The 53541-nt window shown below is 70.7% G+C and carries 58 protein-coding genes and 1 riboswitch (2 of these 59 cut by a window edge); of the genes, 28 read left to right on the top strand and 30 right to left on the bottom strand.

Translation table 11 applies throughout. The annotated features are described in order from the left end of the window. The 3 genes in view from ACJ9NR_RS18105 to ACJ9NR_RS18095 are tightly spaced (each overlapping or abutting the next) and all read right to left on the bottom strand, a layout consistent with a single transcriptional unit that may run on beyond the window. Window positions 1–117 carry the start of a DUF2637 domain-containing protein gene (locus tag ACJ9NR_RS18105; RefSeq protein WP_412488610.1) on the bottom strand. The gene continues 861 nt to the left of window position 1, outside the view, so the window shows 117 of its 978 coding nt (coding positions 1–117); it begins with the start codon at window positions 115–117; its stop codon lies off the left edge, out of view. Further along, window positions 114–410 (bottom strand): DUF6303 family protein, encoded by a 297-nt coding sequence (locus tag ACJ9NR_RS18100; RefSeq protein ID WP_412488609.1) that lies wholly within the window; start codon window positions 408–410, stop codon window positions 114–116. Before ACJ9NR_RS18100 ends, ACJ9NR_RS18105 begins: the two co-directional genes overlap by 4 nt. Then, window positions 407–664 (bottom strand): DUF6284 family protein, encoded by a 258-nt coding sequence (locus ACJ9NR_RS18095; protein ID WP_412488608.1) that lies wholly within the window; start codon window positions 662–664, stop codon window positions 407–409. The genes ACJ9NR_RS18100 and ACJ9NR_RS18095 overlap by 4 nt, the downstream gene beginning before the upstream one ends. Before the next feature lie 475 nt (window positions 665–1139). Between ACJ9NR_RS18095 and ACJ9NR_RS18090 the strand changes: the two genes are divergently transcribed. The 3 genes from ACJ9NR_RS18090 (at window position 1140) to ACJ9NR_RS18080 (ending at window position 5088) form a co-directional block, all read left to right on the top strand. Next, window positions 1140–1913 (top strand): GntR family transcriptional regulator, encoded by a 774-nt coding sequence (locus tag ACJ9NR_RS18090; RefSeq protein ID WP_412488607.1) that lies wholly within the window; start codon window positions 1140–1142, stop codon window positions 1911–1913. Next, a complete protein-coding gene (locus ACJ9NR_RS18085; protein WP_412488606.1) occupies window positions 1910–2470 on the top strand; it encodes a GNAT family N-acetyltransferase in 561 nt (186 codons plus the stop codon). The genes ACJ9NR_RS18090 and ACJ9NR_RS18085 overlap by 4 nt, the downstream gene beginning before the upstream one ends. Window positions 2471–3000: 530 nt before the next feature. Then, window positions 3001–5088 (top strand): NACHT domain-containing protein, encoded by a 2088-nt coding sequence (locus tag ACJ9NR_RS18080; RefSeq protein WP_412488605.1) that lies wholly within the window; start codon window positions 3001–3003, stop codon window positions 5086–5088. Window positions 5089–5520: 432 nt separating this feature from the next. On the opposite strand, the gene ACJ9NR_RS18075 is transcribed toward ACJ9NR_RS18080, so the two are convergent. Beyond that, on the bottom strand, window positions 5521–6945 hold the full coding sequence (locus ACJ9NR_RS18075) for a condensation domain-containing protein (protein WP_412488604.1): 1425 nt from the start codon (window positions 6943–6945) through the stop codon (window positions 5521–5523). Between the two features lie 304 nt (window positions 6946–7249). On the opposite strand from ACJ9NR_RS18075, the gene ACJ9NR_RS18070 reads away from it, so the two are divergent. From ACJ9NR_RS18070 to ACJ9NR_RS18055, 4 genes are all read left to right on the top strand, one after another. Further along, window positions 7250–7501, top strand: coding sequence for a hypothetical protein (locus ACJ9NR_RS18070; protein ID WP_412488603.1), 252 nt, complete (start codon window positions 7250–7252; stop codon window positions 7499–7501). 174 nt (window positions 7502–7675) lie between these two features. Next, window positions 7676–8041: a hypothetical protein gene (locus ACJ9NR_RS18065; protein WP_412488602.1), complete on the top strand. Its 366-nt coding sequence runs from the start codon at window positions 7676–7678 to the stop codon at window positions 8039–8041. A gap of 207 nt (window positions 8042–8248) precedes the next feature. Continuing rightward, window positions 8249–8605 carry a hypothetical protein gene (locus tag ACJ9NR_RS18060; protein ID WP_412488601.1) on the top strand — a complete coding sequence of 119 codons (357 nt, stop codon included), beginning with the start codon at window positions 8249–8251 and terminating at the stop codon, window positions 8603–8605. Between the two features lie 98 nt (window positions 8606–8703). Next, window positions 8704–9081: a hypothetical protein gene (locus ACJ9NR_RS18055; RefSeq protein WP_412488600.1), complete on the top strand. Its 378-nt coding sequence runs from the start codon at window positions 8704–8706 to the stop codon at window positions 9079–9081. 204 nt (window positions 9082–9285) lie between these two features. Here ACJ9NR_RS18055 and ACJ9NR_RS18050 read toward each other — a convergent pair whose 3' ends face one another. The 3 genes from ACJ9NR_RS18050 to ACJ9NR_RS18040 form a co-directional block, all read right to left on the bottom strand. Continuing rightward, entirely contained in the window at window positions 9286–9594 is a 309-nt protein-coding gene (locus ACJ9NR_RS18050; protein ID WP_412488599.1) for a hypothetical protein, read from the bottom strand. A gap of 336 nt (window positions 9595–9930) precedes the next feature. Then, window positions 9931–10227 (bottom strand): hypothetical protein, encoded by a 297-nt coding sequence (locus tag ACJ9NR_RS18045; RefSeq protein WP_412488598.1) that lies wholly within the window; start codon window positions 10225–10227, stop codon window positions 9931–9933. A 149-nt stretch (window positions 10228–10376) separates the two neighbouring features. Then, complete coding sequence (locus tag ACJ9NR_RS18040; protein ID WP_412488597.1) at window positions 10377–10850, bottom strand: hypothetical protein; 474 nt, start codon at window positions 10848–10850, stop codon at window positions 10377–10379. Between the two features lie 350 nt (window positions 10851–11200). Here ACJ9NR_RS18040 and ACJ9NR_RS18035 point away from each other — a divergent pair, with 350 nt between their 5' ends. Then, complete coding sequence (locus ACJ9NR_RS18035; protein ID WP_412488596.1) at window positions 11201–11959, top strand: hypothetical protein; 759 nt, start codon at window positions 11201–11203, stop codon at window positions 11957–11959. A gap of 74 nt (window positions 11960–12033) precedes the next feature. Then, window positions 12034–12321 carry a hypothetical protein gene (locus ACJ9NR_RS18030; RefSeq protein WP_412488595.1) on the top strand — a complete coding sequence of 96 codons (288 nt, stop codon included), beginning with the start codon at window positions 12034–12036 and terminating at the stop codon, window positions 12319–12321. Window positions 12322–12454: 133 nt separating this feature from the next. On the opposite strand, the gene ACJ9NR_RS18025 is transcribed toward ACJ9NR_RS18030, so the two are convergent. Then, on the bottom strand, window positions 12455–13000 hold the full coding sequence (locus ACJ9NR_RS18025; RefSeq protein WP_412488594.1) for a GNAT family N-acetyltransferase: 546 nt from the start codon (window positions 12998–13000) through the stop codon (window positions 12455–12457). Between the two features lie 217 nt (window positions 13001–13217). Here ACJ9NR_RS18025 and ACJ9NR_RS18020 point away from each other — a divergent pair, with 217 nt between their 5' ends. Next, entirely contained in the window at window positions 13218–13874 is a 657-nt protein-coding gene (locus tag ACJ9NR_RS18020; protein WP_412488593.1) for a rhomboid-like protein, read from the top strand. Between the two features lies 1 nt (window position 13875). Here the strand turns inward: ACJ9NR_RS18020 and ACJ9NR_RS18015 are convergent, their stop codons facing one another. From ACJ9NR_RS18015 to ACJ9NR_RS18005, 3 genes are read right to left on the bottom strand one after another with little or no spacing between them, the layout of a single operon-like run. After that, on the bottom strand, window positions 13876–15372 hold the full coding sequence (locus tag ACJ9NR_RS18015; protein WP_412488592.1) for an MFS transporter: 1497 nt from the start codon (window positions 15370–15372) through the stop codon (window positions 13876–13878). 56 nt (window positions 15373–15428) lie between these two features. Continuing rightward, window positions 15429–16409 carry a zinc-binding dehydrogenase gene (locus ACJ9NR_RS18010; protein WP_412488591.1) on the bottom strand — a complete coding sequence of 327 codons (981 nt, stop codon included), beginning with the start codon at window positions 16407–16409 and terminating at the stop codon, window positions 15429–15431. Window positions 16410–16445: 36 nt separating this feature from the next. Next, window positions 16446–17612, bottom strand: a complete 1167-nt coding sequence (locus ACJ9NR_RS18005) for an NAD(P)-binding protein (RefSeq protein WP_412488590.1) — start codon at window positions 17610–17612, stop codon at window positions 16446–16448. 187 nt (window positions 17613–17799) lie between these two features. Between ACJ9NR_RS18005 and ACJ9NR_RS18000 the strand changes: the two genes are divergently transcribed. Continuing rightward, window positions 17800–18513, top strand: coding sequence for a pentapeptide repeat-containing protein (locus tag ACJ9NR_RS18000; RefSeq protein WP_412488589.1), 714 nt, complete (start codon window positions 17800–17802; stop codon window positions 18511–18513). Window positions 18514–18592: 79 nt separating this feature from the next. On the opposite strand, the gene ACJ9NR_RS17995 is transcribed toward ACJ9NR_RS18000, so the two are convergent. Continuing rightward, window positions 18593–19093 (bottom strand): hypothetical protein, encoded by a 501-nt coding sequence (locus ACJ9NR_RS17995; protein ID WP_412488588.1) that lies wholly within the window; start codon window positions 19091–19093, stop codon window positions 18593–18595. A gap of 157 nt (window positions 19094–19250) precedes the next feature. On the opposite strand from ACJ9NR_RS17995, the gene ACJ9NR_RS17990 reads away from it, so the two are divergent. Continuing rightward, the gene (locus ACJ9NR_RS17990; protein ID WP_412488587.1) at window positions 19251–20648 is read left to right on the top strand and encodes a M1 family metallopeptidase; all 1398 of its coding nucleotides are present in this window, start codon (window positions 19251–19253) and stop codon (window positions 20646–20648) included. A gap of 151 nt (window positions 20649–20799) precedes the next feature. On the opposite strand, the gene ACJ9NR_RS17985 is transcribed toward ACJ9NR_RS17990, so the two are convergent. The 6 genes from ACJ9NR_RS17985 to ACJ9NR_RS17960 all read right to left on the bottom strand — a co-directional run bounded on the left by ACJ9NR_RS17985 (window position 20800) and on the right by ACJ9NR_RS17960 (window position 25707). Then, a complete protein-coding gene (locus ACJ9NR_RS17985; RefSeq protein WP_412488586.1) occupies window positions 20800–21327 on the bottom strand; it encodes a GNAT family N-acetyltransferase in 528 nt (175 codons plus the stop codon). A 47-nt stretch (window positions 21328–21374) separates the two neighbouring features. Beyond that, window positions 21375–21983 carry an FMN-binding protein gene (locus ACJ9NR_RS17980; RefSeq protein ID WP_412488585.1) on the bottom strand — a complete coding sequence of 203 codons (609 nt, stop codon included), beginning with the start codon at window positions 21981–21983 and terminating at the stop codon, window positions 21375–21377. Window positions 21984–22064: 81 nt separating this feature from the next. After that, entirely contained in the window at window positions 22065–23396 is a 1332-nt protein-coding gene (locus ACJ9NR_RS17975; RefSeq protein ID WP_412488865.1) for a ferredoxin reductase family protein, read from the bottom strand. Between the two features lie 148 nt (window positions 23397–23544). Next, a complete protein-coding gene (locus ACJ9NR_RS17970; protein WP_412488584.1) occupies window positions 23545–24144 on the bottom strand; it encodes a Uma2 family endonuclease in 600 nt (199 codons plus the stop codon). 49 nt (window positions 24145–24193) lie between these two features. Further along, window positions 24194–25042: a helix-turn-helix domain-containing protein gene (locus ACJ9NR_RS17965; protein WP_412488583.1), complete on the bottom strand. Its 849-nt coding sequence runs from the start codon at window positions 25040–25042 to the stop codon at window positions 24194–24196. A 203-nt stretch (window positions 25043–25245) separates the two neighbouring features. Next, the gene (locus ACJ9NR_RS17960) at window positions 25246–25707 is read right to left on the bottom strand and encodes an ATP-binding protein (RefSeq protein ID WP_412488582.1); all 462 of its coding nucleotides are present in this window, start codon (window positions 25705–25707) and stop codon (window positions 25246–25248) included. A gap of 156 nt (window positions 25708–25863) precedes the next feature. On the opposite strand from ACJ9NR_RS17960, the gene ACJ9NR_RS17955 reads away from it, so the two are divergent. Both ACJ9NR_RS17955 and ACJ9NR_RS17950 read left to right on the top strand, forming a co-directional pair. Beyond that, on the top strand, window positions 25864–26718 hold the full coding sequence (locus ACJ9NR_RS17955) for a helix-turn-helix domain-containing protein (protein WP_412488581.1): 855 nt from the start codon (window positions 25864–25866) through the stop codon (window positions 26716–26718). Next, the gene (locus ACJ9NR_RS17950; protein ID WP_412488580.1) at window positions 26715–26921 is read left to right on the top strand and encodes a DUF397 domain-containing protein; all 207 of its coding nucleotides are present in this window, start codon (window positions 26715–26717) and stop codon (window positions 26919–26921) included. Before ACJ9NR_RS17955 ends, ACJ9NR_RS17950 begins: the two co-directional genes overlap by 4 nt. A 53-nt stretch (window positions 26922–26974) precedes the next feature. Here ACJ9NR_RS17950 and ACJ9NR_RS17945 read toward each other — a convergent pair whose 3' ends face one another. Beyond that, entirely contained in the window at window positions 26975–27550 is a 576-nt protein-coding gene (locus ACJ9NR_RS17945) for a TerD family protein (RefSeq protein WP_412488579.1), read from the bottom strand. A 191-nt stretch (window positions 27551–27741) separates the two neighbouring features. On the opposite strand from ACJ9NR_RS17945, the gene arfB reads away from it, so the two are divergent. After that, on the top strand, window positions 27742–28170 hold the full coding sequence (gene arfB / locus ACJ9NR_RS17940; protein WP_412488578.1) for an alternative ribosome rescue aminoacyl-tRNA hydrolase ArfB: 429 nt from the start codon (window positions 27742–27744) through the stop codon (window positions 28168–28170). A gap of 133 nt (window positions 28171–28303) precedes the next feature. Further along, window positions 28304–29188: a sigma-70 family RNA polymerase sigma factor gene (locus tag ACJ9NR_RS17935; RefSeq protein WP_412488577.1), complete on the top strand. Its 885-nt coding sequence runs from the start codon at window positions 28304–28306 to the stop codon at window positions 29186–29188. A gap of 93 nt (window positions 29189–29281) precedes the next feature. On the opposite strand, the gene ACJ9NR_RS17930 is transcribed toward ACJ9NR_RS17935, so the two are convergent. Next, entirely contained in the window at window positions 29282–29866 is a 585-nt protein-coding gene (locus tag ACJ9NR_RS17930) for a flavin reductase family protein (RefSeq protein ID WP_412488576.1), read from the bottom strand. Window positions 29867–30214: 348 nt separating this feature from the next. Between ACJ9NR_RS17930 and cdgB the strand changes: the two genes are divergently transcribed. Both cdgB and ACJ9NR_RS17920 read left to right on the top strand, forming a co-directional pair. Then, window positions 30215–31873, top strand: coding sequence for a diguanylate cyclase CdgB (gene cdgB, locus ACJ9NR_RS17925; RefSeq protein WP_412488575.1), 1659 nt, complete (start codon window positions 30215–30217; stop codon window positions 31871–31873). A gap of 120 nt (window positions 31874–31993) precedes the next feature. Then, window positions 31994–32938, top strand: coding sequence for a carbohydrate-binding protein (locus ACJ9NR_RS17920; protein ID WP_412488574.1), 945 nt, complete (start codon window positions 31994–31996; stop codon window positions 32936–32938). A gap of 19 nt (window positions 32939–32957) precedes the next feature. Here ACJ9NR_RS17920 and ACJ9NR_RS17915 read toward each other — a convergent pair whose 3' ends face one another. From ACJ9NR_RS17915 to ACJ9NR_RS17905, 3 genes are all read right to left on the bottom strand, one after another. Next, a complete protein-coding gene (locus ACJ9NR_RS17915) occupies window positions 32958–33887 on the bottom strand; it encodes a 1-phosphofructokinase family hexose kinase (RefSeq protein ID WP_412488573.1) in 930 nt (309 codons plus the stop codon). Window positions 33888–34002: 115 nt separating this feature from the next. Next, window positions 34003–35175 carry an N-acetylglucosamine-6-phosphate deacetylase gene (nagA, locus tag ACJ9NR_RS17910; RefSeq protein ID WP_412488864.1) on the bottom strand — a complete coding sequence of 391 codons (1173 nt, stop codon included), beginning with the start codon at window positions 35173–35175 and terminating at the stop codon, window positions 34003–34005. 35 nt (window positions 35176–35210) lie between these two features. Then, window positions 35211–36152, bottom strand: coding sequence for an ROK family protein (locus ACJ9NR_RS17905; protein WP_412488572.1), 942 nt, complete (start codon window positions 36150–36152; stop codon window positions 35211–35213). A 110-nt stretch (window positions 36153–36262) separates the two neighbouring features. Here ACJ9NR_RS17905 and ACJ9NR_RS17900 point away from each other — a divergent pair, with 110 nt between their 5' ends. Genes ACJ9NR_RS17900 through otsB form a run of 3 tightly spaced genes read left to right on the top strand, consistent with a single transcriptional unit; the run spans window position 36263 to window position 38694 of the window. Continuing rightward, window positions 36263–37528: an extracellular solute-binding protein gene (locus ACJ9NR_RS17900; protein WP_491074822.1), complete on the top strand. Its 1266-nt coding sequence runs from the start codon at window positions 36263–36265 to the stop codon at window positions 37526–37528. A gap of 33 nt (window positions 37529–37561) precedes the next feature. Continuing rightward, window positions 37562–37795, top strand: a complete 234-nt coding sequence (locus ACJ9NR_RS17895) for a DUF3263 domain-containing protein (protein ID WP_412488571.1) — start codon at window positions 37562–37564, stop codon at window positions 37793–37795. Window positions 37796–37824: 29 nt separating this feature from the next. After that, entirely contained in the window at window positions 37825–38694 is an 870-nt protein-coding gene (gene otsB, locus ACJ9NR_RS17890; RefSeq protein WP_412488570.1) for a trehalose-phosphatase, read from the top strand. Here the strand turns inward: otsB and ACJ9NR_RS17885 are convergent. Together ACJ9NR_RS17885 and ACJ9NR_RS17880 are read right to left on the bottom strand one after the other, a co-directional pair. After that, entirely contained in the window at window positions 38682–40082 is a 1401-nt protein-coding gene (locus ACJ9NR_RS17885) for an alpha,alpha-trehalose-phosphate synthase (UDP-forming) (protein ID WP_412488569.1), read from the bottom strand. The two genes, otsB and ACJ9NR_RS17885, sit on opposite strands and share 13 nt — an antisense overlap. Before the next feature lie 94 nt (window positions 40083–40176). Further along, window positions 40177–41121 carry a glucosyl-3-phosphoglycerate synthase gene (locus ACJ9NR_RS17880; RefSeq protein ID WP_412488568.1) on the bottom strand — a complete coding sequence of 315 codons (945 nt, stop codon included), beginning with the start codon at window positions 41119–41121 and terminating at the stop codon, window positions 40177–40179. Window positions 41122–41251: 130 nt separating this feature from the next. Next, window positions 41252–41408, top strand: a riboswitch (SAM riboswitch). Between the two features lie 18 nt (window positions 41409–41426). On the opposite strand from ACJ9NR_RS17880, the gene thrC reads away from it, so the two are divergent. The 5 genes from thrC (at window position 41427) to ACJ9NR_RS17855 (ending at window position 47065) form a co-directional block, all read left to right on the top strand. Beyond that, window positions 41427–42713, top strand: a complete 1287-nt coding sequence (gene thrC, locus ACJ9NR_RS17875) for a threonine synthase (protein ID WP_412488567.1) — start codon at window positions 41427–41429, stop codon at window positions 42711–42713. Window positions 42714–42832: 119 nt separating this feature from the next. Then, the gene (locus ACJ9NR_RS17870; protein WP_412488566.1) at window positions 42833–43108 is read left to right on the top strand and encodes a MoaD/ThiS family protein; all 276 of its coding nucleotides are present in this window, start codon (window positions 42833–42835) and stop codon (window positions 43106–43108) included. 450 nt (window positions 43109–43558) lie between these two features. Then, entirely contained in the window at window positions 43559–43765 is a 207-nt protein-coding gene (locus ACJ9NR_RS17865) for a cold-shock protein (RefSeq protein WP_016436693.1), read from the top strand. Window positions 43766–44091: 326 nt separating this feature from the next. Further along, window positions 44092–45714: a chaperonin GroEL gene (groL, locus tag ACJ9NR_RS17860; protein WP_412488565.1), complete on the top strand. Its 1623-nt coding sequence runs from the start codon at window positions 44092–44094 to the stop codon at window positions 45712–45714. 232 nt (window positions 45715–45946) lie between these two features. Beyond that, complete coding sequence (locus ACJ9NR_RS17855; RefSeq protein ID WP_412488564.1) at window positions 45947–47065, top strand: NADH:flavin oxidoreductase; 1119 nt, start codon at window positions 45947–45949, stop codon at window positions 47063–47065. A gap of 35 nt (window positions 47066–47100) precedes the next feature. On the opposite strand, the gene ACJ9NR_RS17850 is transcribed toward ACJ9NR_RS17855, so the two are convergent. From ACJ9NR_RS17850 to ACJ9NR_RS17840, 3 genes are read right to left on the bottom strand one after another with little or no spacing between them, the layout of a single operon-like run. Further along, window positions 47101–47670 carry a hypothetical protein gene (locus ACJ9NR_RS17850; protein ID WP_412488563.1) on the bottom strand — a complete coding sequence of 190 codons (570 nt, stop codon included), beginning with the start codon at window positions 47668–47670 and terminating at the stop codon, window positions 47101–47103. Between the two features lie 5 nt (window positions 47671–47675). After that, a complete protein-coding gene (locus tag ACJ9NR_RS17845) occupies window positions 47676–47876 on the bottom strand; it encodes a DUF397 domain-containing protein (RefSeq protein ID WP_412488562.1) in 201 nt (66 codons plus the stop codon). After that, on the bottom strand, window positions 47860–48699 hold the full coding sequence (locus ACJ9NR_RS17840) for a helix-turn-helix domain-containing protein (protein ID WP_412488561.1): 840 nt from the start codon (window positions 48697–48699) through the stop codon (window positions 47860–47862). Before ACJ9NR_RS17840 ends, ACJ9NR_RS17845 begins: the two co-directional genes overlap by 17 nt. Window positions 48700–48814: 115 nt before the next feature. Between ACJ9NR_RS17840 and ACJ9NR_RS17835 the strand changes: the two genes are divergently transcribed. Next, window positions 48815–49213 (top strand): hypothetical protein, encoded by a 399-nt coding sequence (locus tag ACJ9NR_RS17835; RefSeq protein ID WP_412488560.1) that lies wholly within the window; start codon window positions 48815–48817, stop codon window positions 49211–49213. A gap of 21 nt (window positions 49214–49234) precedes the next feature. Here ACJ9NR_RS17835 and ACJ9NR_RS17830 read toward each other — a convergent pair whose 3' ends face one another. Then, window positions 49235–51967 carry a P-loop NTPase gene (locus ACJ9NR_RS17830; RefSeq protein WP_412488559.1) on the bottom strand — a complete coding sequence of 911 codons (2733 nt, stop codon included), beginning with the start codon at window positions 51965–51967 and terminating at the stop codon, window positions 49235–49237. Between the two features lie 160 nt (window positions 51968–52127). On the opposite strand from ACJ9NR_RS17830, the gene ACJ9NR_RS17825 reads away from it, so the two are divergent. Further along, complete coding sequence (locus ACJ9NR_RS17825; protein WP_412488558.1) at window positions 52128–53180, top strand: macro domain-containing protein; 1053 nt, start codon at window positions 52128–52130, stop codon at window positions 53178–53180. A gap of 4 nt (window positions 53181–53184) precedes the next feature. On the opposite strand, the gene murQ is transcribed toward ACJ9NR_RS17825, so the two are convergent. Next, window positions 53185–53541 carry the end of an N-acetylmuramic acid 6-phosphate etherase gene (gene murQ / locus ACJ9NR_RS17820; protein ID WP_412488557.1) on the bottom strand. Its footprint extends 579 nt past the window's final position, so the window shows 357 of its 936 coding nt (coding positions 580–936); its start codon lies beyond the right edge, outside the window; the stop codon is at window positions 53185–53187.

Genomic DNA, 53541 nt, shown 5'->3' with positions numbered 1-53541 from the left:
GTGGGCGGCGGCCAGCGGGGTGACGGTCAGGATCGAATACAGCATGGCGCCCGCCACGATCAGCCACGTGCCGGCCGACAGCGCGCGCTCGGCTGAACGGATCTGAACGGCGTTCATACGCTCACCCCCGACCGTGAACGCACGCGCATCGCAGCGATCAGCACGACCGCAGAGGCGGGGTCGTCGGGGTTCTCGCGGTCCTCGGTCCACGACCATTCGGCACCCGGTACCGGCTCGAACCCGAGCGCGGCGAGCGCGTGCGTACGTTCCGTGAACGTCGGCACCACACGGCCGAACCGGCACTCCGGCCACCGCTCGGTCGTGTCCAGCAGCACCACATACAGGCGCCAGCGGCCCGCCCGGACCGACATCTGCGCGGTGAACTCCCGCGCGCTCGTCTGCCCGCTCATGCCGCGCCGCCCCGGTGCGTGGTCGCGGCCTGGTGTGCCAGCGCGGCCAGCAGCCGACGCCGGGCCCGGCGGATACGCCGGACATCCAGCTCGCTGGGGGTGCGGTCCAGGGTGATGATCTGCGCGTCCAGCAGGTCGACGTCCGCCAGGATGACGGGCATCTCCCGCTCGATCGCGTCCAGCTCCGCGTTCGTCGGCTCCATGAAGTCAGCGAACGCGGTAACAGCGTCCTGAACAGTGACGATGTCTTCCATTGGGTCGTGTTCTCCCTCGCAGGTGGAACGGCCCGAACAGCGGCCCCGGTGCTCCAACACCGGGGCCGCGCGCCGTTGAAATGGGAAGGGATGCCGCTGCACTGGGCGCAGCGGCGAATGCGGCCAAGATCGATGGGCCGCAGTGCCCCGGACCGGACTCGAACCGGCCAGGCTGCCGTACGGGGCACGCCGGTCTTCTCCGCCTTGTTTCCGACCCCTTCGGGCAGGCGGACCACGGGTTACCGGCAGTTCCCTGTGTGAAGTTCTCAAGCTGCTTGCGCTGCCTTCGTACTCACCCCTGCGGGCTTTCCTCCGTGCGCTATCAGTCCAGGCAGGCGCACTTGCAGGCGTTGCACCTCCTGTTCAGCTTGTTGGTACAAGCTGATGCAGTGATGCTGCACCGGCGGACGGTGAGTCGTCAAGGGGGTTGGCCTACATGTACCAACAAGTTGCGCGAGTGCGTCATGATGAGGGCATGAACAAGCAACCGAAGTACCGGCAAGTCGCCGACGCCCTGCGCCGCGAGATCGACAACGGCACGTTCCCGCCGGGGTCGCGGCTGCCCTCCGAGAACGAGCTACAGCAGCGGTTCGACGCGTCTCGGAACACCGTCCGCAACGGGCTGAGCCTGCTGGTCAGCGAGGGACTGCTGACGTCCAGCCAGGGGCTCGGCTACGAGGTCAAGTCTCACGAGGTGTTCGAACTCAATGCGTCCCGGTTCGAGAACCTGAACTTCCCTCAGAACGGAGACTCGTACAACACCGACGTCACCAACGCGGGTCGACGGCCACACCAGACGTTCCGGGTTGAGATGCTGCAGGCGCCGGAGGAGATCGCTCGGCGGCTGAACATCATGACGGGTGCGAAGGCGGTGTTGCGGTTCTGCCATCGCTATGTGGACGACGTCCCTTGGTCGACGCAAGCGACCTACTACCCATCGTGGCTGGTCGAGGCGTCGCCGCGACTTGCCGAGCCCGAGGACATCGACGAGGGAACCACGCGGTATCTAGCGGCTCAAGGCATTGAGCAGATCGGGTACTTCGACGAGATCGCCGCGCGCATGCCGACGCCGGAGGAGGCGCGACTGTTGGAGATCAGCGCCGGCGTCCCGGTCCTTCTTTGGACGCGTACCGGCTATTCCGGGGACCGGCCCATCCGGTGCACCATCACCACGTTCCGGGGCGACCTCAACCAGATGAACTACGAGATCGGCGACCTGTCCGCCCGAAGCGAGAATGAGCCCAAGTGAGAATCGTCCCAGCTCAACCGCAGGATGTGTCCAAGCTGCTGGCCTTCCGTGAGGAGGCCGCAGCTTGGCTTTCCCGGCTTGGCACCGACCAATGGCAGCGCCCCTATCCGGCGGACAAGCTGCTGAAGACCGTTGAGGCGGGAACCGTCTTCATGGTCAGAGACGGCGACGCCACGGCGGGAACCATCACCCTCACTCCCGAGGCGGAAGCCGGGCTCTGGACAGACGAGGAGCTGACGGAACCCTCACTGTTCATCAACAAGTTGACAGTGGCTCGAACTCACGCCGGTCAGAACCTCGGTGGACGCTTGCTCGATTGGGCCGGAGACCGGGCCTACCGAGCGGGGGCGAAGTGGCTGCGCCTTGACGCGTGGACGACCAACGCCAGCTTGCAGGAGTACTACATCCGGCAGGAGTTCGAGTACGTCCGGACCGTCGTAGAGGGTGGGGCCGTGAACGGTGGCCCACGTGTCTCAGGGTGGCTCGCTCAGCGTCCGGCGCGGCCGACGAAACATGGATTCGTGGACGAAACCGCAGCTCCGGGGTCTTTGGCATGACTGCACATCGGGAGGTGTGCGACCAGCAAAGCTTGACTGATGTGCCACTGAACGTTAAGCGGGCACGATGAGCGAGGTAGTTCACTCCTCTTCGTCAAGCGGTGGGTCCACCTGCACGTGGCCGCTTCTGAGCCGCGACCGAATTGCCTGAACAGCGGCTTTCATGGCCGCAGGCCCGCCCGACACGAGCATGGGGATGACTACTTCGTGTACGACATTGATGCCGCCCCGTTCTTCCGTCGGGGGTTCCCACTCGACCTCAAGGCCGTGCTCCTCAAGAGTTCCGACCGTCATCCGAGCTAGCCCTGGGGTGCCGGTATACCGAAGTGTCCACGTTCTAGTCATGCGCTGTCTCCGCACTGCCGACTCAACGTCCCCTTACTTGACCAGCTGCCATTGCATTGCAGGGGAGTCTCGTAACAGCACCGTAGAACCAACTCTAGGAGGTGCCTAGCAGGCAGGCTGTGCCGCTTGGTCACAGGTGGGACAAGCTGACTGTCCGGCGCGAGCACAGTTGTGATGATCGGGGGGTGGCAGGACTCGGGGGACGCCGCCGACGGCGCAACTGGCAGTTGATCGGCGCCGTGGGCAGCCTGATGGTTGTGGTGAGCACCGTGTACGCGGTCCGAGCGATTATCCACGGTGGCCTGCAGTCAGCCGACACCGCAGGCATGCTGGGCCTCCCGCTGGGTGCGGCCGGTGTTGTGCTCGCGGGGGTGGCGTTGCGCAAGCCCGTCGAGGGCAACGACGCCGAACTCGCCCGCGGCTGGGCCGCGACATTGGCCAGCCAGGTCGAGGACCCAGAATTGGGGGAGGGCGCGGTGTGGCGGCAGCTGCTGGGCGATGACACCCAGCGCATCAATCTCGCGTATGTCCTGCATCCCGCTAGGGTCCGCCCGGCCATGGCCCCGGCTGCCGGGCGGCTGGCCGCCGGCGGTCCGGGCGCGGTGACGCTGCCGGACATCGTCACCTACTATCGCTCCATCCGCCCGCTGCGCCTGGTCGTCACTGGCGCGCCAGGGGCGGGTAAGACGGTCCTGGCGCTGGAACTGCTGCTGGCCCTGATCGACGACCGCAACGAGGATGATCCCGTTCCGGTCCGTATCCCGCTGTCGAGGTGGGACACCGAACGCCAGTCCCTGACCGAGTTGCTACAGCAGCGGCTGGTCGAGGCATACGACTGGCCTAAGGCACTGGCCGCCGGTCTCGTCCGCCACCGCCTGGTGCTACCGGTCCTCGACGGCCTGGACGAGATGGACCCCCCGCTCCCCGACGGCTCCCCAGATCCCGTCGCGCCCCGCGCCACCGCCGTCGTCCGCGCCCTCAACGCCTACCAGCAGGGCCGTGACGCCGGGCCCCTCATCCTGACCTGCCGCTCCCGGCACTACGACGCCTTGGACTCACATATCGAGGTCCTGGACGCCGCCCGCATCACCGTCGCCCCCGTCAATGCCGACGACGCCCGTACCTACCTCACCGACCGCGCCCTTGATGCGCCCCGCTGGCAGCCCCTGCTCGACGACCTAGCCGCACACCCGGGCGGAACCCTGGCCACCATCCTGTCCACTCCCTGGCGGCTGTGCCTGAGCGCCACCGTCTACCATCACGACGGCCAACCTTCCGAGCTTCTCGCCTTCCCCGACGCCGACGCCCTGGACTGCCACCTCCTGGCCCGCTACATTCCCGCCGCCACCCGCACCACCTCCAACCCCCGCGGCTACAAACCCGAGGACGTCCACCGCTGGCTCCACCACCTCGCCACGCACCTCGACCCCACCGGCACCCTCTCCGCCACGACCCCCGCGAGCGCGGAGGCCACCGACCTCGTCCTCCACGAGCTGTGGCCGCTTGCCGGACGCACCCGAGTCCGCACCACCGACGTCCTCCTCACCGTTCTCACCGTCCTTACCCCTCTCCCTCTCCTCTGGCCGATACTCCAGGTGCAGAAAACCCAGATCGTGCTGGTCGCCGTGTTCGGCATATGTGCGGCCATGGCCGGAGTGCTCGCCATCACTCCCGGCAAGCCCAACAGCCTGCAGAACCCGTTCAAGACCCCTCAAAACCGAAAGAGACTCGCATTCGGGCTTGCGGGCGCGTTCGCGTTCGCGCTCGTGTTCGCGGCCGGGCTTGCGTTCGGGTTCGCGGGCGGGCTCGCGAACGCGAGCGCGGGCGGGCTCGCGCTTGGGATTGGGATTGGGATTGGGATTGTGTTTGGGGTCGGGCAGGCGCCGGGTGAAAATCTCGGAGCCCGGTCCGTTATCCGGAGCGACGCCCTGCTCGGGCTCGTGGTCGGGATCCCGGTCGGGCTCGCGTTCGGGCTCGCGTTCGGAGTCGCGGTTCGGCTCTCGTTCGGGCTCGCGGCCGGGCTCTCGTTCGGGCTCACGGGCGGGCTCGCGGCCGGGCTCACGCTTGGGCTCGGGGCCGTTGCGGAAGCTTCGCGGCGGTATGTGGTTTTCCTGCTCTGCTCGCGCCGACGTCTCCCGTTCCGGCTCGGCCTGTTCCTGGACTGGGCCGTCACCGCAGGACTCATGCGCAACAGCGGACCCGCCTACCAGTATCGCCACCGCGAACTTCAGCACTGGTTACGCCAACGCCCCAGCCCCCCACCCGTCCCCTGACCACGCAGCCTCTGCCACGGCTCGACACGACGAACCCATTCGCATGGACCATTCGCGCAGGACAGCGTCGTCATGACGCCATTCCGAAGAGCACACCAACACCCCGCACTACCCGACGCCATCCCCCGACCTGCTAGAAGAAGGATGTGACACAGGTTCTGACTAGCGCGGGACGCAGCGTCAGAGTAGCGGCGTCGAAACCGCAATCTCAGCCCACAGCCTGACGGCGCACTTTGACGGCAACACAGATGCACATCGCCGTACTCGGAGAGCCTGCTGTGCACCCCGCACGGCAGGCAGGGGAGCCGCCTCACCGATCGTTAGGCCGTTGGGGTGAACTTGTAAAGCGAAGGTCGTCGGTTCGAATCCGACAGGGGGCTCCCCGGTGTCAGGCTCGCCCCCTCGCGGGAGCGAGCCTGCTGTGTGTCGTGGTCATCCCGCGAGGCCCTGCGGGGCGAGTTCGCCGGCCCGCTGCTCGCGGGCCACGGTGAGGATGACGTCCCGCAGCCGCTCGACGTACAGCCGCATGTTCTTGTACGCGGCGTCGGTGTCGGGGTAGCGGCAGGTGAACCACAGGCCCTCGTGGAGCCGGTTCAGCCAGACGCACACCTGGTCGCCGTAGGAGACGCGGACCAGCCCGTAGGCCGTCAGCTCGGCCCAGCGCTCCGATCCGGGGATGCCGCGTGCGTCGACGAACGACACGATCGAGTACAGGTCGGGGGAGGTCGGCCGGAAGTCCGCGCCGAGCAGGCGCAGCACCCGGGCCAGCGGCATGCGCGCCAGCGACCGGTTGGCCTGCAGTTCGGCACGCACCGTCTTGACGGCGGTGAGGAAGTCGGGCGCGTCGTCGACGGCGACCTCGATGGGCGCTCCGCCGACGTACCAGCCCACGGAATTGCTCCACTTGGACTTCACCCGGGTGTGGAACGGCACGACGGCGCGGTAGACGGGCCGGCCGCCGATCTCGTGGACGATGAGGCTCGTGGCGGCCAGGACGCCGACGAGGCTGCCGCCGAAGGGCCGGCAGTACGCCTCGAACGCCGCCGCGGCGTCCGCGTCGACGAGCATCTCCCGCATGAGCTTCTGCGTGGGCAGGGTGCCGCCGGGCTCGAGCCCCAGCTCTACGGGGAAGTTGGGCAGTTTCCCGTCGCACCGCTGGATGAACTCCCGCCAGCGGCTGACGATCGTGTGCGTGCCGTCGATGCGGTCCGCGTCCGCGCGCTCGATCTCGCAGAAGTCCACGTAGCTGCCGACCGGCGGCTCCTCCACGGGGCGGCCCTGCACCGCCGCCGCGTAGAGCTCGTGGATCTCGGCGGGGATGCGCTGGATGGAGTAGGCGTCGACGTTGCTGTGGTCGAAGCCAATGTACACGCTGGTGCAGTCGTCCCTGATCACCGCCGCGTAGAGGAAGTTGGGCCAGTTCAGCGCGTTGGCGCCGTCGTCGAAGCGGTCCTGGAGGTGCTGCACGAGCCGGTCCGCGTCCGGGAAGTCGCCGACCTCCTCGCGGTGCAGCGACACGGCCGCGGGGTCGAGGGTGAAGCGGCGCATCTCGTCGCCCTCCCAGCGGAAGCCGCTGCGCAGCGTCTCGTGCCGCAGGGTCCAGCCGCGCAGCGCCTCCTCGAGGGCGTCGAGGTCGACCGTGCCGGGGATGTCGAAGGCCGTGCCGAGCCAGGTCGGCACGAACAGGCCGTCCTCCCGCACGGACCGCGCGGTCCTGATGTGCCCTTCCTGGACGTACGCCGGCGGCCGGGGGTCGGTCGGAAGGTCCGCCGCAGCCGCGACTGTCGCCGGACTGAGCGCCCACTCGACAAGCCGTCCGGGCCGGACCTCGCAACGCTGGATGTCGGTCATTCGCACGGGCGTCTCCGTTCGCAGTTGGAGCCCGAATGGGGCGGACCCGATCAAGGGAATGCCGCGACCGTGAAAGGAGATGCGCGGAACATGGGCTGTTCCCACTTTTGAGTGGATTGAGTGATCGGCGATTGTGAGCCAATCGGTCTGCCGGGCATCTCGCAGCGCCATTCGGGGCGCATATTCCGGGCCTTCTCCTCGGACACGGGTCGTCCGGCGGTGCGGAATCCCCTTTAGTGACTGATAGTGTTCGTCCAGTCACAGTAGGCAATCAGCCTCGACTTACAGGCAATCAAGGACCGAGGGTTCCATGCGCAAGCTTCAGAAGGCCATGATCGCAGCGGCAGTGGCGGCCGGCGGCCTGTCCGCCATCGGCGCCGGCGCCGGTACCGCATACGCTCACGGCCACGACGGTGCGCCGAAGTCGGCCGAGCACTACCGGCCCTACCAGGAGTGCAGCCCCCAGACGGCGGCCGAGGGCGACCTTCCGATCAGCGTGCTGGGTCTGTCCGAGACCTTCGACACCACCTGCGGCCAGTTCAACAACGCCTTCACCGGCTGACGGCGGCCGCCAGGTCCTGCGCGACGCTTCCCGCGGGCCCCTCGGGCTCACCCCCGAAGGGGCCCGTCCGTGTGTGGCGGCCCGGCGTGCGAGGCCGCTCAACCCCAGGTCAGCCCTTCACTTCGCAAGCGAATCGGCCCCTAACGGGCGTCCCTCACAAAGGAAACGGATCACATGTTCAGTAGGAAGAAGATCGCGGCCGTCTCGGGGCTCATCTGCGGCCTCGCTGTGACCGGTCTCGGCGTCACCCAGGCGCATGCCGCGGCGGGTCCGGGCACCTGCACCGTCGACCTCCAGGGCAACGTCACCTGCGTGCAGAAGATCACCGGCCAGGTGCCCGAGGGTGAGGGGTTCGCCATCCGCAAGGCGACCACGTGCGTGCCGGTCCAGCCCATGCAGCTGCCGGTCATTCCGCTGGTGAACAACGGGTCCACCCGGATCGGCCCCGAGGTGACCTGTACTCCCGACGGCGCTCCGGCGCCCACCAGGAACGACAAGAACGACGACGGTTTCGAATTGCCCGGTGGCCTGCTGGGCTGACCCTCTTTTCGGGTGACGGACGGCCGGTATTCGGGGGGACCCGGACCGGCCGTTCGTCATGGCGGGGAATTAAAAATACGTTTATCGCCATAAACCGACACGGCGCATGGAAGACCCAGAGATCCCAAATGACTACGTTGCGTCTGTATATGCTCACATTAAGTAGTCAAACCAGGGCTTCACGCCCAGTCAGGGAAGGGTCGAACTATGCGCAAGTTTCAGCGGGCCGCGGTCGTAGTCGCAGCGGTCGCGGGGCTGTCCGCTCTCGGTGCCGGCGTCAGCTTCGCCGACGGCTTCGGCGGGGTCACCGCGGTGGCCTCCTCGCAGGCCAACGCCGTGGCCATGGGAGGCGCCCCGTACGGTCCGCAGGCCGCTCCGCAGGCGGCTCCGTACTTCGCGCCGACGAACGGTTTCAACTACATGCCGCAGACCGCCTACTTCGCCGCTCCGCAGGCCGCCCCCCAGGCGGCTCCGCAGGCGGCTCCCCAGGCGGCTCCGCAGGTCGCGCCGCAGGCGGCTCCGCAGGCCGGCTACGGCTACGCGGCCCCGTACGGCGGCCAGTAAGCAGCGCCGCACACCCTCATAAAGCACCGGCAGCCCGGACGCGCGAGAACCCCCTCGGGGCGCGCGGCCGGGCTGCGGCGATTGCAAAGGAAGAGAGCATGCTCAGTCGAAGGACCATCGCAACCGTCTCGGGGCTCCTCGGGAGCCTCGCCGTCATCTGTGCCGGCGGCGCGCAGGCGTACGCCGACCAGCGCCCCGGTGACTGCAAGACCTCCGCCGAGGGAGAGACGACCTGCGTGCACAAGAGCGAGTCCGTCCACAAGACCAAGCACGGCCGGTTCGTCGTCAAGCAGGACCAGAAGTGCACGACCGTATACCGGCCGCGGCTGTTGCTGCCCGACGACGAGACGCTGAGCACGGGGCACACCCAGGTGGGCCCGGTGGTGGAGTGCTCCAACACCGCACCGCTGCCCAAGGGGTTCAAGCGCCCTCACGTCGACCGCCCGCACATCCAGCGTCCGCACATCGAATTCTGAGGCGGCCGGGAACGCCGGAGAGCCCGGAACGCCGCAACGCCGGAAAGCCGGAACGCCGGATCGGAGACGGTTCCCGATCCGGCGTTCCGGCGTTGCGGGCTCTCCAGGCTTCGCGGCGACACCCAAGACCTCTGTGCGGCGACGCCAAAACCTCGGTGCCCCGGCCGGTCGGCCGGGGCACCGAGGTTCCTGCCTGTTTCTGCCTTACTTGCCGACGCTGTTGTTGCAGCCCATGCTCGAGCCCAGCGAGGTCTGCTGCGCGCCCGCGTTGCCCTCGCCGTTGAGCAGGTTGCCGCCCAGGCCGTTGAGGATGCCGACCTGGCCGAGGACGTCGACGTTGGCGTCGTGCGACCGGCAGGTGGTGCTCTGCAGGACGCTGAAGCTGGAAGTGCCACGGTGCCCTTCTCCGCCCGAACCCCAGCCGCCCTGATCGGCGTGGGCGGCGCCGGCACCCAGGAGCCCGACGCTGCTGATGGCAGCGACCAGGACGGCGGCCTTGCGAAGGTTGTGCATGTCATCTCCGGTGGAGTGAAGTGGATGCGATCTGTGACAGATCGACTTCGTGCAGTTACGGAGGCTAATACGAAATATCCATGGAAAACCGTGCGGCGCGCCGAATTCGGGGAATCCTCACCGCCTTGGTCGATGGCCGGGAATAGGCCGCGTACGAATCCCGTGCGCGAGTCACGCGTGCGTATCCCGCGTGCGTATCCCGCATACGAATCCGTGCATGAGCCGCGTGCGAGTCCCGTGCGAGTCCCGCGCGCAAACAAGGGGTCCCGGCCCCGAGTTGCCCTCGGTGCCGGGACCTGATTCCCGCTCGCGGTCGTGTGCGACCGGCCGCGCGAATTAGAAGGCGCTGTTGTTGCAGCCCATGCTCGAGCCGATGTGCGTGTCCTGCGCGCCCGGGTTGCCCTCGCCGTTGAGCGCGTTGCCCAGCAGGCCGTTGAGGAGGCCGACCTGGCCGAGGACGTCCAGGTTCAGGTCGTGCGACTTGCAGTTGGAGCTCTGCAGCACGCTGGTGTGCTGGTCGCCGCCCCGGCCGCCGTGGCCGCCTCCCTCTCCGGCCTGGGCGGTGCCGGCGCCGACGAGCCCGACGGTGCTGATGGCGGCGACCAGGACGGCAGCCTTGCGAAGCTTGTGCATGTCATCTCCGGTGGAGTGAAGTGGTTGCGATCTGTGGCAGATCGACTTCGTACAGTCACGGAGATTAATACGAAATAAGGGCAAACCGGGCAGCGACGCGCCGTGTTTTTCGATCTTGCCGTGCACGCCCCGGAGGGGGTGCGGCGGCTCTAGTGGGCCTTGGCGAGGGCGTTCGCCTGGCTGTTGCCCTGACCGCAGTTGACGCCCTTGGTCTCGGCGGCGGCGAGCAGCGCGACGGGGAGGTTGGCGTTGAGCAGGTTCTGCGGGCTGCACTCCTGGTAGGGGCGGAAGAGGTTGTTCTGCTCCACCGGGCCGGAGTGGGCGGCCGGGGCCGGCTGCGGGGTGAGCTGCGGGCTGAGCTTCGGGTTCACCTGCGGATTGAGCTGCGGGCTGACATCGGCGCCGCCCATCGGCGCGGCCTGGTGCTGCGGCGCGGGTGAACCGGTGGTGTGCGCGGTGGCCTGCGAACTGGTCCACGACGCGGCCTGACTGCCCTGCTGCGGGACGGGCGGCGGAGCGGCGTTGTACGCGGCGGGGGCGTCGGCGAAGCTGGGGGCGACGCCGATGGCGGACAGGCCCCCGGCTGCTGCTGCGACGAGCGCGACGTGCTGGAACTTGCGCATGGAACCCTCGGCCCTTCATTGACCTGTGCATGGAACGTGCGGAAAAGCTGGATGGACCATTGCTCTGGCCCTGTGCCAACGACATGACTTCGGCGCCCGTCACGGGAGTCGGGTGCCGGTCACCCATTTGCCGAGGAGGCGGAATCGGTGATCCGGTAATCCGATCAATGCCAAACGGGTGACGGGGTTTTCGACCCCGTGACCGGGCCGGTCAAAAGGTCGTTGCCAGCGGGGAGAGGGCAGTTGGGCATCCACCGGAGAGGGACATCGGGATCCGCTGTCGGCTCCGGCGTGACTGCACTGAATACAACGGATTTCCCTGCACTGGTTATTGAAGGGCCGAGGGTTCCATGCGAAAGCTTCACAAGGCCGCACTCGTCGTAGCGGCGGCCGGCGGTCTGTCCGCGATCGGCGCCGGCGTCAGCCACGCCGACTCCCCGGGCGGGTACTACCCCGGCTACCCCGGTTCCGCTCCTGCGCCGGCTCCTTACTATCCGGAGCCCCAGGCAGCGGCTCCGGCGCCCGCTCCCCAGTACTACTACGCGCCCCCGGCGCCCCAGTACCAGGCGCCTCCTCCCCGGTACTACGGGCCCCCGGCCCCCCAGTACTACCCGGCACCCCAGCAGAGCGCACCGCGGGCCGCGGCCGCGACCACCGCCGCGGGCAGCGCGCAGGCCGGTCCGCAGTACATGCGGCCGGTGATGCAGGCCGCTCCCCCGGCCCCGCCGCAGATCGGTCAGGCCTCCGCCTTCGCCTCGTCGGGCGGTGCCGCGCGGGCCGGTCAGCCGTCGTACAGCGCGCCGCAGCAGGCCGCACCGATGCAGGCCGCTCCCCAGCAGCAGGCCCCGCAGGTCGTGCCGCAGGTCGCCCCGCAGACCTCTCCGCAGGTCGTGCCGAAGGTGGCCCCGCAGGTCGAGATGCCGCAGGTCTTCAACCCCGAGCCGGCGCCGCACGTCGCGCCCCAGGTGAACCCGCAGGTGAACCCCGAGGTGAGCCCGCTCATCAACCCGCTGATCTCGCCGGCCAGCGCGCCGCAGGTGCCCGGGCTCGGACTCGGCCAGGTCGCGGCGCCGCCCGTGGGTCAGCTGGGTCTGCCGCGGCTCGGCTGACGGCCTCTCAGCAGGTGTTCACCCTCCCGACTCGATCTGCCGCAGATCACATCCGCTCGATCAATGGAGAAGACATGCGCAAGCTTCAGAAGGCGGCCGTCGTGGGCGCCGCCGTCCTCGGCAGCCTGGGTTCCCTCGGTGCCGCTCCCGCCTTCGCACACGGTGAGGCCGGGGCGCACGACGGCGGCTTCGGCATCTCGCAGGGCATCGAGTGCCGCTCGCACGACATGAACATCGACGTCCTCGGCAGCGTCGGCGCCCTCAACGGCGTGCTGGGCAACGCGCTCAACGGCGAGGGCAACCCGGGTGCGCAGGACCACCACCTCGGCTCGGACATGGGCTGCAACAGCAAGGCCCTCTGAGCGCTCGCCTCACCTGCTTCTCCGCACGGCCCTTCCCGGCATCCCCGCGCATGCGAACGCCCAGGTCAGGAGCGATCCGGCCTGGGCTTTCGCATGCCCGCACGCCTGCCCGCCTGCACGCCCCGGCGGACCGTCAACCGTCGTTCCTGTCGTTCCCGTCGTTTTCGTCGTGCCCACCCTTCCCGCCGTGCCCACCCTTCCCGCCGTTCCCGCCGAGGCTCCGGAGCGGTTCGTCGGTCAGCCGGTAGACCGTCCACTCGTCCTGCGGGCGGGCGCCGAGGGACTCGTAGAAGGCGATGCTCGGGGCGTTCCAGTCCAGGACCGACCACTCGAGGCGTTCGTAGCCGCGGGCGACGCAGATGCGGGCCAGTTCGGTGAGCAGGGCCCTGCCGTGGCCGGCGCCGCGGGCGGCGGGGCGGACGTAGAGGTCCTCCAGGTAGATGCCGTGGACGCCGCGCCAGGTGGAGAAGTTCAGGAACCACAGCGCGAAGCCGACCGGCTCGCCGGTGGCGGCGTCGGCCGCGATGTGGGCGAAGGCGGCGGGGTGTTCGCCGAAGAGGGCCTCGTGGAGCTGGGCCTCGGTGGCCCTCGCCTCGTGCGGGAGCTTCTCGTACTCGGCCAGTTCGCGGATCAGGGTGTGGATGACGGGGATGTCGGCGGGGGCCGCGGTTCGGATCATGCCGCCGAGGCTAAGGGGTCGGGCGGGGGGCCGCCGCGGACGGCACATCGCGGCGCTACCGGCGGGGTGCCCGGCCGGTGTGGCCGCGCAGGCGGCGGGCGACCTCCTGCCGACGAAGGCGCGGCCCGCCGTGCCGTTGTACCTCTGCTGTGCCGTCGCCAGTTCGCCCGGGATGTCGATCACCCGGCCGACGATACTGACATGCGTGAATCGCCTCATGCGAATCGACCGCGGCCTCGGAGACAGGGCGTGGACCTACGTGCGCAGCGCGCCCGGCACGTACGTCTGGCTGGCCGTCCTGTTCGTCACCACCGTCGCGCTGCACCACATGTCGCCGGAGTTCGAGCAGGACTTCCTGCGGCAGCGGTCCACGAACATCCATGAGCTGTCGAACGACCCCGCGCGGGTGCTGGTGCAGAGCGCGATGTGGATCGACGGCGGTCACTGGGTGCCGTACGCCGCGCTCTACACCGTCTTCCACGCGCAGGCCGAGCGCTGGCTGGGGACGTTGCGGTGGCTGGTGGTGTGCGTGGCCGCGCACGTGCTGGCGACGCTGATCAGCGAGGGCGCGCTGCTGCGGGCCGTACGGGACGGGATGGCGCCGCACTCCGCGGTCGACACCCTGGACATCGGGGTGAGTTACGCGCTCGCGGGGGTGGTGGCGGTCCTGACGTACCGGATCGCGCCGCCCTGGCGGTACGCGTATCTGGTGGTCGTGCTGGCCGTGTACGGGGAACCGCTCACCTCGACGCCCACCTTCACCGACCTCGGGCACTTCGTCTCCGTGCTGATCGGGCTCGGCTGCTATCCGCTGGTCAGAGGACGCGGAGAGGCATGGGACCCGAGGGAGGCATGGGCCGCGCGGAGGGGTTAGCTCAGGGCACCGGTTCCGGTACCGGGTCCTCCGCGCGGGCGCCGTGCTTGGGGGCCCGCGCCGTCACCATCAGGCCCGCCACCAGGCCGGCCAGGAGCATGACGCCGGCGGCCCACCAGATGGCGACCGTGTAGCCGTGCACGACGCCCTCCTTGACGACCAGCGCCTTGTGCGCCGGGTTGTGGAGGTGGGCGGTGATGTAGGCGGCGCTGCTGCTGGTGGCGATCGTGTTGAGCAGGGCCGTACCGATCGAGCCGCCCACCTGCTGCGAGGTGTTGACGGTCGCCGAGGTCACGCCGGAGTCCCGCGCGGCTACGCCCGCGGTGGCGGTGGCGAAGACCGGCATGAAGGTCAGGCCCATGCCCAGCCCCATCAGGAGCAGGGCGGGCAGGATCTCGGTGGCGTAGGACGAGTCGACCGTCATCCGCGTCAGGAGCACCATGCCGCCCGCCGCGAGGACCATGCCCGGGACCATCAGCAGGCGCGGCGGCACGTGGTTCAGCAGCCGGGCGGAGATCTGGGTGGAGCCGATGATGATCGCGACCGTCAGCGGCAGGAAGGCCAGGCCCGTCTCCACCGGCGAGTAGCCGAGCACGACCTGCAGGTAGTAGGTCATGAACAGGAACAGGCCGAACATGCCGATGGTGGCGAGCGCCATGGTCAGGAAGCAGCCGGCGCGGTTGCGCTCCTTGACGACGTGGAGCGGGAGCAGGGGCATGCGCGCCCGGGTCTGCCACCACACGAAGGCGGCGAGGAGTACGACGCCCGCCGCGAACATCGCGAGCACCAGCCCGTCCGTCCAGCCGCGCGACTCGGCCTCGCTGAAGCCGTAGACGATCGCGACCAGTCCGCCGCAGCCCAGCAGCGCGCCGGGGACGTCGAGGCGGGCGTCCGTGCGGCGGGGGCGGTCGTGGAGGAGGGAGAAGGCGCCGAGGACGGCGACGACCGCGATGGGGACGTTGACGAAGAGGCACCAGCGCCAGTTCAGGTACTCCGTCAGCAGGCCGCCGACGATGAAGCCGATCGCGGAGCCGCTGCCGGCCAGGGCGCCGTAGATGCCGAACGCCTTGCCGCGCTCCTTGGAGTCGGTGAAGGTCGTCGTCAGCAGGGACAGGGCCGAGGGGGCCAGTACGGCGGCGAAGGCGCCCTGCAGGGCGCGGGCGCCGAAGAGCATGCCCGAGGAGGTGGCGGCGCCGCCGAGCGCAGAGGCGGCGGCGAAGCCGATCAGGCCGAAGATGAACGTCCGTTTGCGGCCCACCAGGTCGGCGATGCGGCCGCCGAGCAGGAGCAGACCGCCGAAGGCCAGGGTGTACGCGGTGATGACCCACTGCCGGTTGGCGTCGGACATGCCCAGGTCGCGCTGCGCGGAGGGGAGGGCGATGTTCACGATCGTCGCGTCGAGCACGACCATGAGCTGGGCGAGGGCGATGATCACCAGACCCCACCAGCGGCGGGGGTCGGCGTCCATGGGAGTTTCACCTGCCCGGGCGTCACTCATCCGGCCAGAAGACCATGCCTCGGTCCGTATCGCATCTTCGGAGGCCTTGCGCTCGCTCATGGCTCCAGAACCACCTTTCCTGTCGTTGCGCGCGTTTCGAGTGCCCGGTGTGCCGCCGCCGCATCCGCGAGCGGGAAACGCTGCACGGCGGGGCTGAGGCGTCCCGCGGCGGCCTCGGCCAGAGCGCGCAGCTCCAGGGTCCGCAGCGGGTCGGGACCGCCGGCCCGGCGCATCATCACCGGACCGAGGACCTGCTCGGACAGGCCGTCGACGAGATGGGGCGCGCCGTCCCGGACGCCCTGGGAGGACCAGCCGAAGACGAGGTGTCTGCCGCCGGGACCGAGGAGGCCGGTGGCGTGGCGGGCGACCTCGCCGCCCACGCCGTCGAGGACGACCGTCGCGGGCCGGCCGCCCAGCCGGGCGCGGACCTGGTCCGGCCAGTCCGGCTCGGTGTAGTCGGCGGCGACGTCCGCGCCGTTCGCCCGCACCCGCGCGACCTTCCCGGGGCCGCCCGCGAGACCGACGACCACCGCGCCGGCGTTCTTCGCGTACTGCACGAGCAGCGTGCCGACGCCGCCCGCGGCCGCCGGGATCACGGCCACGGAGTCCGGGCCCAGCTCGGCGAACTGCACGATCCCCATCACCGTGCGTCCCGTGCCGATCATGGCGACCGCCTGGGCGGGGTCCAGTCCGGCGGGGATCTCGTGCACCCGGTCGACGTCGGTGACGGCCAGTTCGGCGTAGCCGCCGGACGCGAGCCCGAGATGGGCCACGACACGCCTGCCGAGCCACAGCGCGGCGACGCCCTCGCCGAGCGACTCCACGACGCCGGCGACCTCGCGGCCCGGGACGGTGGGCAGCCGGGGCGGCTCGGGCAGCGGCCCCCGGGCACCCGCGCGCAGGGCGGTGTCGAGCAGGTGCACCCCCGCCGCCGCGACGGCGATGCGGACCTGGCCGGGACCCGGTACGGGATCGGCGACCTCCTCGTGACGGAGGTTCCCGGCCGGGCCGAAGGCGTGCAGACGGATGGCGCGCATGGTGGGTCCCCCAGCTGTTCGGGAACGCCCCACTCTTCAACCTGAAGCCTGCTTGAGGTCAAGCGCGCGCCGGCCGAGGGCCAGCGACACCGCGGTGAGGGCGCTGTTGAAGGACACCTCGGACAGGACGCCGGGGGCCGCGACCTGGTCGCCGGCGAGGTAGACGCCGTCGCCGCGGTCGATGGCGGGCCGGTCGCGCCAGCTGGTGCCGGGCAGGTCGACGGCGCCGGTACGGCCGTTCGCGACGGACTCGCGCCGCCAGGTGACCCGCTCGCGCCAGCCCGCGAAGGCCAGGTCGAGCAGCTCCTCGGCGCGCGCGGCGCCGTCGGCCTTCGACTCGTACGGCGCGAGGGGGATCTGCCCCTGGATCAGCTGCTCACCGGCCGGGGCGAGGGAACGGTCCTGCGCGGTGAACCGCTCCAGCCGGCCGGGGGCGTCGAGGTCGGACACCGCGAAGGCGTCCCCGCGCCGGGTCCGCAGGGCGAGATCGACCAGTGCCGTACGGCCGCCGGTCCAGGTCAGGGAGGCGTCGCCGAGCAGCCGGCGGGCGGCGTCGAGGGAGGTCGCGACGACCACGGGACCGCCGGCCGGCAGCGTGTCGACGCGCGACAGGGTCTCCATCCGCACGCCCAGGTTCCACGCCCGCGCGGCCATCCGGTCGATGACGCTCGCCCAGCCGCCCCGCGGGTGGTGCGCCTCGCTCGGGAGCCTGGCGGCGCGGCGCAGCCGCTCCTGCACGAACGCGGCGGACAGGGCGCCCGGGTCGTGGTGGAAGAGGGTGACGGCGGAGTAGTGGGCGGCGGCGCGGGCGGCCTCCTCGCCCGCGACGCCCGTGGCCCAGCTCATGAAGTCGGCGTCCACGGGCGCCCGCTGCAGGCCGTGGCGCAGCAGTTTCAGCATCGCGAAGGGCGGGGTGCGGCGCAGCACGCCGTGGTGGCGCAGCCGCAGCCGGGCCGTCTCCAGGGGCGGGACCGGGGCCGGCGTGCCGAGCAGGCCGCGCTGCCTGAGCCAGGACCAGTGCGGGCCGCCGCTGTAGAGGGCGTGCGGTCCGTCGTTCGTCCGGTACGGGGCCTCGGCCGTGCGGGCTCTGCCGCCGAGGGTGTGGTGGGCCTCGTACACGGTCACTTTGGCGCCCGCCTCGGCAGCGGTGACGGCCGCGGTCAGTCCGGCGAAACCGCCGCCGATGACGGTGATGCGGTGCATGGGTGGGATCTCCCTCGGGTGTCGGACCTCAGTCGGGGGCTCCTTGTGCCGGTCGCCTTCGACGAGCCTTCGCGGATACGACGGTCTTCGGCACCCGGAATGTGACAGCGTTCGCGTTCTGCCTGCTCAGGGCCTCGTCACGGTGTGGCCGGGCGGATTGTCAGTGGCGGGGTGCAGGATGGGGGCCATGGCGAGGAGAGCGGCGGGTGGTCCGGGTGCGGCGCGCGGCGGGGCAGGCGCCCGCGGGTCGGCGGTGAAGGGGGCGCGGCGGCCGGAGGTGCGGCTGCCCCCGCTGGAGCCGTTCGAGGGCGGGGAACTGGAGCCGGACGGGGACTACGACGGGCTGGAGTTCCGGGACGCGGACCTCGCGGGGCAGGACGGCGGGGGAGCGAGGTTCATGGACTGCGCGCTGACGGGGTGCGCGCTGGACGAGACGCGGCTGCGGCAGGCCCGCGTCCTCGACTCGGTGCTGACGGGGCCGAGAGGCGTGGGTACCGACCTCGCCGAGGCGACCCTGCGCGACGTCGAACTGCTGGACGCCCGCCTCGGCGGAGCACAGCTGCACGGCGCCGTGCTGGAGCGTGTCGTCGTCCGCGGCGGCAAGATCGACTACCTGAACCTGCGCACGGCCCGGCTGAAGGACGTCGTCTTCGACAACTGCGTCCTCGTCGAGCCCGACTTCGGCGGCGCCATGCTGGAGCGGGTGGAGTTCGTGGACTGCGTCCTCAAGGAGGCGGACCTCACCGCGGCGGTGCTCAAGGACGTGGACCTGAGGGGGGCGGTGGAGCTGGGGATCGCGCGCGGTGTGGACCGGCTGGCGGGGGCGGTGATCAGTCCGGCGCAGCTGATGGATCTGGCGCTGGTGCTGGCGGGGGAGATGGGGATCCGGGTGGAGGGGTGAGGCCGGGCTGAGAGCCGTTTCAGGCCGGCAGTGTGTCAGGCCGTCAGTTTCAGGCCGGCAGTGTGTCAGGCCGGCCGTGTCACCGGACGCGGGGGAAGCGGGCCTGCAGGGTCCAGATCGCCGGGTTCTCGCCCAGGTCCTCGTGCAGGTCCACCAGGTCGGCGAGCAGGTCGTGCAGGAAATCCCGGGCCTCGCGGCGGAGTCCGGCGAAGGAGAGGGTCAGCGGCGGCTCCTCCGGGGGCATCCAGTCCGCCTCCACCTCCACCCACCCGAAGCGCCGCTCGAAGAGCATCCGGTCGGTCGACTCGGTGAAGTCGAGCTCCGCGCGCTGGGGACGCGCGGCGCGGGACCCCGCCGGGTCCCGGTCCAGCCGCTCCACGATGTCGCACAGCGCCCACGCGAAGTCGAGCACCGGCACCCATCCCCAGGCTGTGGACAACTCCCGGTCGGCCTTGGTGTCGGCGAGGTAGACGTCGCCGCAGAACAGGTCGTGGCGCAGGGCGCGGACGTCCGCGCGGCGGTAGTCGGTCTGCGGGGGGTCCGGGAAGCGGTTGGAGAGGGCGTAGCCGATGTCGAGCACGTACGGAATGGTGTCACGCCGTCCGGTACGCACGGGACGGCGTCTGCGCCGTCCCGGGAACACGCGCAGCCGTGGGGTCACGCGCCGTCCCGGGGTCACGCGCCGCTCCGGGATCATGCGCCGCTGCGGGATCACCCGTCGTCCTAGGATCTCAGCCGTGCCCCGATCCCTGCCGACTGTCCCGGCCGCCCTGCTCGCCCTCGTCCTGACCGCGTGCGACGGCGGTGTCCACGGCACCCCGGGCGGCTCCGGCGTGCACGACCCGTACTTCCCGAAGGCCGGCAACGGCGGGTACGACGTCGGCCACTACGACCTGAGACTCGCCTACGACCCCTCCGGCGGCGACCGGCGTCTGACCGGCATTGCGACCCTCACCGCCCGCGCCGACCAGGACCTCTCCGCCTTCGACCTCGACCTCGTGGGGCTGCACGTCGACGGGGTCACCGTCGAGGGCCGGCCCGCCCGCTTCAACCGGGCCGGGCAGGAGCTCACCGTCCGCCCGCACGACGACCTCGCCGCTCGCGAGACCTTCCGCGTCACCGTCCGCTACTCCGGCACCCCGCGGACCCTCACCGACCCCGACGGCTCCCACGAGGGCTGGCTGCGCACGGCCGACGGGGCGCTCGCCCTCGGCGAACCGGTCGGCTCCATGGCCTGGTTCCCGGGCAACCACCACCCCTCCGACAAAGCGACGTACGACATCGCGGTCACCGTGCCGAAGGGCCTGCAGGCCGTGTCCAACGGGGAGTTGACGGGCGAGACGAGCGCCGGCGGCCGTACGACCTTCAGCTGGCACACGGCCGCGCCGATGGCGAGCTACCTCGCCACGGTCGCCGTGGGCCACTACGACGTCAGCCGGTACACCATCGGCCCGGACCGGCTGCCGGCGTACGTGGCCGTCGACCCGACCCAGACGAAGGCGAGCCGCGCGGTGCTCGCGAAGATCCCCGAGATCGTGGAGTGGGAGGAGCACAACTTCGGGCCCTATCCCTTCTCCTCCACCGGCGCGATCGTCGTCCGGCCGCAGGACGCCGAGTACTCCTTGGAGACCCAGAACCGGCCCGTCTTCCACGGCGCGCCCGGTACCGGGACCCTCGTCCACGAACTCGTCCACCAGTGGTACGGCGACTCCGTCACGCCACGGACCTGGCGGGACATATGGCTCAACGAGGGCTTCGCCACCTACGCCGAGTGGCTCTGGGAGGAGGACCACGGCGGCGACAGCGCGCAGCAGACCTTCGACAGGCTCTACGCCCACGGCGAGGACGACCACCCGGGTCTGTGGTCCTTCCCGCCCGCCAAGCCGAGCGGCGCCGCCCACCTCTTCGACGACCCGGTCTACGTCCGCGGTGCGATGGTCCTGCACAAGATCCGGCAGACGGTCGGCGACGCCGCCTTCTACGACATCCTCCGGGGCTGGGCCGCCGCCCACCGGCACGGCAACGCCGACACCGGCGAGTTCACGGCGTACGTCGAGAAGAAGGCGCCGGACAAGGACTTCGGCCCGATCTGGAAGAACTGGTTGTACGGGAAGGGGAAGCCGGACCGTCCGTGAGGAGGCCGCCACGACGGACGGACCGGCCCGTATCGTCCCCGCAGGTCAGGTCAGGTCAGGTCAGGTCAGGTCAGTTGACGTTGACCGCCTTCCAGGCCGCGGCCACCGCGTCGTACTCCGCGCCCGCATACTGCACCGTCGCCGGTGCGGCTCACTCGGCCGGGGTGGGGAGTTCCTTGCGCAGCACCGCGCAGGGGCGGCCCTGTCGGAGGTCGGGGCGGTGGTCGATCACCTCGTAGTTGAGGGCCGTCCAGAAGGCGAGGGCCGCGGGGTTGCTGTCGAGTACGGCGAGCCGGACGGCACCGCGGCCCGCCGCCCGGAAGCGGTCCTCGACGAGCGTGGCCAGGCGGCGGCCGTGGCCCTGGCCGTGCAGGCCCGCGTCCACCATCAGCAGGCCGATCCACGGGTCCGGGTCGGAGGGGTCGGGGTGGTGGGCGAGGGTGACGGCGATCCCGACGAGCCGCCCCTCGCTGCGGGCGAGCAGCACCTCGGCGTCCGGGTGCACGAACTCGTCGGCCAGCACGGTCGCGACCTGCTCGGGCCGGATGTCGTCCGGGTCGGGGAAGTCACCGCTGAGGGCGTGGAAGTCGCGGTTGGAGGCGTAGAGGGCGGTCAGCTCGGTGAGGATGGGGGCCGGGATGTCGTGGTCGGGGGTGAGGCGGAGCTGCTCGAGGATCATGTCGCGCAACCTATCCGCACGCGCGGGCGGCAGTACCTGAGGCGCGATCAGACGCCGGCCCGGTCCAGTGCGCTCTGCAGCGACTGCCGGTAGCCGGCGCTGGTGTACGAGGCTCCCGACACCGTGTCGATGCTCGCGCTCTGCGCCTGGAGCGTCTCCTGGTCGAGTTTGGGGACGGCGGTGGAGTTGATGTCCTTGCTGCGTGCCGTCCCGTCCGGGTACTGAACGGCGCTCGCCCCGGTGATCCTGCTGCCGGTGAGGGTGATCCGTACCTGGACGGGGCCGTACTTCGTCTGCGCCGTGGTCCCGGTGACGGTGCGGGTCGTGGGGGCGGCGGCTGTGGTCTTCGGCGCGGAGGGGGCACTGCTCGTCCTGGTGGGCGCGGCGGGCGCCGAGCGCGGTGCGCCCGGCGTGGCAGCGGTGTGCTTCTTCGCGGGGGTCTTCCGCCGCGAGGCCGACGCGGACGGGGAGGGCGAGGCCGCGGACGGGGAAGGCGGCGCGGAGGACCGGGCCGTGGCCGTGACCGTGGCCGTGGGCGCGTCGGCCTGTGCCAGGCCCGGGTCGGTGCTCGGCTTCAGAGCGAGCAGCAGCACGATGCCGGAGACGGTGCCGACCGTGGCCAGCAACGCGTGGCGGAACGGATGCTTCTTCCTCATGGGAGTCTCAGCGCAACAACGGAACCAGATGTCACAGGCTCACCGGCACCGCGAGGCCGGAACGCGGAACCTCCAGCGAGGTCAGAACTCGAACGACTCGTGGTGGATACGGCGGTGCGGGACGCCCGCCTCGCGCAGGGCGGCGTACGACTCCTCGGCCAGCCCCGGCGGACCGCACAGGTACACGTCGTGGTGGGCGATGTCCGGCAGGATCCGGCGCAGCATCTTCGCGGTGATCGCGGGCCGTCGCCCGTCGGGACTGTTGACCGCGTAGAGCAGCTGGGCCCCCCGTTCGTCCGCGATCGCCTCCAGCTCGTCCCGCAGCGCCAGGTCCTCGGCCGTGCGGGCCCGGTAGAGCAGGGTCAGATCACCGGACGCGGCGGGCAGCGTCTCGAACAGGGCCCGCAGCGGTGTGATGCCCGCGCCGCCCGCGAGCAGCAGCACCTTGCCGCGGCTGCGGCGGGCCGCCGTCATCGCTCCGTAGGGGCCCTCCGCCCACACACGTGTGCCGGGCCGCAGCCGGGCCAGCGCCGCGCTGTGCCCGCCGACCGCCTTCACGGTGATCCGCAGCAGGTCGGGGCGGGGCGGCGCCGAGAGGGAGTAGGGGTTCGCGGTCCACCGCAGGCCCGTGGTGAGGAACCGCCAGCGGAAGAACTGCCCGGCCTCGGCGCCGAGGCGGTGCAGCCGCCGGCCCCGGATCAGCACGGAGACCACACCCGGCGTCTCCTGCACCACCGCCTCGACGCGCATCCGGTGCCGGAGATTGAGCCGCAGCGGAGTGAGCACGCGGAACCACAGCAGCAGCGCACCGACCGTGAGGTACAGGGCGTACCAGGCCGCACGGGCGGCCGCGTCGCCGACGAACTCGTCGCCCGTCGTCAGCTGGTGCCAGAAGGCGAGGTAGACCGCGGCGTAGGTGAGCAGGTGCAGGTAGTACCAGGTCTCGTAGCGCATACGACGTCGTACGGCGCCGGCGGAGACGAAGCCGACGAGAAGCAGCAGCAGGGTGCCGGCCGTCGCCTTGACCATGTCCGGGTAGCCGGTGACGACGGACACCGTCTGCGCCACGACGCCGGTGTCCGCCTGCAGGGCGTATCCGTACAGGATCAGCACGACGTGGGCGAGGGTCAGCGAGAGCGCGTAGCGGCCGCTGCGGGCGTGCCAGCGCACCACGCGGTCGGAGCCGACCCGGCGTTCGAGCGCGGGGACGCGCGCCATCTGGGCGATCACCAGGGCGATCGCGTAGCCGGCGAGCAGTCCGGTGATGCGGCCCGCGTTCACCAGCCGGTCGGCCGTGGTCGCGGCGACGGCGGGCGTGTCCCGCCACCACAGCCACACCACGGCGGCGGCGCCGGCCCAGGAGAGCGCGAGCAGGGGTGTGGCGGGGGAGCGCCGGGGACGGATCCTGCGCATGGCCTGCCGCCGGCCCGCCCGGCCGTGCTGGATGGTGGTCAAGGCGTGTCTTCCGTGTCGGGGACGGTGTGTGAGGGCCCCCTCCCTGCATCCACGTAGTCCAGCGCACCGGCAGGGCCGACCGTCACATCCTCCCCGGACAGAACAACTAGGGGGTGTCCTGGTAGCGCGGCAGGTCGGCCGTGGAGATCGTCCAGTCGGCGATGGTGACGTCCTCGCCGTAGACGAAGTCCTTGCGGGTGGCATAGCGGGGGCCGTCGGGGGTGGGGTGGATGTCGGTGAGGACGGCGCCGGTGCCGGTGCGGGGGTCGAAGACGGCGTAGACGGGGATGCCGATCAGGGGGTAGTCGCGCACCTTGCCCACCCAGTCGTTGTCCGGGTTCGAGCGGGAGACCACTTCGATGGCGGCGATGAGCGTGTGCGGGTCGATCGAGCCCTCGGTGTCCAGATCGGTCCAGGCGATCACCATGACGTCAGGGTGGCGCATGATGCCTTCGGGCTCGTCCTCCACGTCGGGGGTGCCGTTGTGGGCCAGCAACTCGTCCGGCATCACGCTTTCCAGCCGGCGGCTGATGCGCGCCGTCGTGACCTCGTGCGGCCCTCCCGGCGACATCATGTCGTGGACGATCCCTTCCCTGGTGATCTCGAATTTGCCGGGCAGAGTGTCGTCCGTGGACTGAAGGAAGTCCCGCATGGCCCGGTAGGCGCCCGTTGCGCCGTGTCGCGTGTCGTCGGGGGCGATGGTCATGGCGCTCGCTCCTCGTCTGTGCCCGGGGGCAAGGATCGTCACGTCCATGCTAGGCGGCCTCCAGAAGATCGGATCGGCAGCCGCGGCAGCGGCCGGGAGCAGGAGCGCGGAAGGCGCGGTCGCAGCCGTCGCAGTTGCGGAGTGGGTGCCGGGCCGCCGGGGGAGGTGACACCGGAGTGCGGAACGGCGGCGGAAGCGGCAGCTGGGCGGCCAGGCGGTGGGCCAGGAGGGCGGCCGGACGGCAGAGGCGTTCTCGTGGCAGGTCCGTGGTGAGGACTTCGCGTACGGCGGCGGGTGTCACGTCGCGCTCCAGCCAGGCGGCGACGCCGGGGGCCAGATGGGCGGTGTCGCCCTCGCTGAGCAGCACGCGACGGTCGTGGCGGTGGAGGTCCGAGAGGAGATCGGTGGCCTGCTTAATGAGGGTGGGGGAGGGGCAGGAGGGGCGTGGCACCGGTGGAAGGGGCTTGGGTGACGTCTTCCTCGGGCGGGGCGTCCTGCCGGGACGGGGTGAGTCGTCGTCCCCGCCGTGGCCCGGCTGGTTGCAGGAGACCGTGCGGGTGACGATGCGGCCGTGGCCGGCGCGTTCGCGGGTGCGGCGCAGGTAGCCGTGGGTTTCCAACTCGCGCAGGGCGGCGGCGATGCGGGTGGTGCCCTCGGGGAAGCGGGCGGCGAGCGTCTTGATGTCCACCCGCGCCCCGGAGGGGAGCGACTGGATGTGAACGGCCAGTCCGATGGCGAGCGCCGACAGCTCCGGGTGCTGGGCGAGGTGGTTGCCGATCACCGTGAAGCGGGCGGTGTGGCGGGCGTTGTCGTGGACGAGACCACCCGCGTGAGGGTGGTTTTTGCCCGTGATGCGGGACCGGGCGCGCGAGGGCGCGCTAGGGTTTTGGATGTCCATCGGGAAGGTCCAGCTTCCTTGGTGGTCAGGCCCTCGCATCGGGATTGCAGTCCCGGCGAGGGCCGTTGCATGTTTGCGGTTGTGTTGCGGCGAGCGTAGAGCAAGCAACCGGGCGGAAATCCAGCTGAGTTGGCGATGTTCACCCGGGCGGGTGAGAGGCGCGTCGGCGGCGGGAGGCGGGGTGGGGCTTGGTGCTGGTCCTTTCACCGTCGTGTTTCTTGGACAAGACCGCCCGTGGCACCGGAGCACCGGTTTCCGGGGTTCGGTGGCAGGACGACCTCGGCCCACACCGTCTTGCGCGGGGGCAGGCCCGGCGCGACGCCCCACTTGTCGGCGAGCGCCTCCACGAGGACGAGGCCGCGGCCCGACTCGGCGTCCGCCGCCGGGGGCTGGGCGCACGGCAGACGGTCGCCCCGGGTGTCCGTGACCTCGATGCGGAGGGTGCCGGCGACGACGTAGAGCGTGAGGCGGAAGTCGCGTCCGGGGACGCGGCCGTGCGTGGCCGCGTTCGTCGCCAGCTCGGCCACGATGTGCTCCGCCGGGTCCGACGGCAGCCCCCAGCTGCGGAGTTGTTCCGTCGCCAGCAGGCGGGCCAGGCGGGCTCCGCGTGGGGTGGGGGAGAGCTGGACCGTGAAGTTCCGGATGACGGCGGTTTCTTGATTCACATCACTCAGCGTGGCGGCGCGTGCTTACTGTGAACAGTGACGAGTCCGATACGTACGGTGACTGTCCGGAGCTTGTCCGGTGCTGTCCGGGCTGTCGGCAACGGCCGTACGGGTAAGGGGCGTCGCGGGTACGGACGTACGGCGGAGGGGTGCGGGATGGGTGTGGACGGCGAGGCGGTCGAGCCGGGCTGGGAGGTCGACCCGGACGACGAGTGGGGCGTGGCCGTGATCGCGACGGTCGGGCGCCAGCTGAAGCTGCGGCGCGAGGCGGCGGGGATGCGGGCCGCCGAGTTCGGGGAGGCCGTCGGGTACGGCGAGGACCTGGTCTACAAGGTCGAGGGCGGGAAGCGGATCCCGCGCCTCGAGTATCTGGACAGGGCGGACGAGGTGTTGGGCGCCGGTGGGCTCATCGCGGCGATGAAGGAGGACGTGAGGAAGGTCCGCTATCCGAAGCGGGTCCGGGAGCTGGCCAAGCTGGAGGGGCGGGCGGTCGAGATCGGGGTGTACGAGTGCAACATCGTCGCCGGGCTGCTCCAGACGCCGGAGCATGCGCGGGCCGTGATCGGGGCGGCGCAACCTCCGTACTCGCCGGACGACGTGGAGCGCATGGTGGCCGCTCGCCTGGCCCGGCAGTCGGTGTTCGCACGGGATCCTGCTCCGTCGATCCACTTCGTCCTGGAAGAGACGGTGTTACGGCGTCCTATCGGAGGCACAATGGTGCGGCGACGACAGCTCGAACACCTGCTTGAGGTAGGGCGGTTGCACAACGTCGTGCTTCAGGTGATGCCCTTGGACTGCGAGGTGCACTCGGGTCTGGACGGAAGGATCGAGGTGCTGAAGTTCTCGGACGGCACGGCGATGGGGCGCTCCGGCGGGGCGTTCAACGGCCGCCCCACCTCGGACCCAAAACAGCTCCGCATCCTTGAGCTGCGGTATGGCACCATCCGGGCGCAGGCTCTCCCGCCCAGAGAGTCGCTGGCCTTCATCGAGCAACTGCTGGGAGAGACATGATCCGCAAGGCCCCCTCCGGGGACGCCTCCGAACTGGCGTGGTTCAAGAGCAGCTACAGCGGCGGCAATGACGGCAACTCCTGCGTCGAGATCGCGGTAGCGCCCCGCACCGTCCACGTCCGCGACTCCAAGAACACCGCGGGACCCCGCCTCGCCTTCGCCCCCGCCGCGTGGGCGAACTTCGTGCCGCATCTCAAGGGCTGAACGCCGGAGCCCCCGGCCGTACGGCCGGGGGCTCCGGCTCGGTGCGACGTCCGTCAGACGTTCACGCCGAAGTCCTGGGCGATGCCCGACAGGCCCGAGGCGTAGCCCTGGCCGACCGCGCGGAACTTCCACTCCGCGCCATTGCGGTACAGCTCGCCGAAGACCATGGCCGTCTCCGTGGCCGCGTCCTCCGAGAGGTCGTAGCGCGCGATCTCGGCGCCGCCGGCCTGGTTGACGATGCGGATGTAGGCGTTGCGGACCTGGCCGAAGTTCTGCGAGCGGGTCTCCGCGTCGTAGATGGAGACCGGGAAGACGATCTTGTCGACGTCGGCGGGCAGGGCGGCCAGGTTGACGTTGATCGCCTCGTCGTCGCCCTCGCCCTCACCGGTGCGGTTGTCGCCGGTGTGGACGATGGTGTTGTCCGGGGTCTGCTTGTTGTTGAAGAACACGAAGTGGGCGTCCGAGTACACCTTGCCCTGCGTGTTGACCGCGATGGCGGAGGCGTCGAGGTCGAAGTCCGTGCCGGTGGTGGTGCGGACGTCCCAGCCGAGGCCCACGGTGACGGCGGTCAGGCCCGGAGCCTCCTTGGTGAGCGAGACGTTGCCACCCTTGGACAGGCTTACAGCCATGGTTGGGAGTCCTTTCCCTCGTGTGTGTACGGCGGTGCGCGCCGAACGGGCAGTACGGCACGAAGCTACAGCTACCCGTATGAACGCCTGCAGGGGCGCGGAAGGTTCCGCGTCTCTTTACTTTCTTTACCGAACTCGCGGTGAACGATATTCGCGTGACGTGTGCCGGTCAGCCGCGCGACGATGGGGGTATGTCCGGTCCCTATGTCATCCGCGGCTCCGTCTCGCTCCCCGAGGCCGAGCTGATGTGGCGTTTCTCGCGGTCGTCGGGGCCCGGCGGGCAGCACGTCAACACCAGTGACTCGCAGGTGGAGCTGCGCTTCGACCTCGCGGGCACGCAGGCGCTGCCCGAGGCGTGGAAGCGCCGGGCGCTGGAGCGGCTGTCCGGCCGGCTCGTCGACGGCGTCGTCTCCGTGCGCGCCTCGGAGCACCGTTCGCAGTGGCGCAACCGGGAGACCGCCGCGGTGCGCCTCGCGGCGCTGCTCGCCGAGGCGACGGCGCCGCCGCCCAAGCCGCGCCGGGCGACGCGGATCCCGCGCGGGATCAACGAGCGGCGGCTGCGGGAGAAGAAGCAGCGCTCGGAGACGAAGCGGGGGCGGTCCGGGCGCAACTGGAGCTGAAAGCGGGCTCCCGGTGCGCGGCCGCAGAACGTTTTCGCGGTCGTAGAACGTCCTTTGTCGCATCCGCGTCACATTCGCGGCGTCCCGTTCGTCAACTGAACGGCAGGGCAACGGCGGGCGAGGAGCGGTGGCGATGAACGAGAACGGAATTCCCGGCGGGGACGGCGAGCGGAACGCGGCGGAGAACGAATTCCTCGCCCGGCGATTCGAATCGCACCGAAGTCATCTGCGTGCCGTCGCCTACCGCATGCTCGGCTCGGGCGCGGAGGCCGACGACGCGGTGCAGGAGGCCTGGTTCCGGTTGAGCCGTTCCGGCGCCCGGCAGGTGGAGAACCTCGGGGGCTGGCTGACGACGGTGGTCGGCCGGGTCTGCCTGGACATGCTGCGCTCGCGCAAATCCCGCGGGGAGGAGCCGCTGGAGGCCACCGCGCGCGTGGCGGACGCCTCCGTCGCCGATCCCGAGCAGGACGCGCTGCTCGCCGACTCCGTGGGCGTCGCGCTGCTCGTCGTGCTCGAGACGCTGTCGCCCGCCGAGCGGCTGGCGTTCGTGCTGCACGACCTGTTCGCGGTGTCCTACGAGGAGGTCGGGGACATCGTGGGGCGCAGCCCGGTGGCGGCGCGGCAGCTGGCCAGCCGGGCGCGGCGGCGGGTGCAGGGGGCCGGCGCGCCAGGCCGGGACGTGGTGCGGCAGCGCCAGGTCGTGGACGCGTTCCTGGCGGCGGCGCGGGAGGGCGACTTCGAGGCGCTGGTCGAACTGCTCGACCCGGACGTCGTGGCGCGCACCGACGTCGGCGTCACCACGGGCGCGCAGGCCGTGGCCAAGGGTGCGGCGAGCTTCGCCCACTTCGCGTACGTGGCGCGTCCCGCCCTGGTGGACGGCGCCACCGGTCTCGCGGTCTTCCTCGACGACCGCCTCGACCGGGCCCTCGCCTTCACCTTCGTACACGACCGGATCGCCCTGATCGAGATCGTGACGGCCCCGGACCGGGTCGCCCGGCTGGACGTGGAGCTGGTGTAGCGCGGACGACGCCGGGCCGCCCCGGGCCGGAGCCCTGCCCCGCGCGGAAGGTGCCGTGTGCGGACACCACGGGCCCGGCGGCTCGCCCGCCGCTCAGCGCAGCTGCCGGTAGCGGCCCCGGAAGTAGGTCAGCGGGCCGCCGTCCGCGCTCGGTACCGACGCCGTCAGTACCCGTCCTATCACCAGGGTGTGGTCACCTGCGGCGACCCGTTGCTCGGTGCGGCACTCCAGGGTGGCCAGGGCGCCGCGGACCAGGGGCGCGCCGGTCACCTCGCCGCGGGCGTAGGGGATGTCCTCGAAGAGCAGGCGGTCGCTGATGCGGCCCTTCATGGCGAAGCGGCCGGCGATGTGGCGCTGGCTCTCGGAGAGCACCGAGACCGCCCACAGGGGCTGTTCGTCGAGGAGGTCGTCCATGCGGGCGCCGGTGCGCAGGCTGACCAGCACCAGGGGCGGGTCCAGGGAGACCGACAGGAAGGCCGTCGCCGTCATGCCGACGTCCTCGCCGTCCGGCGCCGACGGGTCGTCGGGGTCCAGCGGCGGCTCCTGCGCGGTCACCAGGACCACGCCCGCGGCCAGCCGGGACATGGCGGCGCGGAACTCGTCGTTGCTCACCCCCTCAGCATGCCCGGAGGCGGACGGAGCAGTGATCGGGAACGCGGCAGGGGAGGTGTTCGGCACGCCGGAAACGCTAATCTGCGCTCTGCTCTCCGCGCATCGGGCCCCGGGCCGAGAACGGACCTAGGTCCACCGGCGGAGTCCGGGAAGCAGTTGTGAAGGAGCCCGTACGCTGTTCTGCCGCGTCTCCACAGACGCACAAAGTTTGCGTTCGGTAAACGCATAGAGAAAACACAGAAACACCACTCAATTGTTCATCTTTGGCTGTGACTTGAGTCACAAGGGCCATTAATTGTTGACCCTGTGTACCGAGTGGGCAGCGCGCTGTGATTCAGTGGCTGGGAAGCTGCCAGGAACGATACGCCGATGAGAACCCTTGATTCACTGCGAGGTCTCGGGGGGAGGGCGAGCATGGAGACCGAGTCGGAGCCCTACGTCCGTCTTGCGACCCTGCGGCAACTGCACCAGGTCATGGCCGACATGAACACGGCCCGCAGCCTCGCGGACACCCTGCAGACGGTCGCGGAAGGCGTGGTGAACGGCCTCGGCTACGAGCTGGCGTGCGTCAACCTCGTCCGCCCCGACGGCGACCTCGTGGTCGCCGCCTTCGCGGGGAACGCGGCGGCGGAGGCGCTCATCACCGGCCGCGTCGGCTCCCGCGAGTCCTGGGAGCGCCGCCTGAGCATGGGTGAGCACTGGGGCGACCTGGTCTTCATATCGCACACCGAGGGCTGGGTCCTCGACGACGACGACGTCCCGCAGTGGTACACCGACGGGCCCGCGCCCCGCTTCGAGGACGAGTGGCACCCCGCCGACCGGCTGTTCGCCCCGATGTACATGCCCGGCGGCCCGGGCGGCTCCAGCGGCGAGCTGATCGGCGTGCTGTCCGTGGACCGGCCGCGCAACGGCCGCCGGCCGGGCGCGTGGGGCCGGGAAGCCCTCCAGATGTACGCGTTCCAGGCGGCCATCGCGATCAGCAACGCGCGCCTGCGCGCCAACATGCAGCGCGCCCTGGTCCGGCTCGAACGCGAGCAGCAGGCGCTGCGCGCCAGCGAGGAAAGCTTCCGTCAGGCGTTCGAGTACGCGCCCTCCGGCATGGCCATCGCCGAGATGGGCGGCGACCAGCACGGCCGGATCCTGCGCACCAACGACGCGCTGTGCCGGCTGCTCGGCCGCCCCGCCTCGGCGATGCGCCGCTACTCCTTCTCCGACCTGGTCCACCCCGAGGACATCGGCACCCTGCTGCGGACCTCCGCCGAGGGGGGACGGGCGGAGCTCAGACTCGGCCGCCGCGACGGCACCTACGTCTGGGTGTCGCTGCGCAACAGCGTCGTCGCCGACGCCGCGGACGGCCCGCGTTTCCTCCTCACCCACGTCGAGGACATCGAGGAGCGCAAGCGCCGCGAGCTGCAGCTCGCCCACCGCGCCTCGCACGACTCGCTCACCGGCCTGCCGAACTCCGCCGAGCTGCGCTCGCGGCTGTCCTCGCGCCTGTGCCACCGCCCCACCCACCCCGGAGCCCTGGAGTCCCTGGACGCGGCCTACGGCCACCCCGCCTTCGACGCGAACGGCCACGGCTTCGACTTCCGGCCCGGCAGCGGCGTCGAGGTGTTCGACGGCTACGACCACCATGTGCACACCGCCGCGCCGGCGAACGACCACGACGACGGCACCAAGGGCCTCGCGGTCCTCTTCTGCGACCTCGACGGCTTCAAGTCGATCAACGACCGGTTCGGGCACAACGCCGGTGACGCGGTCCTCATCGAGGTCGCGCGGCGGCTGTCCCGCGGCGTGCGCGACGGCGACACGGTGGCGCGGCTCGGCGGTGACGAGTTCGTGGTGCTGGCCGACGGGCTCGGGCGGGCCGACGCGCAGGACCTCGCGGTCCGGCTGCGCAGCGAGATCATCCAGCCGATCCGGGTCGACGGCCGGGCCATGCGCGTCGGTGCCAGCTTCGGCATCGGATGGGCGCACTGCGGCATGACCGCGGACGAAGTGCTGAAGTCCGCCGACGAGCGGATGTACGTAGAGAAACGATCTCGTCCCAAACAGCACAGACGCGCGGGTTGATCACCAGGTCAGCGAGCCGATGCGAGCCGAGTCACCCGTTTGGGTCAGCGGAAGCGGGTAGGCTCGCCATTCCGACCCCTCGTATCGCACCCGACCCGCACCGCTGAGGAGTACCAAGGGATGACGTCCGGCAACAACGGCGCCAGCACGCCCGAGGACGACGACCCGTTCGGCTACCTCTACGCCGACGGGCAGGCCAACGGAGCCCAGCCGCCGTCCGGTGGCTACGGCTACCCGAACTCCGTCAACCGGGTCCGCTCGGTCGGTCAGCGGCAGTACGGCCAGCCGGCGCAGCAGACGGCCGCCTACGGACAGGTCCCGCAGCAGCCGGGCGGCTACGGCTCGCCGAACGCCCACTACGCCGCGCCGGAGACGCTGCCGGGCGGCGGCGCCCCCACCGCCCCGGTGCAGCAGCCCGCCCGCACCGGCGGCGGCCGCAGCGGCGGCCCGAACACCAAGGGCCTGCTGATCGGCGCGATCGCGGTGGTCGCCGCGGTCGTGATCGGCATCGGCGTGGCGATGATGGGCGGCGACTCGCAGAACGACAAGGCGGGCGGCCAGAGCTCGGCCACGCCGTCGGCGCAGCAGAGCTCCGAGCCGAGCGCGTCGGCGAGCGGCAGCGCGCAGGCGGCGGACCTGCCGAAGACCGACGCGAAGGCCCTGAACCTCGGCACCGGTGTGACGACGGCCTCCGACGTCCCGGGCGCGAGCGCGGACGGCGGCATATACGTGTCGGGTCTCAACCAGCCCGGTGCCTCGGTCACCTGGAACGTCGACGGCATCCCCAAGTCCGGCGTCTACACGCTGTTCGTGAACTACAGCACGGCCGACGAGGACCAGTCGATGACGCTCATCGTCAACGGCAAGCCGTTCGGCAGCAAGCTGAACCTGGGCAACTTCGCACATGCCAAGGGCGGGGACTTCTCGAAGGGCTGGACGCGGACCTTCGCCTGGCCGACCCTCAACAAGGGCAGCAACACCATCTCGATCGCCTGCCAGAACGGCGACAAGTGCAACGTCCTGCTGGACCAGCTGTCGCTGAAGGAAGGCCAGGTCAAGGACTAGGGGCGCGCCGGCACACGCCCTAGGCGGCGCTGGCCTCCTGGGTCACCGCCACCCGGCCCACCAGCTCCTCGTACGTCCCCCGGTCGAACTCGCCCGCCGACGCCGCCAGAACCGTCGCCGCCGACAGGGCCGCCGCGCGGGAGAGGCGGTCCGGCCAGGGGAGCTGTTCCGCCAGGCCCGACAGGAGGCCGGCCACCGCCGAGTCGCCGGCCCCGGTGGGGTTGCCGTGCAGCCGGGCGGGGGGTGTGGCCCGCCAGCGGCCCTCCGGGGTCGCCGCGAGCAGGCCCTGCGTGCCCAGGGAGGCGACGACCGTGCGGGCGCCCCGGCGGCGGGCGTCCAGGGTGGCGCGCAGCGGGTCGTGGGAGCCGGTGAGTTCGGCCAGTTCGCCGGCGTTGGGCTTGATCAGGTCGGGACGGGCCGCGACACCCCGGCGCAGCGGTTCGCCGCTGGTGTCCAGCAGGACGGGGACGCCGGCGGCCTTGGCGGCCCGTATCAGGCCCGCGTACGCACCCACCGGCACCCCCGGCGGCAGGCTGCCGCACAGGGCCACCGCGGACGCCGTCGCGAGCAGGTCCTCGTAGACCTCCTGGAAGGCGCGCCACTCGGCGGGCGTGACGGTGGGGCCGGGCTCGTTGAGCTGGGTCGTGTCGCCGGTCCGTTCGTCCACCAGCGCGATCGTGCGCCGCGTCGGGCCCTCGACCGGCACCAGCGCGTCCACCAGGCCGGCCGTGGCGGTCAGGCCGTCCTGCACCGTGCGGCCCGTCGCGCCGCCCGTGAAGCCCGTGACCGTCACCTCGTGCCCCAGCGCCGCGAGGACCCGCGCCACGTTCACGCCCTTGCCGCCGGGCCGCTCGATCACCTCGGTGACCCGGTGGGTGGCGTGCGCACGGAGCGCGGGTACGCGGTACGTGATGTCGAGAGCGGTGTTCAGCGTGACCGTGAGGATCACCTGCGCCGGCCTCCCCCCGAAGATGGATCTGTCCGTCCGGAAGGGTGATCATGCCAAACGGACGGCGGGCGTCCCAGTCTCCCAGGACAACCGCCGCCCTCAACAGCGGGACAAGTCATCCCAGTTGTGGATCGACCACCCATTCACCCCGGCGCATCACGCCCTTGAGGTCGAAGTGCTCGTCCAGGACCACCAGGTCGGCGTCCTTCCCGGGCTCCAGCGAGCCGACGGTGTCGTACATGCCGAGCAGCTTCGCCGGGTTGGCCGAGGCCGCCGCGACCACGTCCCGCACCGGCAGCCCGTCCACGGTCACCGCACGCTTGAACGCCCGGTCCATGGTGAGGGTCGACCCCGCGATCGAGCCGCCCTCCACCAGCCGCGCCACGCCCTCGCTGACCTCGACCTCCAGCGGGCCGAGCAGATAGCGCCCGTCCCCGACGCCGGCCGCGTCCATCGCGTCGGTGATGAACGCCACCCGCCCGGCGCCCGCGTGGTGGAACGCCAGCCGGAGGGGGGCGGGGTGCAGGTGCGTGCCGTCGTTGATCAGCTCGACCGTGACGCGCTCGTCCTCCAGCAGGGCGGTGATCGGGCCGGGCGCCCGGTGGCCGATCTGCGGCATCGCGTTGAACAGGTGCGTCGCGACCGTGGCACCGGCCTCGATCGCCTCCACCGTCTGCTCGTACGTCGCGTCCGTGTGCCCGACCGCCGCGATCACGCCGTGCTCGGCCAGCAGCCGTACGGAGTCGATGCCGCCCGGCAGTTCGGTGGCGAGCGTGACCATCCTGGCCCTGCCGCGCGCCGCGTCGATCAGCTTGCGCACCTCCGCCGGGTCCGGGTCGCGCAGCAGCGCCTCGGAGTGCGCGCCCTTGCGGCACGGCGAGATGAACGGGCCCTCGAAGTGGATGCCGGCGATCTCCCCCTGCTCGGCCAGCTCCGACAGCAGCCCGGCCTGCTTGACCAGGGCGTCCATGTGGTCGGTGACGGTGGAGGCGACGAGGGTGGTGGTGCCGTGGCGGCGGTGGGTGTCGAGGGCCCTGAGGACGTCGTCCACCGGGCCGGAGAACGAGGCTCCGCCGCCGCCGTGGTTGTGGATGTCGACGAAGCCGGGGACGATCCAGTGCCCGCGGGCGTCCACGACGTGCGCGCGGGGGTCCTCCTCCGCGGCGATCCGGGCGCCGTCGACGGCGAGGCGGGCGTCGTCCACCGTGCCGGTGGGCAGCACCAGACGCGCGCCGGTGAACACCCGCGGGTGCGTCGTGGCCGGGCGCGCCCCGCGCCGGGCTCGCATGTCGGCGCTGTCCCGTGCCCCTGGGTCGGTTGCCATCAGGTCGCTACCTCCGTGCCGTCCGTAGTTGCGAGGAGATCCCAGGCCAGCAGTCCGGCGCCCAGGCAGCCCGCCGTGTCCCCCAGCGCCGCGGGGACGATCGACGGCAGTTTTTGGAAGGTGACCCGCCGCCGGACGGCGTCCCGCAGCGGCGTGAACAGCGTTTCCCCCGCCTCCGCGAGGCCGCCGCCGATGATCAGGGTGCGCGGGTCCAGCAGGGTGAGGGCGGTGACCAGGCCGTCGGCCAGGGCGTCGATGGCGTCCTGCCAGACCCGGACGGCGTTCGGGTCACCGGACGCGACGGCCTTCGCGCAGTCCGCGGCGTCCGCGTCCGGGTCCCCGCAGGCCGCCGCCCACGCCTCGCTGACGGCCGCGGCGGAGGCGTACCGCTCCAGGCAGCCGCTCTGCCCGCACGGGCAGGGGCTGCCGCCCGGCCGTACGACGATGTGGCCGATCTCACCGGCGAAGCCGTGCGCGCCCGCCTCCACCCGGCCCGCGATCCCGATGGCGCCCGCGATGCCGGTGCCGAGGGGGATGAACAGGAAGCGGTCGGCGCCCCTGCCCGCCCCGATCCGGCCCTCCGCGAGCCCGCCGGTGCGCACGTCGTGCCCGAGGGCGACCGGGACCCCGAGCCGTGCGGACAGCAGGTCGCGCAGCGGGACCTCGCGCCAGCCGAGGTTGGCGGAGTAGCGGGCGACGCCCCGGTCGGCGTCGACGATGCCGGGCACGGCGACGCCGGCCGCGGCAGCGGGCTCGCCGAAGCGCCCGGCGCCGTACGCGCTGAGCTCGGCGGCGAAGTCGAGGATGCCGTCGACGACCGCGCCGGGTCCGCGCTCGCGCCCGGTCGCCCGGCGGGCCTGGTGCAGCAGCCCGCCGTCGGCCGCGACCAGCGCGGCCTTCATCCCGGTGCCGCCCACGTCGAGGGCGATGACATGTCTCACGGGGGACAGTGTGGCCCCAGGACCCGCAAGAGGTCTAGTCCACTCACGTGGTGTAGACCTATCCTGTCCACATATTGAACAGCGAGACAGCAGAGTTGGGGTCACAGGCAGTGCAGCGGCGTAGGACAGGAACGATCGCGGCGGTGTCCGCACTGGGCATGACGGCGGTCCTCGGCGGCTGCGGCCTCACCGGCGGACCGGGGGACGTCACCCTGAAGCTGATCGCCGCGGACTACGGCGACTCCGCCGCCAACAGCTCCCAGAAGTACTGGGACGAGCTCGTCCGGGAGTACGAGGGCAAGCACCCCGGCGTGAAGATCGACGTCAGCGTGTACTCGTGGAACGACGTCGACCGCAAGGTCAAGGAGCTGGTGGACGCCGGCCAGGAGCCCGACATGGCGCAGATCGGCGCCTACGCCGACTACGCCGACAAGGGCCTGCTCTACACGGCCGACGACCTGCTCTCCATCACCACGCAGGCCGACCTCGCCTCCCAGCTCGCCACCGCGGGCCAGGTCAAGGGCGTGCAGTACGGGATGCCGTTCGCCGCCTCCACCCGGCTGCTCTTCTACAACAAGACCCTCTTCAAGCGCGCCGGGCTCACCCCGCCGAAGACCTGGTCCGAGCTCGCCTCCGACGCCGGGGCGCTCGAGCGGCGGGGCGTGAAGTACCCGTACGCGCTGCCGCTGGGGCCCGAGGAGGCGCAGGCCGAGACGATGCAGTGGATGCTGAGCGGAGGCGGTGGCTACACCGACGACGTCGGCACCTACGCCATCGACTCCGCGCAGAACGTCGACACCTTCGACTGGCTCAAGCACGACCTGGTCGACAAGGGCCTGACCGGTCCCGTCGCGCCCGGCAGGCTCAACCGCGCCGCCGCCTTCGCGGCCTTCGCCGACGGCGACGTCGGCATGCTCGACGGCCATCCCTCGCTGATGAAGATAGCCGCGAGGAAGGGCGTGAAGTTCGGCATGGTGCCCATGCCCGGTGCCGACGGCAGGAGCAGGAACGCGCTGGGCGTCGCGGACTGGATGATGGCCTTCAAGAAGAACGGCCACGCCGATCAGATCGGCGACTTCCTCGACTTCGTCTACAGCACCAGGAACGTGCTCGCCTTCTCCCGCGAGTACGACCTGCTGCCGGTGACCACCTCCGCCTCCGAGGTCATGAGCTCGGACAAGCGGGACGCCGGCCTCAAGCCGTTCCTCGACCAGCTCCCGCTGTCCGAGCTCTACCCGGTCGGCAACACCTCCTGGGCGCGGGTCGCCGCGGCCGTCAAGAAGAACATCGGCGAGGCGGTCGCCCCGGGCGGCAGCCCCGCGGCCACCCTCGCGCGGCTGCAGTCGACGGCCGCCAAGGCGGAGGTCGCCGGGTAGGCGGTGTCGGTGCCGGGGGCTACGGTGGCCGGCATGGATCAGCAGCCGCTGGGGGACCGCGAACGGGCCGTCCTCGCCCTGGAGCGCAGAGGCTTCCCGGGGCCGGGCGCCAAGGAGCGCGCCATACGCGAGGAGCTGGGCCTGGCCCCGGTCCGCTACTACCAGCTCCTGAACGCCCTCCTGGACGACACCAGGGCGCTCGCCCACGATCCGGTGACGGTGAACAGACTGCGGCGGGTGAGGGAACAAAGACGGGCCGAACGCTGAGGAGGGCGCCCCCGGTTAAGGTCGTCCGTATGGGCACCCCTACGGATACGGACTCGACGCACTCCATGGACCCCCTGCCGACGCCTGCCACGCGGGCGGGCCGCGAAGGACTCGCCGCGATCCTCGCCGATCCCGGCAAGACGGTGGTCGGCCTCGACTTCGACGGCACCCTCGCACCGATCGTGGCGGACCCGGAACAGGCCCGCGCCCACCCGGAGGCGGTGCCGGCGCTCGCCGCCCTCGCCCCGAAGGTCGCCTCCGTGGCGGTCGTCACCGGCCGCCCGGCCGGCGTCGCCGTCCGCAACGGCGGCTTCGCGGGCGTCCCGGGCCTGGAGCACCTGCTCGTCCTCGGCCACTACGGCGCCGAGCGCTGGGACGCCGTCAGCGGCGAGGTCAGCGCCCCCGCCCCGCACCCCGGCGTCGCCGCCGTCCGGGCCGAGCTGCCCGGGGTCCTCGACCGCGAGGGCGCCTGGCAGGGCACCTGGATCGAGGAGAAGGGCCGCGCCGTCGCGGTCCACACCCGCCGCGCCGCCGACCCGCAGGCCGCCTTCGAGGCGCTGCGCGCACCCCTCGCCGACCTCGCCGCGCGCCACGGCCTGATCGTCGAACCCGGCCGCCTGGTCCTGGAGCTGCGCCCGCCGGGCATGGACAAGGGCGTGGCCCTGCTGGAGTACGTCCGCGAGACCGGCGCCTCGGCGGTCCTCTACGCCGGCGACGACCTCGGCGACCTGCCCGCCTTCTCCGCCGTCGACCGGCTGCGCGCCGACGGCGTCCCGGGCCTGCTGGTGTGCAGCGGCAGCGACGAGGTGACGCGGCTGCGGGAGCGGGCGGACGTGGTGGTGGACGGCCCGGCCGGGGTCGTCCGCCTGCTGCGCGGGATCGCGGCTCAGCTCGCCTGACCGGTCAGCGCGTTCAGCTGGTCCAGGAACCACTGCGCGGGCGGCAGCGCGGTCGCCGCTGCCGCCAGCCGCTTGGCCCGCTCCGCCCGCTCCGCCGCGGGCATGGTCAGCGCCTCGTGCAGGGCGTCCGCCGTCTCCACGATGTCGTAGGGGTTCACGGTGATGGCGTCCTCGCCCAGCTCGGCGTGGGCGCCCGCCTCGCGCGAGAGCACCAGCGCGCACCCCTCGTCGGAGATCACCGGCATCTCCTTGGCGACGAGGTTCATGCCGTCCCGGATGGGGTTGACGAGGGCCACGTCGGCCAGCCGGTAGGCGGCCAGCGAGCGCGCGAAGTCGTCCTTGACGTGCAGCACGACCGGGGTCCAGCCGGGGGTGCCGTACCGGGAGTTGATCTCCTCGGCCAGCCGCTGCACCTCGGCCGTGTAGTCCCGGTAGACGGCGAGGTCCTGCCGCGAGGGATAGGCGAACGCCACGTGCACGACGCGCTCGCGCCACTCGGGGCGGTCGTCCAGCAGCTGACGGAACGCCAGCAGCCCGCGCACGATGTTCTTCGACAGCTCGGTGCGGTCCACCCGCACGATCGTCCTGCGGCCCTCACCGATCTCGGCCCGCAGCGCGGTCATCCGCTCGGCCACGTCGGCCTCGTGCGCGCGCCGCCGCAGGAAGTCGGCGTCCGCGCCGAGCCCGTGGACGCCGACCTCCGTGCCCCCGAGGCCGCCCACCAACGCGGTGCAGCAGGCCGTGAACGCGTCCGCCCAGCGCCGGGTCAGGAAGCCCAGGCGGTCGGCGCCGAGCATGCCGCGCAGCACCTGCCCGGCGATGTCGTCGGGCAGCAGCCGGAAGTACTCCGCGGGCGCCCACGGCGTGTGCGAGAAGTGCCCGATCCGCAGGTCGGGCCGCAGCTCCCGCAGCATCCCCGGCACCAGGCACAGGTGGTAGTCCTGCACCAGCACGGCCGCGCCCTCGGCGGCCTCCTCGGCGAGTGCCTCGGCGAAGGCCCGGTTGTAGGTCTCGTACGAGGCCCACTGCCGCCGGAACTCCGCGTCGAAGACCGGCTCCAGCGGCGTCTGGTACAGCAGGTGGTGGACGAACCAGAGCACCGAGTTCGCGATGCCGTTGTAGGCGTCGGCGTGGACGCCGGCCGGGACGTCCAGCATCCGCACGCCCTCTTCGCCGACCCCGCAGCGCACCGCCTCCCGGTCGCCGTCGGACAGCGCCGAGCACACCCACAGCGCGCCCGCGTCCGGGCCGATCGCGGACAGCCCGGAGACCAGCCCGCCGCCGCCGCGTTTCGCGGACAGCGAGCCGTCCTCCTGCACCTCGTACGAGACCGGGCCGCGGTTGGACGCGACCAGCACCTGATGAGCAGCGCCGTGCGTGGAAGCCATACGCCACAACCTAGCCAGGCCCGGAAACGCTCAAACGTTTGGCTGCCCCCTGCGGGTGGACCGTATACGGCGCGTGACGGGCGGACTGGCGGACTCAGGCCACCCGGCGCTCGGCGTACTCGGCGATCTCCACCATCGGCGGGCGCTCCTCGGTGTCCACGGAGTGGGTCCGCGGCTCGAAACCGTCCTCGCCGCGCTCGAACTGGGTCAGCGACGGCCGCAGCAGATGCCCGCGGGCCAGCCTCAGCTGCGCCGTGCGGTAGATCGCGGCGGCCATGCGGCCCAGCGCCTGCCCGTCCTGGTGGCGGTGCTTGCGCACGCCGACGTCCACCTGGGCGAGCGCGTCGAGGCCCACCAGGTGCAGGGCGTCGACCAGCATGCCCAGCTCCACGCCGTAGCCGACCGGGAAGGGCAGCTGTTCCAGCAGGGAGCGGCGGGCCGCGTACTCGCCGCCGAGCGGCTGCACGAAGCCGGCCAGCTGCGGCCAGTGCATGTTCAGCAGCGGGCGCGCCATCAGCTCGGTGACCCGGCCGCCCTGTCCCGCGGCCCCGGCCAGCGGGCGGTCGTACATGCCCTTGACCAGTTCGACGCCGGGGTCGGTGAGCAGCGGGCCCACGATCCCGGAGACGAAGCCGGAGGAGAACTCCCTCAGGTCGGCGTCGACGAAGCAGACGATGTCCCCCGTCGTGACGAGCAGGGAGCGCCACAGCACCTCGCCCTTGCCGGGCACGGCCGGGACGCGCGGCAGGATCTCGTCCCGGTGCACCACCCGGGCGCCCGCCGCCGCGGCCACCTCGGAGGTGCGGTCGGTGGACCCCGAGTCGACGACGACGATCTCGTCGACCAGCGGCACCTGCCGCATGAGGTCGCGGCGGACGACGGCGACGATGTCGCCGACCGTCTCCTGCTCGTTGAGCGCGGGCAGCACGACGGAGACCGACTGGCCCGTGCGCTGCTTGGCGGCCAGGATCCGGTGCAGCGGGCGGTCGGACAGGGCCCAGGAGCGGGTGCGCAGCCAGCGCTCGACTTCTTCCAGCACGGTCGGCGGCTCCTCACGGTTGTCTCGCGTTACGGACGGCTCTCTCAACTGTCCTGGGCGTCGGTTACAGTCTTGAACAACGCCGGTGACCATCGCATGTCCGGGGTCACCGCCGTTCACAACCGCATACAGCTCATCCAGAGGGGCAGAGGGAAACGGCCCGATGAAGCCCCGGCAACCCTCCAGCCGGTACTCGTAGATCAGTGCTGATCGTTCCGCGAGGCTCCCCGGCTAGGGAAGGTGCCAAATCCGTCTCACGGCGAGATGCGTCGTGAGGAAGATGAGGAGAAAGGGCCTCGCCTCATATGGCTGCGCAGACTGTTGCAAGCACCACCGACTCCACGACCGTCGACCTCGGTCCCGCCGCGGCCCTCAGCTGCCGCGAGTGCGGTCACCGGGTACCGCTCGGCCCGGTCTTCGCGTGCGAGGAGTGTTTCGGCCCCCTCGAGATCGCCTACGACTTCTCGGCCTACGGCGCCGAGGAGCTCCGCAAGCGCATCGAGGCGGGCCCCGCGAACATCTGGCGCTACGCGCCCCTGCTGCCGGTCCCGGCGGACGTGGCGGACAAGCCGAACATCAACCCCGGCTGGACCAAGCTCGTCAGGGCCGACAACCTCGCCCGCGAGCTGGGCGTGACCGGCGGCCTGTACGTCAAGGACGACTCCGGCAACCCGACGCACTCCTTCAAGGACCGCGTCGTCGCGCAGGCCCTGGAGGCGGCGCGCGTCTTCGGCTTCACCACCCTCTCCTGCTCCTCCACCGGAAACCTGGCCGGCGCCGTGGGCGCCGCGGCGGCCCGGGCCGGCTTCCGCTCCTGCGTGTTCATCCCGCACGACCTGGAGCAGGGCAAGGTCGTCATGGCCGCGGTCTACGGCGGCGAGCTCGTCGGCATCGAGGGCAACTACGACGACGTGAACCGTTTCTGCTCCGAGCTGATCGGCGACCCGGCCGGCGAGGGCTGGGGCTTCGTCAACGTCAACCTGCGGCCGTACTACGCGGAGGGCTCCAAGACCCTGGCGTACGAGATCTGCGAGCAGCTCGGCTGGCGGCTGCCGGACCAGCTGGTCATCCCGATCGCCTCCGGTTCGCAGCTGACGAAGATCGACAAGGGTCTGCAGGAGCTGATCAGGCTCGGGCTCGTCGAGGACCGGCCGTACCGGATCTTCGGCGCCCAGGCCGAGGGCTGCTCGCCGGTGTCGACGGCGTACAAGGCGGGGCACGACGTGGTCCGCCCGCAGAAGCCGGACACCATCGCCAAGTCGCTGGCGATCGGCAACCCCGCCGACGGCCCGTACGTGCTGGACATCGCGCGGCGCACCGGCGGCGCGGTGGAGGACGTCAGCGACGGGCAGATCGTGGACGCGATCAAGCTGCTCGCCCGGACCGAGGGGATCTTCGCGGAGACCGCGGGCGGTGTGACCGTCGGCGTGACGAGGAAGCTCATCGAGAACGGGGTGCTGGACCCGGCGCTGACGACGGTCGTTCTCAACACCGGGGACGGGCTGAAGACGCTGGACGCGGTGGCCGGTACGGGCCTGACCGCGACCATTCGCCCGAACCTCGATTCCTTCCGTGAGGCCGGGCTCGCCTGAGCAGGTGGCCGTTCGTCCGCGGGCCGCGGTGGGCCGGTCGCGCCCGCGCGGCGGTGGCCGCACCCCCAGCACAGCCCCGCACCCCTGAAAAGCCTGTTCCCGACCCGGAGGTCATCAGCATGAGCGTCAACGTCCGTATCCCCACCATCCTGCGCACCTACACCGGCGGGCAGGCCGAGGTCGCCGCCGAGGGCGCGACCCTCGCCGAGGTCATCGCCGACCTGGAGAAGAACCACACGGGTATCGCCGCCCGGGTGCTCGACGACCAGGGCAGGCTGCGCCGGTTCGTCAACGTCTACGTCAACGACGACGACGTGCGTTTCGAGCAGGGCCTGGAGACGGCCACTCCGGACGGCGCCGGAGTCTCGATCATTCCGGCCGTCGCCGGAGGCTGAGGAACAGGTCGGACGCCCCGATCATTACCGTCGGTAAGGTCGGTTACGAAGAGTTCATCGAATTGCCCCCTCCGTGAGAGAAGCGGAGGGGGCAATTCTGCATGGTTGAGCACGGTACAGTTGGGGAAGCGGCCCCGTTCCGCATGCCGGACGCATATGAGTTCCCACTTCTCGGGCAGCGAGAAGTCGCCAAAGTGTGCAGGTCTTTTGTGTCTTATGCTCCTTTTATGGGGCCCGACTTGCCCTGGATTCGGGTGAATTCTCCGTACATTCCCGACCGGTCGTGCCCGGAATTCTCGTCCGATTGACCTGTTGCAGACGGCAGTTGGACAGATACATTCAGCCGCGGTCGACGCGTTCCGGCGCACGCCCCCAACCGTGGGGGGTGAGGTCTGACCCGGATCCGCGAAGTGCGGGTCCGTGCAAGGGCCAGTAATAGGGGAGTTAGGCATGGCTCAGGGCACCGTCAAGTGGTTCAACGCGGAGAAGGGGTACGGCTTCATCGCGGTCGACGGTGGTGCGGATGTTTTCGTCCACTACAGTGCGATTCAGATGGACGGCTACCGCACCCTGGAAGAGGGTCAGCGGGTCGATTTCGAGATCTCGCAGGGCCAGAAGGGGCCGCAGGCGGACATGGTCCGGCTGGCGGCCGGCTGAAGCACGCGCCGGGTCAACTGCAGCGACGTTCTTCCGTTCTTGATCGAAGGGTCCGCGCCCTGGGCGCGGGCCCTTCGGCGTGTCCGGGGCCGGGCGCGGACACGCCCGCCCGCCCCGGCTCGCTCCGTGGGCGCACCTTGCACTCTCATGGGTCGAGTGCTAATCATTGGCGTTAGCACTCTGAAGGTGAGAGTGACAAAGAAGGACCGGGTCGGTGAGGCCCGCAGGCCGGGTGGGGCAAGGAACCACGAGGCGTGCGTGCCGTCCGTCGCGGGCGCGGGCGCGGTCCGAAGGAATCACCCCCAGTCCTGGAGGGACCACTTCACATGGCCAAGATCATCGCGTTCGACGAGGAGGCGCGGCGCGGCCTCGAGCGCGGCATGAACCAGCTCGCGGACGCCGTGAAGGTGACGCTCGGCCCCAAGGGCCGCAACGTCGTCCTCGAGAAGAAGTGGGGCGCCCCCACGATCACCAACGACGGTGTCTCCATCGCCAAGGAGATCGAGCTCGAGGACCCGTACGAGAAGATCGGCGCCGAGCTGGTCAAGGAAGTCGCCAAGAAGACGGACGACGTCGCCGGTGACGGTACGACCACCGCGACCGTTCTCGCCCAGGCCCTGGTCAAGGAGGGCCTGCGCAACGTCGCCGCCGGCGCCAACCCGATGGCCCTCAAGCGCGGTATCGAGAAGGCCGTCGAGGCCGTCTCCGGTGCCCTGCTCGAGCAGGCCAAGGACGTCGAGACCAAGGAGCAGATCGCTTCCACGGCCTCCATCTCCGCCGCCGACACCCAGATCGGCGAGCTCATCGCCGAGGCCATGGACAAGGTCGGCAAGGAAGGCGTCATCACCGTCGAGGAGTCCCAGACCTTCGGTCTGGAGCTGGAGCTCACCGAGGGTATGCGCTTCGACAAGGGCTACATCTCGGCGTACTTCGCCACCGACATGGAGCGGATGGAGGCGTCGCTCGACGACCCCTACATCCTGATCGCCAACTCCAAGATCTCCGCGGTCAAGGACCTGCTCCCGCTGCTGGAGAAGGTCATGCAGTCGGGCAAGCCGCTGCTGATCATCGCCGAGGACGTCGAGGGCGAGGCCCTGTCGACCCTGGTCGTCAACAAGATCCGCGGCACCTTCAAGTCCGTCGCCGTCAAGGCCCCGGGCTTCGGTGACCGCCGCAAGGCGATGCTGAACGACATCGCCATCCTCACCGGCGGCGAGGTGATCTCCGAGGAGGTCGGCCTCAAGCTGGAGAACACGACCCTCGACCTGCTGGGCCGCGCCCGCAAGGTGGTCATCACCAAGGACGAGACCACCATCGTCGACGGCGCCGGCTCCACGGAGCAGGTGCAGGGCCGCGTGAACCAGATCCGCGCCGAGATCGAGAACAGCGACTCGGACTACGACCGCGAGAAGCTGCAGGAGCGCCTGGCGAAGCTCGCCGGCGGTGTCGCGGTCATCAAGGCCGGCGCCGCCACCGAGGTGGAGCTCAAGGAGCGCAAGCACCGCATCGAGGACGCCGTCCGCAACGCCAAGGCCGCCGTCGAGGAGGGCATCGTCGCCGGTGGTGGCGTCGCGCTCATCCAGGCGTCCACCGTCTTCGAGAAGCTGGACCTGGAGGGTGACGAGGCGACCGGCGCCCAGGCCGTGAAGCTCGCGCTCGAGGCCCCGCTGAAGCAGATCGCCGTCAACGCCGGCCTCGAGGGCGGCGTCGTGGTGGAGAAGGTGCGCAACCTGACCCCGGGCCACGGCCTGAACGCCGCGACCGGCGAGTACGTCGACCTGGTCAAGGAAGGCATCATCGACCCGGCGAAGGTGACCCGTTCCGCGCTGCAGAACGCCGCCTCCATCGCCGCGCTGTTCCTCACCACCGAGGCCGTCATCGCCGACAAGCCGGAGAAGGCCGCCGCGCCCGCCGGCGGCGGCATGCCGGGCGGTGACATGGACTTCTGATCGGCCCCGGGGCTCCGGCTCCGGCTGATCAACGTCCTGACGCGAGGGCGGCACTTCCTGCTCCGGCAGGGGGTGCCGCCCTTTCGTGTGTCCGGCGTCACACGGGTGCTTGAGGCCGTCCGGGAATGGGAAGCGGCGCGCAGGTGATTGCTTAAGGTGGTGCAACAATGCGTGCGCACATACCGACCGGTTAATACCGACCGGTTAACTCAGCCCTCGAGGAGTACCCCACGTGACCGCCCCCGCCGCCTCCCGCGCCGCCGAGATCCTCTCCCGGCCCACCACGATCAACGGCCTCACCGTCCCCAACCGCATCGTCATGGCCCCGATGACGCGCATGTTCTCCCCGGGCGGCATCCCCGGCGAGGACGTCGTGTCGTACTACGCCCGCCGGGCCGCCGCGGGCGTCGGGCTGATCGTCACCGAGGGCACCTACGTCGGCCACGAGTCGGCCGGCCAGAGCGACCGCGTCCCCCGGTTCCACGGCGAGGAGCAGCTCGCGGGATGGCAGAGGGTCGCGGAGGCCGTGCACGCGGCGGGCGGCAGGATCGTCCCGCAGCTGTGGCACATCGGCACGGTCCGCAACCAGGGCGACGCCCCCTACCCGGACGCCCCCTCGCACGGCCCCTCCGGTCTGCGCGTCACCGGCGTCGAGGACGCCACGCCCATGACACAGGCCGACATCGACGCCGTCATCGGCGCCTTCGCCGAGGCCGCGGCAGCCGCCGAGCGGATCGGCTTCGACGGCGTGGAGCTGCACGGCGCCCACGGCTACCTCCTCGACCAGTTCCTGTGGGCGGGCACCAACCGCCGCACCGACGCCTACGGCGGCGACCCCGTGGCCCGTACGAAGTTCGCGGCGGAGATCGTCGCGGCGGTGCGCGAGAGCGTCTCGCCCGGGTTCCCGGTCCTCTTCCGCTACTCGCAGTGGAAGCAGGAGGCCTACGACGCCCGCCTCGCCGAGACCCCGCAGGAGCTGGAGGCCATCCTCGCGCCGCTGGCCGCCGCGGGCGTCGACGCCTTCCACGCCTCCACGCGCCGCTACTGGCTGCCCGAGTTCGACGGCGCCGACCTCAACCTGGCCGGGTGGACCAAGAAGCTGACCGGCAAGACCGCCATCACGGTCGGCTCCGTCGGCCTCGACGGCGACTTCATCCGCGCGTTCGCCGGCGAGGGGTCGGGGGTCCGCGGCATCGACGACCTGCTGGACCGGCTGGAGCGCGAGGAGTACGACCTCGTCGCCGTCGGGCGCGCGCTGCTGCAGGACCCGGAGTGGGCCGCGAAGGTCCTCGACGGCCGGGTCTCGGAGCTGAAGCCGTACGACGCGGCGTCGCTCAAGTCCCTGAGCTGACGGCCGGACGCCGCCGCGGAGGCGGCGCAGGGGCCCTACAGGTTGCCCAGCGGCTCGATGTCGACCCTCACCGGCGTGCCCCACACGCGCAGCACCTCGTAGTCGGTGAACTCGTGCACGAGCCGGTACGCCATCGCGGGGCGCGGGCCGCGGCGACGGGCGGCGAGGTACAGCTCCGCCTCGCGCCGGTCCCGCCGCGGCGTGCCGCACAGCTGCCACGTCTGCCCGTTCCACAGCTCCGGCAGCCAGCGCTGCTGGGGCTGCGGGCGGTCGGCGCTGACGCCGTAGCGGGAAGGCGCCTTCTCGCCGGGCTGCGCGGGCAGGGGGCCGCCGTTGTACTCGGCCCGGCGGGCCGTCCGGCGCCGGGTCTCGCAGAGCAGGCAGAGGTCGTGCGCGTTCTCGTCCACCGGCCCGCCCGGATGCTCGGGGCAGCGGGTCGCGGGCGCGGCACCGGTGACGCTGTCGTCCAGCAGCTCCAGGGCGCGGCGGAGGTCCGCCTTGACCTCGTGCAGCCTGCCGTCCGGCGTGTCGGCGGTGAGGGCCTCGCCGTGCTCGCCGAGGAGGCGGAGGGCACGGCCCAGGGCGGTCAGCTGGGCGTGGTTCATGGATATCAGTGTGCGGGGTGTTTGAGGTTCTGGACGAACGCGGTCCAGCTCCGCGGCCGGAAGGTGAGCACCGGGCCTCGGGGGTTCTTGGAGTCCCGGACCAGGGTCGGGCGGGTGTCGGCCATCTCGAGGCACTCGTTTCCACCGCCCCCGCTGTACGTCGACTTGCGCCAGGTCGCTGTGCTCGGGTCAGGTGAGTTCCTCATGGGCGTAATCCTGCGCCACGGCCTCGATCAGGGCCAGGGACTTCTCCGGCGCGAGCGCGGCGGCGGTGAGGAGTTCGAACGTGAACCTCAGCCGGGCGACGGTGCGCGGGTCGTCCTCCAGCCGTCCGGTGCCGGGCCCCTCGAAGTAGACCAGCGCGGGCGCCTCCTCGAAATCCATCAGTCGCAGCGAGCCCGCCATCGCGTTGTGCGCCCCCGCGCTGAAGGGCAGCACCTGCACGATGACACGGCCCCGGCGGGCCACGGCCACGACGTGGCGCAGCGCTTCCGCCATCACCGCCGGGCCACCGGTCCTCCGGCGCAACGCCGCCTCGTCGAGCACGGCCCACAACAACGGCCTTGTTGGATCGTCGAGCAGACGGGTCCGCACGATCCTGCCGTCCACCCACTCGTCGATGGTCTCCTCCGGCGCGGTGGGGTCGTAGGCCCGGTTCACGGCCCGTGCGTACGCGGGCGTCTGGAGCAGCCCGGGGATCAGCAGCGGTGCGTACTGGCGGATCGCCGTCGCCATGACCTCCGCTTCCGCCGCCTCGGCGAAGTGCTCCGGATACCGGGACTTCGCGGCCGCCCGGCAATTCCGCCGGAAGAAGTCCTCCGTCTCCAGTACTTCATCCAGCAGCCGCGCATACTCCGGCTGCATCCGCCGCGTGCCCGCCTCCAGCTGGCCCACGAACGACCCGCTCACGAACAGCCGTATCCCCAGCTCCTCCTGGCTCAGCCCGGCCTTCTCGCGCGCGTGGCGCAGCTCCGCGCCCAGGAGCGCTCGGGGTGATGACGACGGGTCGAGATCCTTCGGTCCCGGCATGGGCAACTCCCCTGTCCGACAGACATGGTTGTTGGACGGTACGTATGGCCAGGCTAGGACCACGACGGACACGCTGGGTAGTGAATCATCAACCCAATGTGGAGGTGCGAACACCGTGCGACCGACCGAAGAAGTCGTCGAAACCCTGCGCAGCGCCCTCGTGGGCGTCGGCGTCGTCCTGCCCTCCCTCGCCGTCGACCCCGTCACCGGCGCGAGTGACGAGCCGTTCGCCCTGGTCGACCTCGGCCGATGCAACATCCGCACCGCCGAGCGCCTGGCGTCCGTGCTGCGCGGGGAGCGGCCGCCGGTCGGCGCGCATGTCGTCGACGCGCGCGACGGGCGGCTGGGCGAGGTGAGGGGACACGTCGGCGGCCGGGTACAGCTGCGCCCCGTCGCCGGCGGCCGCGAGTGGGACTGCCCGCCGGAGGACGTCACATATGCGTCGTCCAACGACACGCTCCGAGCGATGGTGCGCAAGGCGAACGAGGACAGTCGACTGCGGCACCCATCGTGAGCGCTGCCGCCGCGCGCCGCGTCAGGGGCGCTTGAACTCGGCCAGGCGCCTCAGGCTGTCGAACGACAGGACGCCGTTGAGTTCCAGCCGGACGCCCGTCTCCTGCGCTGCCGCCTTGGCAGCCGTGTCCATGGCGGCGGCGAGTTTGCCGCTCAGTTTGATCGGACTCAGACTCCGGTATTCCTCCAGGATCCGCAGCTGGGTGCGGACGGGGCCCAGGAACCTCTGCGCCTCCTCCTTGCTCCGTATCAACTCCAGCAGGACGTAGCACATTTCGGGGACCTCGGCCGTCGTCGTCCCGCCCGTCTGGGCATTCAGTCGGAGGGCCGATTTGGCGAGACTCACCAGCGCGTAACCGGCGCGGCTGCCGTCGAGGTAGAAGCCGATCCGGTCGTCCAGCGCGAGGGCAGCGAGGCCCGCGGAGGTCTGCGCATGACCCTCGTCCCGCATGGAAATGGAGAACTCCACCAGGAATGCCCGGACGGCACTGCGGAAGTCCCGGTACTCGTGCACGCGTGGAGCAAGTCTGCGCGCGTACTCGATGCAGCGGCTCTGGCGTTCCTGTCGTAGAGCGCGCAGGAGTGTCACACGTGATTCGAGCAGGTGCCCCGTGCCCTCGACGGCGCCCTTGGCGGCCCACACGGCTTCGGGCGCCTTCAGATCGCGGGACAGGAGGTAGGCGTCGCGATACCCGTCCGCCTCACCCGCCCCTGCCTCCCGCAGACGTCCTCCGGCCATGCCCACCAGGGTGTAGGCCTTCTCCGCGGTGCCGTCCTGGTGAATGAGGTCGACGACGGTCGATGCGATGGCAGGATGCCGGCAGTAGACGCGGTTTCCGGCGAAGGTGACAGCCGCTTCTCGGCCGAGGGTGGCGAGTATCTTGCCGTCTGCGAAGACCTCGTCGAGGCCGACCATGGCTGCGATTACCGGACGGCTTGCGCCCCGGCCCTTGTTTCCGTCTTTGTCGAGAACGTGCTGCATCACGCAGATGCCGCCGAACACGTCTGCGAGAGTGACCGACTCCGCCAGGCGGATCTCCCGGAACTTGCGAAGAAGATCCTCGATGCGGCTGCCGAGCTCCGTTCCGTACCGGACATCGAGTACCGCGCCGAAGAGCGTGTTCGTCTGAGCGGCCATGACGCCAGCCGACGACACGAGGCGGCCGGCCGCCGTTTCGGTGGGGCCCAGGTGCTTCGGCAAAAGCCCCATGGACTGCCACGCTGCGACGATGTTCGTGGCATCGGTGGGCTTGATGCCGTGGAAGAGGACGTCGTGGACATGCGATCGCAGGGAGGACGCGCCGGACCCCTGCCACCACAACCGGTCGTGGCTGGCCAGTAGGAAGGCGAAGCCCGAGTCCTCGGCTCCCCAGAGGTCCTTGGTGGCAACGAGTTCGTCCTGGACGAGGTCCGCTTCGTCGATGCAGATCAGAGTGCGGTCGGCGGTGGCGCGTATTTCACGCAACCAGACCCCAGTGATGGGCGGCGCTCCCGGCTCGCGCCAGATCACGTTCCAATCAGGGCGAGAAACGGCCGTCTTCACAGCGAGTTGGCGGATGGCCAGTGACTTGCCTTCGCCGAGTGGACCGATGGCGACGACACCGCCCCCGCCTCCGCGCTCCAACCGCTGGAGCAGTTCCTCCTCCAGTTGAAGCGCGGAACTGAGCGCCGGCCAGCGACCGGGTTCGGCATCGGCCCAATCGGGCTGACGGCCGTCCGCGAAGTGAGCGGGGTCGTACCCTTTCGCCGAGACCTGACGCGGTACTCGCGAATAGCCGAAGGGCGACGATGTCTCCTCGGCCGTGTCCACATTCTCGTCGAGTACGTCGTGAAACAACTCGTGGCCGTCGACGCCCAGATAGAGGGTGAAGCCGGGCGCGTTCACGAGTTGCTTCAGCACGCCCTCGCCGATGACGGCCCTCGCGTCGCGCTCGTAGGCCGCCCATAGAACTTCGGCCTGCAACAGGTCGGCGTCGTCGAGAACTCGTTCGCGCAGACTCTTCATGAAGCCGTCCAGCCAGCCGCTGTAACCGACTACCAGGACGACGGAGTTCCTGAGCAGTTCCTGCAGCACCCGCTGGAGTTTGGGCCGATCGGATGTGATCCGTGAAGGGACGTTGCTCGTCGCGGGACCGGTCCAGTGACCGTGGATGTGCAGCACCGGCTGGCTGGTGACCTCCCGCAGCTGTTCCGGTGTGGGGGTGGAATCCGTGGGGACCGGCACGGAGTGCGTGTCGACGCCGGCCTCGCGCAGCGCGACCTCGATGAGCGGGTCGAAGTTCGTGGTGATGATGGGGCCCCGGACCTTCCCGTCCAAGGACGCGAAGAAGCGGGCGAACCTCTCGTATCCGAGCGGGATGTTCCAGGATCCTGTCTTCACATAGGCGCGGCACTGCTCCTCGTCGCGCGCGACTTTGGCCACGTCTTCCGCCCGTACGTCACGGCAGGCACGGAGGACCGCGGTCCGGATCGCCCTCATTACCACCGACTCGCCTGCCTGGCGAGTCAACAGGGCTGCCGCATTCTGGTACTTGAGGCCAGGGTCGGTGATGGGTTCGATCGTCTCGTCGAACTTGGCCTGGCCGCGCTTCGGCATGTGCTCGCGGAAGAGCTGGGTGAGTTCCGGGACCCCGGGAAGCACGGCGTTGCTGATGCCCGATCCGAAGACGGTGACGAGACGACGGTCGGCTTCGTCGGCGAGCACTCCCAAACGGATTCTGAGGTCGGAGATGTCGCCGAAGTCAATGGGGTCCATACAACCGATGAAACCATCTACAGCGGACGAAAGGCAGTATCTTGCCGTCATATGCGCGCAGCCCAACGGCCTGCGTGCACCGGTTTTGACATAGCGTCATCGGTACGACGTCGCGGCGGGCGTGGTGGGCCGAGGCCACAGCAGGGAGGCGACGACACGAATGAGCGCGCTGGTGCTGACCGTCACGGCCGTTCTCATCCTGGGGGGCGTGGCCTTGCAGATCTGGTCCTCGGGCGCGGACCGGGCAGGTCGGCAGTACGCGTTGCAACTCCCTGTGATCCTGCTGTATTCCCTGGCAGGAGCCCTGTTCGTCTTCTCGGCGTTCCCGGACTCGCTCTCCGAGGGCAGAGCGCTCGGCTTCAGTCTCGGAGGATCCGCGGGCTTCGTGGCCTTCTTCATGGTGGCGTCGTTTTCCTGGCTGTCGAAGACCCGCCGCAGGGACGAACTGGCCGCCGACGTCAAGAAACTGAGTCGGGAGAACAAGGCCCTTCGCCGCCAATTGCTCGGCGAGCGGAGCCCGGAAGGGCCCTCACGGCCGCTGACCGCGAGCATCCGCTACGAGGTCCCGCTGGCAGGTGACCACCGCCACCGTCTCGGCATGATCACCGGCGACCTGGCCAACGTCCTCGGGGTCGATGTCTGGGTGAACACCGAGAACACCCGCATGGAGATGTCGCGTTCCAGTGAGGCGACCATCTCCGCGACGATCCGCTACTACGGAGGTCGCCGTGACGAGGGCGGTCAACTGATCCACGACACCGTCGCCCTGGAACTCGCCGAACACATGGCGGGCCGAGTGTATGTGACTGCAGGTCAGGTGCTGGTGACGGGACCGGGAGAGCTGCGGGAGAGCCACCAGGTCAAGCGGATCGTGCACGTGGGTGCCGTCGAGGGGGAGCCGACATCCGGATTCCGTCCGGTGGTCGACCTGGGACGGTGCGTCCGCAACATCCTGGCCGCCGTGGACCGCCTGAACGAGGACGGCGAAGGCCTCCGCTCGGTCGTGCTGCCGTTGCTGGGAACCGGGGGCGGCAACAGCGACGTGCGGAAGACCGCGGAGACCCTCGTGGCCGCAGCCGTCGACTACTTCCGTTCGCATCCTGGATCACGGGTGAGGATCGTCTACCTGCTGGCGTACACCGAGGTGCAGGCCGCGATCTCCCGTACGGCCCTGGACCTGGAACCCGGCCTGGTGGGCGCGCCGGAGGCGTGAGCCGTCAGCCGGACGCCGCCGCCAGCGCCGCCCGCAGATGTCCGTCGGAGTCCGCCAGCAGGCGGGCCGCCGTCGGGCCGTCGACGTCCGCCAGGATGGCCAGGATCGCGTTCTTCACCTCGCCGTCGGTGGCCGCGAGGGCCCGCTCGATCTCGTCGTCCGGCGCGCCCGTGGCGAGGGCGACGATGCGGCGGGAGCGGGCGCGCAGCTTGTCGTTCGAGGCGCGGACGTCGACCATCAGGTTCCCGTACGTCTTGCCGAGCCGGATCATGGTGATCGTCGAGACCATGTTGAGCACGAGCTTCTGGGCCGTGCCCGCCTTCAGGCGGGTGGAGCCGGTGAGCAGTTCGGGACCGACGAC

It is taken from the genome of Streptomyces sediminimaris, assembly GCF_047049295.1.
Lineage (GTDB): Bacteria > Actinomycetota > Actinomycetes > Streptomycetales > Streptomycetaceae > Streptomyces > Streptomyces sediminimaris.
The sequence above is the reverse complement of the archived record's forward strand: the minus strand, read 5'-3'. Positions and strand labels throughout refer to the sequence as shown.

Bases quoted from the DNA above. Each gene is read 5' to 3' on its own strand.
- ACJ9NR_RS18065 (WP_412488602.1), top strand. From the start codon at position 7,676: ATGTTCAGTAGGAAGAAGATCGCGGCCGTCTCGGGGCTCATCTGCGGC.
- ACJ9NR_RS17945 (WP_412488579.1), bottom strand. From the start codon at position 27,550: ATGGCTGTAAGCCTGTCCAAGGGTGGCAACGTCTCGCTCACCAAGGAG.
- ACJ9NR_RS17985 (WP_412488586.1), bottom strand. From the start codon at position 21,327: ATGATCCTCGAGCAGCTCCGCCTCACCCCCGACCACGACATCCCGGCC.
- cdgB (WP_412488575.1), top strand. From the start codon at position 30,215: ATGGAGACCGAGTCGGAGCCCTACGTCCGTCTTGCGACCCTGCGGCAA.
- ACJ9NR_RS17935 (WP_412488577.1), top strand. From the start codon at position 28,304: ATGAACGAGAACGGAATTCCCGGCGGGGACGGCGAGCGGAACGCGGCG.
- ACJ9NR_RS18040 (WP_412488597.1), bottom strand. From the start codon at position 10,850: ATGCGCAAGTTCCAGCACGTCGCGCTCGTCGCAGCAGCAGCCGGGGGC.
- ACJ9NR_RS18095 (WP_412488608.1), bottom strand. From the start codon at position 664: ATGGAAGACATCGTCACTGTTCAGGACGCTGTTACCGCGTTCGCTGAC.
- ACJ9NR_RS17975 (WP_412488865.1), bottom strand. From the start codon at position 23,396: ATGCGCAGGATCCGTCCCCGGCGCTCCCCCGCCACACCCCTGCTCGCG.
- ACJ9NR_RS18010 (WP_412488591.1), bottom strand. From the start codon at position 16,409: ATGCGCGCCATCCGTCTGCACGCCTTCGGCCCGGCCGGGAACCTCCGT.
- ACJ9NR_RS18060 (WP_412488601.1), top strand. From the start codon at position 8,249: ATGCGCAAGTTTCAGCGGGCCGCGGTCGTAGTCGCAGCGGTCGCGGGG.
- ACJ9NR_RS17970 (WP_412488584.1), bottom strand. From the start codon at position 24,144: ATGACCATCGCCCCCGACGACACGCGACACGGCGCAACGGGCGCCTAC.
- ACJ9NR_RS18025 (WP_412488594.1), bottom strand. From the start codon at position 13,000: ATGATCCGAACCGCGGCCCCCGCCGACATCCCCGTCATCCACACCCTG.
- ACJ9NR_RS18035 (WP_412488596.1), top strand. From the start codon at position 11,201: ATGCGAAAGCTTCACAAGGCCGCACTCGTCGTAGCGGCGGCCGGCGGT.
- ACJ9NR_RS18070 (WP_412488603.1), top strand. From the start codon at position 7,250: ATGCGCAAGCTTCAGAAGGCCATGATCGCAGCGGCAGTGGCGGCCGGC.
- ACJ9NR_RS17850 (WP_412488563.1), bottom strand. From the start codon at position 47,670: ATGAACCACGCCCAGCTGACCGCCCTGGGCCGTGCCCTCCGCCTCCTC.
- thrC (WP_412488567.1), top strand. From the start codon at position 41,427: ATGGCTGCGCAGACTGTTGCAAGCACCACCGACTCCACGACCGTCGAC.
- ACJ9NR_RS18000 (WP_412488589.1), top strand. From the start codon at position 17,800: ATGGCGAGGAGAGCGGCGGGTGGTCCGGGTGCGGCGCGCGGCGGGGCA.
- ACJ9NR_RS17865 (WP_016436693.1), top strand. From the start codon at position 43,559: ATGGCTCAGGGCACCGTCAAGTGGTTCAACGCGGAGAAGGGGTACGGC.
- otsB (WP_412488570.1), top strand. From the start codon at position 37,825: ATGGGCACCCCTACGGATACGGACTCGACGCACTCCATGGACCCCCTG.
- ACJ9NR_RS17830 (WP_412488559.1), bottom strand. From the start codon at position 51,967: ATGGACCCCATTGACTTCGGCGACATCTCCGACCTCAGAATCCGTTTG.
- ACJ9NR_RS18005 (WP_412488590.1), bottom strand. From the start codon at position 17,612: ATGCACCGCATCACCGTCATCGGCGGCGGTTTCGCCGGACTGACCGCG.
- ACJ9NR_RS18020 (WP_412488593.1), top strand. From the start codon at position 13,218: ATGCGAATCGACCGCGGCCTCGGAGACAGGGCGTGGACCTACGTGCGC.
- ACJ9NR_RS18045 (WP_412488598.1), bottom strand. From the start codon at position 10,227: ATGCACAAGCTTCGCAAGGCTGCCGTCCTGGTCGCCGCCATCAGCACC.
- ACJ9NR_RS18030 (WP_412488595.1), top strand. From the start codon at position 12,034: ATGCGCAAGCTTCAGAAGGCGGCCGTCGTGGGCGCCGCCGTCCTCGGC.
- ACJ9NR_RS17825 (WP_412488558.1), top strand. From the start codon at position 52,128: ATGAGCGCGCTGGTGCTGACCGTCACGGCCGTTCTCATCCTGGGGGGC.
- ACJ9NR_RS18015 (WP_412488592.1), bottom strand. From the start codon at position 15,372: ATGAGTGACGCCCGGGCAGGTGAAACTCCCATGGACGCCGACCCCCGC.
- ACJ9NR_RS17895 (WP_412488571.1), top strand. From the start codon at position 37,562: ATGGATCAGCAGCCGCTGGGGGACCGCGAACGGGCCGTCCTCGCCCTG.
- ACJ9NR_RS18100 (WP_412488609.1), bottom strand. From the start codon at position 410: ATGAGCGGGCAGACGAGCGCGCGGGAGTTCACCGCGCAGATGTCGGTC.
- ACJ9NR_RS17980 (WP_412488585.1), bottom strand. From the start codon at position 21,983: ATGAGGAAGAAGCATCCGTTCCGCCACGCGTTGCTGGCCACGGTCGGC.
- ACJ9NR_RS17840 (WP_412488561.1), bottom strand. From the start codon at position 48,699: ATGCCGGGACCGAAGGATCTCGACCCGTCGTCATCACCCCGAGCGCTC.
- ACJ9NR_RS17920 (WP_412488574.1), top strand. From the start codon at position 31,994: ATGACGTCCGGCAACAACGGCGCCAGCACGCCCGAGGACGACGACCCG.
- ACJ9NR_RS17885 (WP_412488569.1), bottom strand. From the start codon at position 40,082: ATGGCTTCCACGCACGGCGCTGCTCATCAGGTGCTGGTCGCGTCCAAC.
- ACJ9NR_RS18090 (WP_412488607.1), top strand. From the start codon at position 1,140: ATGAACAAGCAACCGAAGTACCGGCAAGTCGCCGACGCCCTGCGCCGC.
- ACJ9NR_RS18050 (WP_412488599.1), bottom strand. From the start codon at position 9,594: ATGCACAACCTTCGCAAGGCCGCCGTCCTGGTCGCTGCCATCAGCAGC.
- ACJ9NR_RS17845 (WP_412488562.1), bottom strand. From the start codon at position 47,876: ATGAGGAACTCACCTGACCCGAGCACAGCGACCTGGCGCAAGTCGACG.
- arfB (WP_412488578.1), top strand. From the start codon at position 27,742: ATGTCCGGTCCCTATGTCATCCGCGGCTCCGTCTCGCTCCCCGAGGCC.
- ACJ9NR_RS17950 (WP_412488580.1), top strand. From the start codon at position 26,715: ATGATCCGCAAGGCCCCCTCCGGGGACGCCTCCGAACTGGCGTGGTTC.
- nagA (WP_412488864.1), bottom strand. From the start codon at position 35,175: ATGCGAGCCCGGCGCGGGGCGCGCCCGGCCACGACGCACCCGCGGGTG.
- ACJ9NR_RS17955 (WP_412488581.1), top strand. From the start codon at position 25,864: ATGGGTGTGGACGGCGAGGCGGTCGAGCCGGGCTGGGAGGTCGACCCG.
- groL (WP_412488565.1), top strand. From the start codon at position 44,092: ATGGCCAAGATCATCGCGTTCGACGAGGAGGCGCGGCGCGGCCTCGAG.
- ACJ9NR_RS17870 (WP_412488566.1), top strand. From the start codon at position 42,833: ATGAGCGTCAACGTCCGTATCCCCACCATCCTGCGCACCTACACCGGC.
- ACJ9NR_RS18055 (WP_412488600.1), top strand. From the start codon at position 8,704: ATGCTCAGTCGAAGGACCATCGCAACCGTCTCGGGGCTCCTCGGGAGC.
- ACJ9NR_RS17965 (WP_412488583.1), bottom strand. From the start codon at position 25,042: ATGGACATCCAAAACCCTAGCGCGCCCTCGCGCGCCCGGTCCCGCATC.